Origin of the sequence: Citrobacter freundii ATCC 8090 = MTCC 1658 = NBRC 12681 (assembly GCF_011064845.1) — a bacterium.
In the GTDB taxonomy this organism is placed as follows: Bacteria; Pseudomonadota; Gammaproteobacteria; order Enterobacterales; family Enterobacteriaceae; genus Citrobacter; species Citrobacter freundii.
Genome location: NZ_CP049015.1, coordinates 1,147,804 through 1,205,153 on the forward strand (window position 1 = coordinate 1,147,804; position 57,350 = coordinate 1,205,153).

54 protein-coding genes and 2 pseudogenes (2 of these 56 only partly in view) are annotated in these 57,350 nt (G+C 52.4%); 42 read left to right on the plus strand and 14 right to left on the minus strand.

What is annotated here, in order from left to right; translation table 11 throughout:
• The 4 genes in view from tauA to tauD are tightly spaced (at most 14 nt apart) and all read left to right on the plus strand, a layout consistent with a single transcriptional unit that may run on beyond the window.
• Positions 1-676 carry the 3' portion of a taurine ABC transporter substrate-binding protein gene (tauA, locus tag G4551_RS05460; protein WP_003838610.1) on the plus strand. Its footprint begins 287 nt before the window's first position, so 676 of the gene's 963 nt are visible here — the last part of the coding sequence; the start codon falls outside the window, past its left edge; it ends in the stop codon at positions 674-676.
• A 14-nt stretch (positions 677-690) separates the two neighbouring features.
• Complete coding sequence (gene tauB / locus G4551_RS05465) at positions 691-1,458, plus strand: taurine ABC transporter ATP-binding subunit (protein WP_003838608.1); 768 nt, start codon at positions 691-693, stop codon at positions 1,456-1,458.
• A complete protein-coding gene (gene tauC / locus G4551_RS05470; RefSeq protein ID WP_003838606.1) occupies positions 1,455-2,285 on the plus strand; it encodes a taurine ABC transporter permease TauC in 831 nt (276 codons plus the stop codon). Before tauB ends, tauC begins: the two co-directional genes overlap by 4 nt.
• Positions 2,282-3,130 (plus strand): taurine dioxygenase, encoded by an 849-nt coding sequence (tauD, locus tag G4551_RS05475; protein ID WP_003021417.1) that lies wholly within the window; start codon positions 2,282-2,284, stop codon positions 3,128-3,130. The genes tauC and tauD overlap by 4 nt, the downstream gene beginning before the upstream one ends.
• Positions 3,131-3,189: 59 nt before the next feature.
• Here tauD and hemB read toward each other — a convergent pair whose 3' ends face one another.
• A complete protein-coding gene (hemB, locus tag G4551_RS05480; protein WP_003838603.1) occupies positions 3,190-4,164 on the minus strand; it encodes a porphobilinogen synthase in 975 nt (324 codons plus the stop codon).
• A gap of 508 nt (positions 4,165-4,672) precedes the next feature.
• Between hemB and G4551_RS05485 the strand changes: the two are divergent.
• The 4 genes and pseudogenes from G4551_RS05485 to iprA all read left to right on the plus strand — a co-directional run.
• A pseudogene (locus G4551_RS05485) lies at positions 4,673-5,953 on the plus strand (autotransporter outer membrane beta-barrel domain-containing protein); the annotation flags it as partial.
• 71 nt (positions 5,954-6,024) lie between these two features.
• Positions 6,025-7,145, plus strand: a protein-coding gene (locus G4551_RS05490; protein ID WP_085950818.1) for an IS3-like element ISSen4 family transposase whose coding sequence is annotated in 2 segments (ribosomal slippage) — positions 6,025-6,283 and positions 6,283-7,145 — 1,122 coding nt in all. Because the reading frame shifts where the segments join, the coding sequence is not laid out codon by codon here.
• A gap of 30 nt (positions 7,146-7,175) precedes the next feature.
• Positions 7,176-8,801, plus strand: a pseudogene (locus tag G4551_RS05495) (autotransporter outer membrane beta-barrel domain-containing protein); the annotation flags it as partial.
• An 89-nt stretch (positions 8,802-8,890) separates the two neighbouring features.
• Positions 8,891-9,514 carry a hydrogen peroxide resistance inhibitor IprA gene (gene iprA, locus G4551_RS05500; protein ID WP_003836025.1) on the plus strand — a complete coding sequence of 208 codons (624 nt, stop codon included), beginning with the start codon at positions 8,891-8,893 and terminating at the stop codon, positions 9,512-9,514.
• A 1-nt stretch (position 9,515) separates the two neighbouring features.
• Here iprA and ampH read toward each other — a convergent pair whose 3' ends face one another.
• A complete protein-coding gene (ampH, locus tag G4551_RS05505; protein ID WP_003021428.1) occupies positions 9,516-10,673 on the minus strand; it encodes a D-alanyl-D-alanine-carboxypeptidase/endopeptidase AmpH in 1,158 nt (385 codons plus the stop codon).
• Positions 10,674-11,057: 384 nt separating this feature from the next.
• Between ampH and sbmA the strand changes: the two genes are divergently transcribed.
• A complete protein-coding gene (sbmA, locus tag G4551_RS05510; protein WP_003836023.1) occupies positions 11,058-12,278 on the plus strand; it encodes a peptide antibiotic transporter SbmA in 1,221 nt (406 codons plus the stop codon).
• A gap of 16 nt (positions 12,279-12,294) precedes the next feature.
• Positions 12,295-13,398, plus strand: a complete 1,104-nt coding sequence (locus G4551_RS05515) for a DUF1615 domain-containing protein (RefSeq protein ID WP_003836022.1) — start codon at positions 12,295-12,297, stop codon at positions 13,396-13,398.
• Here the strand turns inward: G4551_RS05515 and G4551_RS05520 are convergent.
• Positions 13,383-13,706, minus strand: a complete 324-nt coding sequence (locus G4551_RS05520) for a DUF2755 family protein (RefSeq protein WP_003836020.1) — start codon at positions 13,704-13,706, stop codon at positions 13,383-13,385. The genes G4551_RS05515 and G4551_RS05520 overlap by 16 nt on opposite strands.
• Positions 13,707-13,970: 264 nt before the next feature.
• Here G4551_RS05520 and G4551_RS05525 point away from each other — a divergent pair, with 264 nt between their 5' ends.
• Positions 13,971-14,189: a DUF2754 domain-containing protein gene (locus G4551_RS05525; RefSeq protein ID WP_003021440.1), complete on the plus strand. Its 219-nt coding sequence runs from the start codon at positions 13,971-13,973 to the stop codon at positions 14,187-14,189.
• 23 nt (positions 14,190-14,212) lie between these two features.
• Here G4551_RS05525 and ddlA read toward each other — a convergent pair whose 3' ends face one another.
• Positions 14,213-15,301 (minus strand): D-alanine--D-alanine ligase, encoded by a 1,089-nt coding sequence (ddlA, locus tag G4551_RS05530; RefSeq protein WP_003836018.1) that lies wholly within the window; start codon positions 15,299-15,301, stop codon positions 14,213-14,215.
• A gap of 301 nt (positions 15,302-15,602) precedes the next feature.
• Here ddlA and G4551_RS05535 point away from each other — a divergent pair, with 301 nt between their 5' ends.
• From G4551_RS05535 to adrA, 5 genes are all read left to right on the plus strand, one after another.
• On the plus strand, positions 15,603-16,799 hold the full coding sequence (locus G4551_RS05535) for a multidrug efflux MFS transporter (protein WP_003021445.1): 1,197 nt from the start codon (positions 15,603-15,605) through the stop codon (positions 16,797-16,799).
• A gap of 248 nt (positions 16,800-17,047) precedes the next feature.
• Positions 17,048-17,290 (plus strand): sigma-S stabilization anti-adapter protein IraP, encoded by a 243-nt coding sequence (locus G4551_RS05540; protein WP_003021448.1) that lies wholly within the window; start codon positions 17,048-17,050, stop codon positions 17,288-17,290.
• Positions 17,291-17,394: 104 nt separating this feature from the next.
• Positions 17,395-18,810 (plus strand): alkaline phosphatase, encoded by a 1,416-nt coding sequence (gene phoA, locus G4551_RS05545; protein WP_003836015.1) that lies wholly within the window; start codon positions 17,395-17,397, stop codon positions 18,808-18,810.
• Positions 18,811-18,907: 97 nt separating this feature from the next.
• A complete protein-coding gene (gene psiF, locus G4551_RS05550; RefSeq protein ID WP_003021454.1) occupies positions 18,908-19,228 on the plus strand; it encodes a phosphate starvation-inducible protein PsiF in 321 nt (106 codons plus the stop codon).
• Between the two features lie 91 nt (positions 19,229-19,319).
• Positions 19,320-20,435, plus strand: a complete 1,116-nt coding sequence (adrA, locus tag G4551_RS05555) for a diguanylate cyclase AdrA (protein WP_085951537.1) — start codon at positions 19,320-19,322, stop codon at positions 20,433-20,435.
• A 17-nt stretch (positions 20,436-20,452) separates the two neighbouring features.
• On the opposite strand, the gene proC is transcribed toward adrA, so the two are convergent.
• On the minus strand, positions 20,453-21,262 hold the full coding sequence (gene proC / locus G4551_RS05560) for a pyrroline-5-carboxylate reductase (RefSeq protein ID WP_003021462.1): 810 nt from the start codon (positions 21,260-21,262) through the stop codon (positions 20,453-20,455).
• Positions 21,263-21,451: 189 nt separating this feature from the next.
• Between proC and G4551_RS05565 the strand changes: the two genes are divergently transcribed.
• From G4551_RS05565 to ppnP, 5 genes are all read left to right on the plus strand, one after another.
• Positions 21,452-21,907 (plus strand): YaiI/YqxD family protein, encoded by a 456-nt coding sequence (locus G4551_RS05565; RefSeq protein WP_003021467.1) that lies wholly within the window; start codon positions 21,452-21,454, stop codon positions 21,905-21,907.
• Between the two features lie 186 nt (positions 21,908-22,093).
• Positions 22,094-22,639, plus strand: a complete 546-nt coding sequence (gene aroL, locus G4551_RS05570) for a shikimate kinase AroL (RefSeq protein WP_003836009.1) — start codon at positions 22,094-22,096, stop codon at positions 22,637-22,639.
• Between the two features lie 26 nt (positions 22,640-22,665).
• Positions 22,666-22,857, plus strand: a complete 192-nt coding sequence (gene yaiA, locus G4551_RS05575) for a protein YaiA (protein WP_003021472.1) — start codon at positions 22,666-22,668, stop codon at positions 22,855-22,857.
• A 246-nt stretch (positions 22,858-23,103) separates the two neighbouring features.
• A complete protein-coding gene (locus tag G4551_RS05580) occupies positions 23,104-23,781 on the plus strand; it encodes an AroM family protein (protein ID WP_003830963.1) in 678 nt (225 codons plus the stop codon).
• Between the two features lie 71 nt (positions 23,782-23,852).
• On the plus strand, positions 23,853-24,137 hold the full coding sequence (gene ppnP, locus G4551_RS05585; protein ID WP_003021477.1) for a pyrimidine/purine nucleoside phosphorylase: 285 nt from the start codon (positions 23,853-23,855) through the stop codon (positions 24,135-24,137).
• 49 nt (positions 24,138-24,186) lie between these two features.
• Here ppnP and rdgC read toward each other — a convergent pair whose 3' ends face one another.
• On the minus strand, positions 24,187-25,098 hold the full coding sequence (rdgC, locus tag G4551_RS05590; protein WP_003021479.1) for a recombination-associated protein RdgC: 912 nt from the start codon (positions 25,096-25,098) through the stop codon (positions 24,187-24,189).
• Positions 25,099-25,189: 91 nt separating this feature from the next.
• Here rdgC and mak point away from each other — a divergent pair, with 91 nt between their 5' ends.
• Complete coding sequence (mak, locus tag G4551_RS05595; protein WP_003836005.1) at positions 25,190-26,098, plus strand: fructokinase; 909 nt, start codon at positions 25,190-25,192, stop codon at positions 26,096-26,098.
• 7 nt (positions 26,099-26,105) lie between these two features.
• On the opposite strand, the gene araJ is transcribed toward mak, so the two are convergent.
• The 3 genes from araJ to sbcD form a co-directional block, all read right to left on the minus strand.
• The gene (gene araJ, locus G4551_RS05600) at positions 26,106-27,278 is read right to left on the minus strand and encodes an MFS transporter AraJ (protein ID WP_003836004.1); all 1,173 of its coding nucleotides are present in this window, start codon (positions 27,276-27,278) and stop codon (positions 26,106-26,108) included.
• 192 nt (positions 27,279-27,470) lie between these two features.
• On the minus strand, positions 27,471-30,614 hold the full coding sequence (gene sbcC / locus G4551_RS05605) for an exonuclease subunit SbcC (protein WP_003836002.1): 3,144 nt from the start codon (positions 30,612-30,614) through the stop codon (positions 27,471-27,473).
• Complete coding sequence (gene sbcD, locus G4551_RS05610; RefSeq protein WP_003836000.1) at positions 30,611-31,813, minus strand: exonuclease subunit SbcD; 1,203 nt, start codon at positions 31,811-31,813, stop codon at positions 30,611-30,613. Before sbcD ends, sbcC begins: the two co-directional genes overlap by 4 nt.
• Positions 31,814-32,003: 190 nt before the next feature.
• On the opposite strand from sbcD, the gene phoB reads away from it, so the two are divergent.
• From phoB to malZ, 5 genes are all read left to right on the plus strand, one after another.
• The gene (phoB, locus tag G4551_RS05615; protein ID WP_003021496.1) at positions 32,004-32,693 is read left to right on the plus strand and encodes a phosphate response regulator transcription factor PhoB; all 690 of its coding nucleotides are present in this window, start codon (positions 32,004-32,006) and stop codon (positions 32,691-32,693) included.
• A 50-nt stretch (positions 32,694-32,743) separates the two neighbouring features.
• Positions 32,744-34,039, plus strand: a complete 1,296-nt coding sequence (gene phoR / locus G4551_RS05620) for a phosphate regulon sensor histidine kinase PhoR (protein WP_003835998.1) — start codon at positions 32,744-32,746, stop codon at positions 34,037-34,039.
• A 405-nt stretch (positions 34,040-34,444) separates the two neighbouring features.
• Entirely contained in the window at positions 34,445-35,764 is a 1,320-nt protein-coding gene (brnQ, locus tag G4551_RS05625; RefSeq protein WP_003021501.1) for a branched-chain amino acid transporter carrier protein BrnQ, read from the plus strand.
• Positions 35,765-35,845: 81 nt separating this feature from the next.
• Complete coding sequence (gene proY / locus G4551_RS05630; protein WP_003021504.1) at positions 35,846-37,219, plus strand: proline-specific permease ProY; 1,374 nt, start codon at positions 35,846-35,848, stop codon at positions 37,217-37,219.
• A 138-nt stretch (positions 37,220-37,357) separates the two neighbouring features.
• Positions 37,358-39,175, plus strand: a complete 1,818-nt coding sequence (malZ, locus tag G4551_RS05635) for a maltodextrin glucosidase (RefSeq protein WP_032941218.1) — start codon at positions 37,358-37,360, stop codon at positions 39,173-39,175.
• Here the strand turns inward: malZ and G4551_RS05640 are convergent.
• Positions 39,169-40,071, minus strand: coding sequence for a LysR family transcriptional regulator (locus tag G4551_RS05640; RefSeq protein WP_003835993.1), 903 nt, complete (start codon positions 40,069-40,071; stop codon positions 39,169-39,171). The genes malZ and G4551_RS05640 overlap by 7 nt on opposite strands.
• Positions 40,072-40,344: 273 nt before the next feature.
• Here G4551_RS05640 and G4551_RS05645 point away from each other — a divergent pair, with 273 nt between their 5' ends.
• The 3 genes from G4551_RS05645 to G4551_RS05655 all read left to right on the plus strand — a co-directional run bounded on the left by G4551_RS05645 (position 40,345) and on the right by G4551_RS05655 (position 43,595).
• Positions 40,345-40,986: a hydrolase gene (locus tag G4551_RS05645; RefSeq protein ID WP_003021513.1), complete on the plus strand. Its 642-nt coding sequence runs from the start codon at positions 40,345-40,347 to the stop codon at positions 40,984-40,986.
• 173 nt (positions 40,987-41,159) lie between these two features.
• On the plus strand, positions 41,160-41,705 hold the full coding sequence (locus G4551_RS05650) for an antibiotic biosynthesis monooxygenase (RefSeq protein WP_003835991.1): 546 nt from the start codon (positions 41,160-41,162) through the stop codon (positions 41,703-41,705).
• Between the two features lie 21 nt (positions 41,706-41,726).
• Entirely contained in the window at positions 41,727-43,595 is a 1,869-nt protein-coding gene (locus G4551_RS05655) for an amidohydrolase (protein WP_003021520.1), read from the plus strand.
• A gap of 121 nt (positions 43,596-43,716) precedes the next feature.
• Here G4551_RS05655 and G4551_RS05660 read toward each other — a convergent pair whose 3' ends face one another.
• Positions 43,717-44,319, minus strand: coding sequence for a peroxiredoxin (locus tag G4551_RS05660; RefSeq protein WP_003021524.1), 603 nt, complete (start codon positions 44,317-44,319; stop codon positions 43,717-43,719).
• Between the two features lie 168 nt (positions 44,320-44,487).
• The gene (acpH, locus tag G4551_RS05665; RefSeq protein WP_003835988.1) at positions 44,488-45,069 is read right to left on the minus strand and encodes an ACP phosphodiesterase; all 582 of its coding nucleotides are present in this window, start codon (positions 45,067-45,069) and stop codon (positions 44,488-44,490) included.
• A gap of 90 nt (positions 45,070-45,159) precedes the next feature.
• On the opposite strand from acpH, the gene queA reads away from it, so the two are divergent.
• From queA to G4551_RS05700, 7 genes are all read left to right on the plus strand, one after another.
• A complete protein-coding gene (gene queA / locus G4551_RS05670; protein ID WP_003835985.1) occupies positions 45,160-46,230 on the plus strand; it encodes a tRNA preQ1(34) S-adenosylmethionine ribosyltransferase-isomerase QueA in 1,071 nt (356 codons plus the stop codon).
• 55 nt (positions 46,231-46,285) lie between these two features.
• Positions 46,286-47,413, plus strand: coding sequence for a tRNA guanosine(34) transglycosylase Tgt (gene tgt / locus G4551_RS05675; protein ID WP_003835982.1), 1,128 nt, complete (start codon positions 46,286-46,288; stop codon positions 47,411-47,413).
• Between the two features lie 22 nt (positions 47,414-47,435).
• Positions 47,436-47,768 carry a preprotein translocase subunit YajC gene (yajC, locus tag G4551_RS05680; RefSeq protein ID WP_003021544.1) on the plus strand — a complete coding sequence of 111 codons (333 nt, stop codon included), beginning with the start codon at positions 47,436-47,438 and terminating at the stop codon, positions 47,766-47,768.
• Between the two features lie 27 nt (positions 47,769-47,795).
• Positions 47,796-49,643 (plus strand): protein translocase subunit SecD, encoded by a 1,848-nt coding sequence (gene secD, locus G4551_RS05685; RefSeq protein WP_003021547.1) that lies wholly within the window; start codon positions 47,796-47,798, stop codon positions 49,641-49,643.
• A gap of 10 nt (positions 49,644-49,653) precedes the next feature.
• On the plus strand, positions 49,654-50,625 hold the full coding sequence (secF, locus tag G4551_RS05690; protein ID WP_003021550.1) for a protein translocase subunit SecF: 972 nt from the start codon (positions 49,654-49,656) through the stop codon (positions 50,623-50,625).
• A gap of 168 nt (positions 50,626-50,793) precedes the next feature.
• Positions 50,794-51,159: a VOC family protein gene (locus tag G4551_RS05695; protein ID WP_003835976.1), complete on the plus strand. Its 366-nt coding sequence runs from the start codon at positions 50,794-50,796 to the stop codon at positions 51,157-51,159.
• Positions 51,160-51,182: 23 nt separating this feature from the next.
• On the plus strand, positions 51,183-51,875 hold the full coding sequence (locus G4551_RS05700; protein WP_003835974.1) for a helix-turn-helix transcriptional regulator: 693 nt from the start codon (positions 51,183-51,185) through the stop codon (positions 51,873-51,875).
• 45 nt (positions 51,876-51,920) lie between these two features.
• Here G4551_RS05700 and G4551_RS05705 read toward each other — a convergent pair whose 3' ends face one another.
• Both G4551_RS05705 and G4551_RS05710 read right to left on the minus strand, forming a co-directional pair.
• Positions 51,921-52,784, minus strand: coding sequence for a nucleoside-specific channel-forming protein Tsx (locus G4551_RS05705; RefSeq protein ID WP_003021561.1), 864 nt, complete (start codon positions 52,782-52,784; stop codon positions 51,921-51,923).
• 298 nt (positions 52,785-53,082) lie between these two features.
• Complete coding sequence (locus tag G4551_RS05710) at positions 53,083-53,622, minus strand: SadB/YajI family lipoprotein (RefSeq protein ID WP_003835973.1); 540 nt, start codon at positions 53,620-53,622, stop codon at positions 53,083-53,085.
• 153 nt (positions 53,623-53,775) lie between these two features.
• Between G4551_RS05710 and nrdR the strand changes: the two genes are divergently transcribed.
• The 5 genes from nrdR to thiL all read left to right on the plus strand — a co-directional run.
• Positions 53,776-54,225 carry a transcriptional regulator NrdR gene (gene nrdR / locus G4551_RS05715; RefSeq protein WP_003021571.1) on the plus strand — a complete coding sequence of 150 codons (450 nt, stop codon included), beginning with the start codon at positions 53,776-53,778 and terminating at the stop codon, positions 54,223-54,225.
• A 3-nt stretch (positions 54,226-54,228) separates the two neighbouring features.
• Positions 54,229-55,332 carry a bifunctional diaminohydroxyphosphoribosylaminopyrimidine deaminase/5-amino-6-(5-phosphoribosylamino)uracil reductase RibD gene (ribD, locus tag G4551_RS05720; RefSeq protein WP_003021573.1) on the plus strand — a complete coding sequence of 368 codons (1,104 nt, stop codon included), beginning with the start codon at positions 54,229-54,231 and terminating at the stop codon, positions 55,330-55,332.
• 90 nt (positions 55,333-55,422) lie between these two features.
• Positions 55,423-55,893 (plus strand): 6,7-dimethyl-8-ribityllumazine synthase, encoded by a 471-nt coding sequence (ribH, locus tag G4551_RS05725; RefSeq protein ID WP_003021575.1) that lies wholly within the window; start codon positions 55,423-55,425, stop codon positions 55,891-55,893.
• Positions 55,894-55,912: 19 nt separating this feature from the next.
• Positions 55,913-56,332 (plus strand): transcription antitermination factor NusB, encoded by a 420-nt coding sequence (nusB, locus tag G4551_RS05730; RefSeq protein ID WP_000801129.1) that lies wholly within the window; start codon positions 55,913-55,915, stop codon positions 56,330-56,332.
• A gap of 77 nt (positions 56,333-56,409) precedes the next feature.
• Positions 56,410-57,350, plus strand: partial view of a thiamine-phosphate kinase gene (gene thiL / locus G4551_RS05735; protein ID WP_003835968.1) — the 5' portion only. Its footprint extends 37 nt past the window's final position; 941 of the gene's 978 nt are visible here — the first part of the coding sequence; the start codon lies at positions 56,410-56,412; its stop codon lies beyond the right edge, outside the window.

Here is a 57,350-nt window from a genome sequence, read left to right on the forward strand (position 1 = left end):
TCTGCTGGCGTCAAAGCTTGGTAACTCAGAGGCACTAGTGGTGAAGAAAAACATCAGTAAACCGCAAGATTTGATTGGCAAACGCATTGCGGTGCCGTTTATCTCCACTACCCATTACAGCCTGCTGGCGGCGTTGAAACACTGGGGGATTAAACCCGGTCAGGTGGAGATTGTGAACCTGCAACCACCTGCGATTATTGCCGCATGGCAGCGCGGGGATATTGACGGCGCGTACGTCTGGGCTCCTGCGGTCAATGCACTGGAAAAAGACGGCAAGGTGTTAACCGACTCATCGCAGGTTGGTGAGTGGGGCGCACCGACGCTGGACGTGTGGGTGGTACGCAAAGATTTTGCAGAGAAGCATCCTGAGGTGGTGAAAGCCTTTGCCAAAAGCGCTATCGATGCGCAGCAACCTTATATCGCTAATCCCGATGAGTGGCTGAAGCAGCCGGAGAATATCAGCAAATTGTCGCGTTTAAGCGGCGTGCCGGAAGCGGATGTGCCGGGACTGGTGAAAGGTAACACTTACCTGACGCCGCAACAGCAGACTGCCGAACTGACCGGACCGGTGAACAAAGCCATTATCGACACCGCGCAGTTCCTCAAAGAGCAGGGCAAAGTCCCCGCTGTTGCGACGGATTACAGCCAGTATGTGACCGATCGCTTCGTGCAATAAATAAGGAGGCGCTGATGCTGCAAATCTCTCATCTTGCCGCCAGCTACGGTGGAAAACCGGCGCTGGAGGATATCAACCTGACGCTCGATAGCGGTGAGCTGCTGGTGGTACTCGGACCTTCCGGTTGCGGGAAAACCACATTGTTAAATCTGATTGCCGGATTTGTGCCGTATCAGCATGGCAGCATCACGCTGGCGGGTAACAGGGTTGATGGTCCGGGGGCAGATCGCGGGGTCGTGTTCCAGAATGAAGGTCTGCTGCCCTGGCGTAACGTGCAGGACAACGTGGCTTTTGGTCTGCAGCTGGCGGGGGTGGATAAACCACAGCGTCAGCGTATTGCCCTGGAGATGTTGCAGAAAGTCGGGCTGGAGGACGCGGGCAAACGCTTTATCTGGCAGCTTTCCGGTGGACAGCGGCAGCGCGTCGGCATTGCGCGGGCGCTGGCGGCCAATCCACAGTTGTTGTTGCTGGATGAACCTTTTGGCGCGCTCGACGCCTTTACTCGTGAGCAGATGCAAACCCTGCTGCTGAAGCTGTGGCATGAGACTGGCAAACAGGTGCTGTTGATTACGCACGATATTGAAGAAGCGGTGTTTATGGCGACAGAGCTGGTATTGCTGTCGCCAGGCCCAGGCCGGGTACTGGAGCGTCTGCCGCTGAATTTCGCCCGTCGCTTTGTGGCTGGAGAGTCGAGTCGCAGCATTAAGTCCGATCCGCAGTTTATCGCCATGCGCGAGTACGTGTTAGGTCGAGTCTTTGAACAACGGGAGGCATTTTCATGAGCGTGGTGATTAATGATAAACCCCGTCGCCAGCGCGCGCTCAACTGGCGCTGGCCGTTCTCGCGGCAGATTACCTTAAGCCTTGGTACGTTGGCCGTCATTTTGGCGTTGTGGTGGACGGTGGCGGCGCTGCAGTTAGTCAGTCCGCTGTTTTTACCGCCACCGGGACAGGTTTTACAAAAGCTGATCGTTATTGCCGGTCCGCAGGGATTTATGGACGCCACGCTGTGGCAGCATCTGGCGGCGAGTCTGACACGTATTGTTATCGCGCTGCTGGCGGCGGTGCTGCTGGGCGTTCCGGTTGGAATCGCTATGGGGCTGAGTCCGACGATGCGCGGCATTCTCGATCCGATCATTGAGCTGTATCGTCCGGTTCCGCCCCTGGCCTATCTGCCGCTGATGGTCATTTGGTTTGGCATTGGCGAAACGTCCAAGATCTTGCTTATCTATCTGGCGATTTTTGCCCCTGTAGCGATGTCGGCGCTGGCGGGAGTGAAAAGTGCGCAGCAGGTGAGAGTGCGCGCCGCGCAATCGCTGGGAGCCCGCCGTGCGCAGGTGCTGTGGTTTGTTATTTTGCCGGGGGCATTACCTGAGATCCTCACCGGATTACGGATCGGACTTGGGGTGGGCTGGTCGACGCTGGTGGCGGCAGAGCTGATTGCCGCCACGCGAGGCTTAGGATTTATGGTCCAGTCTGCCGGTGAGTTTCTGGCAACGGATGTGGTGCTGGCGGGGATCGCGGTGATTGCCGTTATCGCGTTTATTTTAGAACTGGGTCTGCGCGCGCTTCAGCGCCGCCTGACGCCCTGGCATGGAGAAGTACAATGAGTGAACGTCTGAGCATAACCCCGCTGGGGCCGTATATTGGCGCACAAATTTCCGGTGCGGATTTGGCGCGTCCGCTGAGCGATAATCAGTTTGAACAGCTTTATCACGCGGTATTGCGCCACCAGGTGGTGTTTCTGCGCGAGCAGGTGATTACGCCGCAACAACAGCGGGCGCTGGCGCTGCGTTTTGGCGATCTGCATATTCACCCGGTCTATCCGCATGCCGAAGGAGTAGAAGAAATTATCGTGCTGGATACCCATAACGATAATCCGCCGGATAACGACAACTGGCACACCGATGTCACCTTTATCGACACGCCGCCTGCCGGGGCGATTTTAGCGGCGAAAGAGCTGCCATCAACCGGGGGCGACACTCTGTGGACCAGTGGGATTGCCGCTTATGAAGCATTGTCTGAGCCGTTCCGTCAGTTGCTGAGTGGCCTGCGGGCAGAGCATGATTTCCGTAAATCATTTCAGGAATATAAATATCGCAAGACCCCAGAGGAGCACCTGCGCTGGCTGGAGGCCGTCGCTAAACATCCACCGTTGCTGCATCCGGTGGTGCGCACGCATCCGGTGAGCGGGAAGCAGGCGCTGTTCGTGAATGAAGGATTTACCACGCGAATTGTTGATGTCACGGAAAAAGAGAGCGAGGCGTTACTGAGCTTTTTGTTCGCGCATATCACCAAACCGGAGTTTCAGGTGCGCTGGCGCTGGCAGCCCAACGATGTGGCGATTTGGGATAATCGCGTGACGCAGCATTATGCGAATGCGGATTATCTGCCGCAGCGGCGCATTATGCATCGGGCAACGATTCTGGGAGATAAGCCGTTTTATCGGGCGTGATGATTACCGGAGACGCTTCACTTGCCGGGCCTACGACCTGTAGGCCCGGTTAGGCGTTATTAACGCAGAATTTTTTTCTCAGCCAGATCCAGTGCGAAGTAGCTGAAGATCAGATCCGCGCCAGCGCGTTTGATCGACCCTAAGCTTTCCAGCACCACTTTCTCTTCATCTATAGCCCCCGCCAGCGCCGCGAATTTGATCATCGCGTATTCACCGCTGACCTGATAAGCGCCAATCGGCAGCTCGGTGCGCTCGCGGATATCACGCAGAATATCGAGGTATGCGCCAGCCGGTTTGACCATCAGGCAGTCTGCGCCCTGGGCTTCATCCAGCAGCGATTCGCGAATCGCTTCCCGACGGTTCATCGGGTTCATCTGATAGGTTTTACGATCGCCTTTCAGCGCGGTGCCCGCGGCTTCACGGAATGGGCCGTAAAAAGATGAGGCAAACTTAGTGGAGTAGGACATGATAGCGGTATCGGTGAAGCCCGCGGCGTCCAGCGACTGGCGAATCGCCTGTACCTGACCATCCATTGCGGCGGAAGGCGCGATGAAGTCCGCACCCGCTGCGGCGGCAACCACCGCCTGCTTGCCGAGGTTGGTAAGGGTTAAATCGTTATCCACGCCGTGATCGCATAACACGCCGCAGTGGCCGTGTGAGGTGTATTCGCAGAAGCAGGTGTCGGACATGACGATCATTTCCGGCACGGTCTGTTTGCAGATACGCGACATGCGCGCCACCAGGCCGTCTTCTTTCCAGGCATCGCTACCGGTGTCATCCGTATGGTGGGAAATGCCGAAAGTCATCACCGAGCGGATGCCAGCATTAGCAATGCGTTCAATTTCGCGCGCCAGGTGTTTCTCTGGAATACGCATCACGCCTGGCATGGCGTCGATAGCTTTGTAATCGTCGAGTTCTTCTTCAACAAAGATCGGCAACACCAGGTCATTTAAGCTGAGTGTTGTCTCTTCAAACATAGCGCGCAGCGCGGGAGATTTGCGCAGGCGGCGAGGGCGTTGGATTAGGTCTGTCATGGTATGCCTGATGTTTGTGGAATCGAAGGCCGTAGTATACCCGAACCTGAGGGCGTGTGGTTTACGAAAGTTGGCGTTATATCTGGATTTCCTGTAACGAAGGGATGAATCATTAGCGCAATTTATTCACAAGCATAGCAATTTATTCATATTCATTATTTTGTTTATTGTTTTTTTATTATTTTAAATATCTATGTGTTTGCTTTTATAGCGTGGTGTATAGATTTTGTTTATTTATTATCTATATATTTGTTTGCGTTCTGATTCATTAGTGAATTGTATGATTTGAATGTTGGTTAGCTTTTAATTGATTGAAAGTGTTGGTTTTTATATTTCTTAAATGGCGTAACTTGGATTTATTACGTTGTCCGTTTTCGGACAACGGGCAAAGAATAATTGAACCTTTCCTTAATGAAACCGCATAATCGTCCCTGCGAAACATAAAATGTTTTCTTTGCATTGATAATTGATGGATCAACTATATTACGTCCCTGAGGAGGGATGACAAATGCACATTTGGAAAAAGAAACTTGTAGTATCACAATTAGCATTAGCCTGCACTTTGGCAATCACTTCTCAGGCGAATGCTTCTACTTACGATACCTGGACCTACTACGACAATCCAACTACGGCCCTGAACTGGGACAATATGGATGCAGCCGGAACTGTAGATGGTAACTACGTGAATTATAGTGGCTTTGTTTACTATAATAATGCGGCTGGTGATTTTGATCAGTCTTTTAACGGCGATACCGTTAACGGCACGATTTCTACCTATTATCTGAATCATGACTACACTGATGGCGCAGTGAATCAGCTGAATATCAGTAACTCTGTTATTCATGGTTCAATTACATCTATGTTGCCAAGCGGTTACTACGATCGTTTTGATGTTGATGGCAATGGCTTTGGTGGATATGAATTTAACAACACTACCGTTGTTGACGGAAACTGGTATGACGGTGATATTTTCACTCTGAATATTGCTAATTCCACCATTGATGATGATTATGAAGCGTTGTATTTCACCGATTCTTATTTATCTGTTGATGTGACTAAATATACCAATGAAACGTTTGATACCAGCGAAGGTGTTGCGGTTAATCTTGATGTAGAAAGCAATATCAATATTTCCAACAACTCACGTGTTGCTGGCATTGCTCTGTCTCAAGGGAATACTTACAACAACACCTATACGACGGAATCCCATACCTGGGATAACAACATCAACGTCTACAACTCTACTGTAACTTCTGGTTCAGATTCCATTCTGGAATCGAATACTGCCTTCTTTGGTAATTCCAATGAGCCAAGTGATTACACTGGTCCGGGCGATGTTGCATTGTCTTTCACCGATAGCTCTTCTTCAGACTATGCAATGAAAAACAATGTGTACTTCAGCAATTCAACGCTGATTGGTGATGTTGCATTTACCAGTAACTGGAATGCCAATTTTGACACTATTGGTCATGATTCCAACGGTGACGGTGTGGCGGATACCAACCTTGGTTGGGCTGACGATAGCCTGAATGTCGATGAACTGAACCTGACTCTTGATAATGGTAGTAAGTGGGTTGGCCAGGCTACTTTCGATGCTGAGACTATCTACCCAGCAAATATGTTTGATGTTGCAACCAATAGCCTGACTCCGGGTGGAACCGCTGAAGCCAATGGTTGGGGACGTGTTGTTGATAATAAAGTCTTCCAGAGCGGTGTGTTCAACGTAGCGCTGAACAACGGTTCTGAGTGGGATACCGTTGGGGATTCATTAGTTGATACTCTGACTGTGTGACCTGCTCCCCGTTGATTAGTACACCCCGATGTTAGTAATGTCTTCATAAGCCACATGAGGACATCCCCATGAAGAAGCGTTTTTCCGACGAACAGATCATCAGTATTCTCCGCGAAGCCGAAGCTGGGGTACCCGCCCGTGAACTCTGCCGCAAGCATGCCATTTCCGATGCCACGTTTTACACCTGGCGTAAGAAGTATGGTGGTATGGAGGTGCCTGAAGTTAAGCGCCTGAAGTCGCTTGAGGAAGAGAACACCAGACTCAAGAAGCTGCTTGCCGAAGCCATGCTGGATAAAGAGGCGCTTCAGGTGGCTCTTGGGCGAAAGTACTGACGACAGACCAGAAGCGGGAAGCCGTGATGTTGATGTGTGATGCGACCGGTCTGTCGCAACGTCGTGCCTGCAGGCTTACAGGTTTATCCCTGTCGACCTGCCGCTATGAGGCTCACCGTCCGGCTGCTGATGCGCATTTATCAGGGCGCATCACTGAGCTGGCACTGGAGCGCAGGCGTTTTGGCTACCGTCGTATTTGGCAGTTGCTGCGCCGTGAAGGGCTTCATGTTAATCATAAGCGCGTGTACCGGCTTTATCACCTCAGTGGCCTGGGCGTAAAACGCAGAAGACGTCGTAAAGGGCTGGCAACAGAACGTCTGCCGCTGCTCCGTCCGGCGGCGCCCAATCTGACCTGGTCGATGGATTTCGTCATGGACGCACTTTCCACCGGTCGCAGGATCAAGTGTCTTACCTGCGTCGATGATTTCACAAAGGAATGCCTGACGGTCACTGTTGCCTTTGGGATTTCAGGCGTTCAGGTCACGCGTATTCTGGACAGCATTGCACTGTTTCGAGGCTATCCGGCGACGATAAGAACTGACCAGGGGCCGGAGTTCACTTGCCGTGCACTGGATCAATGGGCCTTTGAGCATGGTGTTGAGTTGCGCTTAATCCAGCCGGGCAAGCCAACGCAGAACGGATTTATTGAGAGCTTTAACGGACGATTTCGCGATGAATGTTTGAATGAGCACTGGTTCAGCGATATCGTTCATGCCAGGAAAATTATTAATGACTGGCGGCAGGATTATAACGAATGCCGCCCGCACTCCACGCTGAATTATCAGACACCGTCTGAATTTGCAGCGGGCTGGAGAAAGGGTCATTCTGAGAATGAAGATTCCGACGTTACTAACTGAGTGTTGTATCTAATCGTGGGGGCAGGTCATGTGAACAATGGTTCTCAGGTTAACGTCTCTGATTCAATGCTGACTTCAGATACTATTGATTTAACCAATAGCTCTTCATTGAATATTGGTGAAGGTGGTCAAGTTGATACAGATCATCTGACAATTAACAGCTATAGTACTGTGAATTTGACCGAGTCCACTGGATGGGCGACGGGTTCTAACTTGTATGCCAATACCATCACTGTAACTAATGGTGGTGTGTTGGATGTTAATGTTGATCAATTTGATACTGAAGTATTCAACACCGATAAACTGGAACTGACCAGCGGCAATTATGCTGATAACAGCAACCATGTTGTTTCTGGTGTATTCAACATCCACAGCAGCGACTATGTTCTGAATGCCGATCTGGTGAACGATCGTACCTGGGATACCACTCAGGCTAACTACGGTTACGGTACTATCGCAATGAACTCTGACGGTCACCTGACCGTTAACGGTAACGGCGATATCAACAATGGCGACGAACTGGATAACAGCTCTGTTGACAACGTTGTTGCGGCATCCGGTAACTACAAAGTGCGTGTCGACAATGCGACCGGCGCTGGCTCCGTTGCTGATTACAAAGGCAAAGAGCTGATCTACGTTAACGATGTGAATACCACTGCCACCTTCTCTGCAGCCAACAAAGCTGACCTCGGTGCTTACACCTATCAGGCACAGCAGCAGGGTAACACCGTTGTTCTGCAGCAGATGGAACTGACAGACTACGCGAACATGGCGCTGAGCATCCCGTCTGCTAACACCAATATCTGGAACCTGGAACAAGACACCGTTGGTACTCGTCTGACTAACGCACGTCATGGTCTGGTTGATAACGGTGGTGCATGGGTAAGCTACTTCGGTGGTAGCTTCGATGCAGATAACGGCACCATTAACTACGATCAGGATGTTAACGGCATCATGGTTGGTGTTGATTCCAAAATTGATGGTAACAACGCTAAGTGGATTGTCGGTGCTGCAGCAGGCTTCGCGAAAGGTGATATGAGCGACCGTACCGGTCAGGTGGATCAGGATAGCCAGACTGCCTACATCTACTCTTCTGCTCGCTTTGACAACAACATCTTTGTTGACGGTAACTTAAGCTACTCCCACTTCAACAACGATCTGTCTGCCAACATGAGCAACGGTCAGTATGTTGATGGCAGCACCTCTTCTGATGCCTGGGGCTTTGGCTTGAAACTGGGTTATGACCTGAAGCTGGGTGACGCAGGCTACGTAACGCCATACGGCAGCGTATCCGGTCTGTTCCAGTCTGGTGATGATTATAAGCTGAGCAACGACATGAAAGTTGACGGTCAGTCTTATGACAGCATGCGCTATGAACTCGGTGTAGATGCAGGTTATACCTTCGCCTACAGTGAAGATCAGGCGCTGACCCCGTACTTCAAACTGGCCTACGTTTACGACGATTCTAACAACGATTCTGACGTAAACGGCGATTCTATCGACAACGGTGTAGAAGGTTCTGCGGTACGTGTTGGATTGGGTACTCAGTTCAGCTTTACCAAAAACTTCAGCGCTTACACCGATGCTAACTACCTCGGTGGTGGTGATGTAGATCAAGACTGGGCAGCAAACGTTGGTGTTAAATATACCTGGTAAGAATTTTCTTTTATAGAAGTATAAGGTGATTTAATCCAGAAAAATGCCCGTCACGGATTTGACGGGCATTTATTGCAAGGAATGCAAAAATGTTATCTACGAATAAACCTCTTTTAGAATTTGGTAGGCTTGATAAATGTTTATCAAAATATGGTAAACATTTCAAATGTGATAACGAAAAGCAAATCATATATTCCAATGATATAAATGCTGACGATACCTTTATTATTTTAAGCGGCGTAATTTCCCTGCGTCGAGGAGAAAATGTGCTGGTCGGTATTGCACAGGCGCCGTTTATTATGGGGCTTTCAGATGGCGTGATGAAAACAGATATACAATACAGATTAATCACGGAAAGCGATTGTACGGGATACCATCTACCTGCCTCACAAACAATTAATATAATTGAAGAGTGCCAACTTTGGCGTGAAGCTTTTTGTTGGTTGGCATGGCAAAATTCCATGCTTGAATTGCGCGATCTGCAGTTGATCGGCAATAACTCCTACGATCAGATTCGCGCGACGCTGATATCCATGATGAAATGGGACGACGTACTGCGTTCGCGTATCGGTGTCATGAACTATATTCACCAACGCACGCGAATTTCCCGCTCGGTTGTCGCTGAGGTTCTCGCGGCTTTGCGTAAAGGTGGTTACATTGAAATGAATAAAGGCAAACTGGTGAGCATTAACCGTTTGCCTTTTGAGTATTAACTCAGGATGCGGGAATAACCTGCGGTTTGTTCCCGCTCAACTCTGCAACCAGATCGTTGATACCGTCACTCATATTGGTAAAACGGGTTAGCGGAGAACGGGTCACCACGATAAACGCCCCGACGTTTTGTTGTGGGATCATCGCCATATAGGTGATGAAACCACCACCGCCGCCGGTTTTTTGAATAATTCCCGGTCGGCCATTCTTCGGCGCCATGTAGACCCAGCCCAAACCAAGCGCATCGGCTCTGCCTGGAACATCCATTCCCACCACTTTAGTTAACTGCGTACGCTGATAAATCAGCGTCTGCATCCGGTCGGCCTGCTGGCTACGATGATAAAAGTCAGAAGAGAGATACTGCTGCATCCAGCGCATCATATCGCCGGGCGTAGAATAGACACCGCCGCTGCCCATTGCCGCCAGCGTATTATTGCACGGGCTGGCACCTTTTTCCGCGACCATCAGGCGTCGGCATTGATCGGGGGACGGGGTAAAGGTGGTGTCTTTCATCCCCAGCGGACGGGTGATTTTTTCTTCAAACAGCTGCGGATAAGGCTTACCAGAGGCCGCTCCCAGCGCATCGGCCAGCAGGTCAAACGCCAGGTTGGAATAAGATGCCTGTGAACCTGGTGCGGCTTTCAACGTGGCAGTAGAGAGATAGCTCCAGCGCTGCTCGCGGGTTGGCCAGACAAACACCGGGCGCTTTGCCGCGCCGCCTGGCTGTTCGCGCGGCAGCGCGCTGGTATGCGTCGCCAGATTCACCAGCGTAATCGGCGTGCCCTGATAAGTCGGCACGCGTGCACCTGGAGGTGCATATTTACTCAATGGATCGTTGAGTTTGACCGTGCCCTGATCGAGCAATTTCACCAGCATTTCGCTGGTCATTAATTTAGTGATTGAGGCAATTCGAATCACGGAATCAAGCTGTGGATGGACGTTGTTACCGGGACGCGTTTCGCCAAAGCTGCGAAATACGCGCTGATTACCATCAATCACCACGAGCGCCATCCCCGTAGCACCACTGCCGTAAAATATATGGTCGGCATAACGATCGACGATATCGGAGGCGAAAACCGGATCGGTTATAGGCTGTGCCGCCTGGACTGATGTCAATGACGCCGCACACAGCGCGGCAGAAAAAAGCAGACTACGTTTCAACGGTGGTGTCCATGAGTTAGAGAAAGTGAAAAAGGATGTCGTGCGTATGCGTATTTATACTACTCATCGGCGTATTGCAAAGCGCTTATCAACCAATGATAGTGGGAAAAACGTAACGATGAGTAAACGTAGGAGTTTCCTGGATTGCGGATGTTCGCTTTTGTGATCTTACGCTGTGATAATCTGCACATACTGGAACGTTGTCGAGTGTGAAAACCACAGAAACAATTCTTCATAACCGAGGTGCGAACTAAGTGCCTCGGTTTTGGTCACAATTGTCGGTTTCAGCTTGTGTTTTTGGGCGTAAGCCGTCTGGCCTCCGCACTCCACGGTGGCAAATGCACAGCAGTCGTCATAACGATAAGAAGTTAGCAGGAGAGCACTATGTTTAAGTCTTTTTTCCCAAAGCCGGGGCCGTTCTTTATTTCGGCATTTATTTGGGCACTTGTCGCCGTTGTATTCTGGCAAGCAGGTGGGGGAGCCTGGGTTGCACATATTACCGGCGCGTCGGGAGACGTACCTATTAGCGCAGCGCGTTTCTGGTCGTTGGATTATCTGATTTTTTATGCGTACTACATTCTTTGTGTCGGGGTGTTCGCGCTGTTCTGGTTTCTCTACAGCCCACACCGCTGGCAGTACTGGTCTATTCTGGGCACATCGCTGATTATTTTTGTGACCTGGTTTCTGGTTGAAGTCGGCGTCGCTGTCAACGCCTGGTACGCGCCATTTTATGACCTAATTCAAACTGCGCTCAGCACACCACACAAGGTGAAGATTGAGCAGTTCTATCATGAAGTTGGCATTTTTCTCGGCATTGCGCTGATAGCCGTGGTCATTGGCGTGATGAACAACTTCTTCGTCAGCCACTACGTGTTCCGCTGGCGTACCGCGATGAACGAACACTATATGGCGCACTGGCAGCATTTGCGTCACATCGAAGGCGCAGCGCAGCGTGTGCAGGAAGACACCATGCGTTTTGCTTCTACGCTGGAAGATATGGGCGTCAGCTTTATCAACGCGATTATGACGCTGATTGCCTTCCTGCCTGTACTGGTTACGCTCTCTGCCCATGTTCCTGACCTGCCGATTGTTGGACATGTGCCTTATGGCCTGGTGATTGCCGCGATTGTCTGGTCGCTGATGGGAACCGGTTTGCTGGCCGTGGTCGGGATAAAACTTCCAGGGCTGGAGTTTAAAAACCAGCGCGTGGAAGCGGCCTATCGTAAAGAACTGGTCTATGGCGAAGATGATGGCAACCGTGCGACGCCACCGACGGTGCGTGAACTGTTTCATGCGGTACGCCAAAATTACTTCCGTCTCTATTTTCACTATATGTACTTCAATATCGCCCGAATTCTTTATCTGCAGGTTGATAACGTTTTCGGCTTGTTCCTGCTGTTTCCATCGATTGTTGCCGGTACGATTACGCTCGGCCTGATGACGCAAATCACCAACGTGTTTGGCCAGGTGCGCGGCTCGTTCCAGTATCTGATTAACTCCTGGACAACGTTAGTGGAACTGATGTCTATTTATAAGCGTCTGCGCAGCTTTGAACGAGAGCTTGATGGTCAGGATATTCAGGAAGTTACCCATACACTGAGTTAAATAATAAGGAGATGTTATGTCGACGGTTTCCCGTCTTTACCCCTTGTCTGGTCTGGCAGCACTGGTGCTGGTGGGATGTAGTAGCCAACCCGCGCAGCCGCTAAAAAAGGGGGAGAAAGCCGTCGATGTGGCGAGCGTGGTGCGCCAGAAAATGCCCGCCAGCGTGAAAGACCGGGACGCATGGGCGCAGGATTTGGCAAAGACTTTTGAAAGCCAGAAGCTGGCGCCGGCGGTTGAAAATATCTGTTCGGTGCTGGCGGTCGCGCAACAGGAGTCAAATTACCAGGCGGATCCAGCCGTGCCGAACTTAAGTAAAATCGCCTGGAAAGAGATCGATCGTCGTGCCGAGCGTATGCACATCCCGCTATTTGTGGTGCATACCGCGCTGAAGATTAACTCGCCAACGGGGAAAAGCTACAGCGAGCGCCTGGATACGGTGAAAACCGAAAAACAGCTTAGCGCGATCTTTGATGATTTTATCAACATGGTACCGATGGGGCAGACGTTATTTGGTTCGCTTAATCCGGTGCATACCGGTGGGCCGATGCAGGTTAGCATCGCCTTTGCTGAGCAGCATGCCAGCGGCTACCCGTGGAAAATGGCGGGAACCGTGCGCCAGGAAGTATTTAGCCGCCGCGGTGGGCTGTGGTTCGGTACGTATCATCTGCTTAACTACCCGGCGAATTACAGTGCGCCAATTTTCCGCTTCGCCGATTTCAATGCCGGGTGGTATGCCAGCCGCAATGCAGCTTTCCAGAATGCGGTCAGTAAAGCCAGCGGCGTGAAGCTGGCGATGGACGGTGATTTAATTCTCTATGGCAGCAGCGAGCAGGGCAAAACGGAGCTGGCGGTACGTAAACTGGCCGGGAAGCTGGACATGAGCGAGAGTGAGATCCGCCGTCAGCTGCAAAAAGGCGACAGCCTGGCCTTTGAAGAGACCGCGCTGTACGAGAAAGTCTATAAGCTGGCGGAAGCGAAGGCGGGGAAAACGCTTCCCCGTGAAATGCTGCCTGGCATTCAACTGGAAAGCCCGAAGATCACACGTAACCTGACTACCGCGTGGTTTGCTAAACGCGTGGACGATCGTCGGGCGAAATGTATGCGTCAGTCATCGTTATGATGACGGCGGCGCCAACGCGCGAATGCCGCGATGGCGCCAAGAATCAGGCTTCCGGCGAGAAAAGGGACCAGTCCAAAAAGGGTTCCGACGCCCAGGCCGATTTCAACTCGCGGGCGCCCTGTCTCTTGCATTTGCAACTGCATCAACTGCTCATAGATGCCGGGAGCGTGGGCCAACAGATTTAAAATCTGCGCGCCTGCCCAGAAGCAAAACAGCACAAATACGGCATACGCAATGTTGCCGGGCAGGGTGGAGGGATCCCGATGCTTGCCCTTAAACAGGGATTTTGAGAGCGTAAAATCAGCCATAAAGACCTCCGGAAATAACCTGCTTTTTTTGACGTAATGCCTGTAACTGAAAGTGAGTCTGACAGGTGATCGGCAATGTCAATATCAGAATGATGGTAATTTCAGGTAGAGATTATTCCTGGATTTCGGTTTTTTGTTGGTGGTCACAATTATGTAACCTTAAGTGAAATTGAGTTACATTTAAGAAATTCCGCACAGGCCACAGACGCCCACGGGGAAATGTGCGAGGATGCCTCCCTGTGTTGTATATCCACCGGAGCCGTTATGAACCTGCCTGTTAAAATCCGCCGAGACTGGCACTATTATGCCTTCGCTATTGGGCTTATCTTTATTCTCAACGGCGTGGTGGGCTTACTCGGTTTTGAAGCGCAGGGGTGGCAAACCTATGCGGTGGGGCTGGTGACCTGGGTGATTAGCTTTTGGCTGGCCGGATTAATCATCCGTCGCCGCGTTGAAGATGATGAAGTAAAGGATGCCCAATAGCTATATCAGGCATCCTGGCGGGTTTACATACTGGTTTTCAGCGCGCTATCCGCAGCATGGCGTTCCAGCGCCAGTTCGATCAGGCGAGTGATCAAATCGGTATAGCCTAAACCGCTCGCCTGCCACAGCTTCGGATACATACTGATGTTGGTAAAACCTGGCAGCGTGTTGATCTCATTGATCACAACGTCGTTTTCAGCAGTTAAGAAAACGTCCACGCGCGCCATGCCGGCACAGCCCAGTGTCTGGTAGGCCTGAATGGCGATTTCGCGGATCTTGTCGTTAATCTCTGGTGCAATTGCTGCCGGAACGACAACTGTGGCACCGTTATCGTCAATGTATTTAGTGTCGTAAGCGTAAAAATCGCTGTTCAGCACAATCTCTCCACAAGTACTGGCCTGCGGATGATCGTTGCCCAGTACCGCACATTCGATCTCGCGGCCTTTGATCCCTTGCTCCACCACGACTTTATGATCGAATTCAAATGCCAGCGCGACGGCCTGATCGTATTGGGCTTCGCTGGTTACTTTGCTGACGCCAACGGACGATCCCTGGTTGGCCGGTTTTACAAACAACGGCAGACCCAGGCGGGATTCCACTTCGCTAAAGCTGATGCGATTGGCGCGAGTTAGCGTAATAAATGGCGCGATGTTTAATCCGGCATCACGCAGCAGACGTTTGGTCACGTCTTTATCCATACAGGCCGCAGAACCCAGCACATCAGAACCTACGAACGGTAGGTTTGCCACGCGCAGCATGCCCTGCAGAGAGCCATCTTCACCCAGAGTGCCATGTACGATCGGGAAAATAACATCGACCGTCGGCAGCGGTTGACCGTTTTGTGCATCGATCAACTGGTGCGCTTGTTTACCCGGTACCTGCGCCAGGCTGGTCTCAGAAGGTCGCAACGCAATATGCGCCGGGTCGTCTGAATTGAGCAGATAATTACTGGCATCGCTGACGTGCCATTGCCCTTGTTTATCAATACCTAACAGCACAACGTCAAAGCGAGTCTTGTCGATGGCATCGACAATATTTTTTGCCGATTGCAATGACACTTCATGTTCCGCTGATTTACCACCAAATACGATTCCTACCCGCAACTTTGCCATCTTAAAAACCCATTCCATGAATGCAAAGCACATACATTACCACGACAAAACGCAGGTTTCCTCGGCTTCTGGCAGATTGTTTTGGCTGACGACAGGGGAATAGAACAGAACAAACAAGAGGCCCGCACGCGAAGCATAATCCCCTGCTTATATTATGGGTTTGATGTGAGCTGTATCACAAATATGATGAGCGGGAAGATAAAATACTAAACTGTGATTTATCGCACCTGTGGACCCTTATTCAGCTAAGTAATTTGTTAAGCTGCTCGCAGTTTTCAGCTACTTATCGTTATGAGTCCTTATGGAATCCTGGAGAGTTAATCTTATTTCCGTTTGGTTCGGGTGTTTTTTTACCGGACTGGCGATTAGCCAAATCTTGCCTTTTTTACCACTCTATATCTCCCAACTGGGCGTGACCTCGCATGAAGCGCTCTCAATGTGGTCCGGATTAACGTTCAGCGTCACCTTCCTGATTTCAGCTATTGTCTCACCAATGTGGGGCAGTTTAGCCGACCGCAAAGGGCGCAAGCTAATGCTGCTGCGGGCCTCACTGGGTATGGCCATTGCGATTTTGCTACAGGCATTTGCTACTAACGTCTGGCAGCTTTTTCTGCTGCGCGGGGTGATGGGGTTAACCTCCGGTTATATTCCTAATGCGATGGCGCTGGTCGCGTCACAGGTTCCGCGTGAACGCAGCGGCTGGGCGCTGAGTACGCTGTCGACGGCGCAAATTAGCGGTGTCATTGGTGGACCGTTAATGGGGGGCTTTATTGCCGATCACGTTGGCTTACGGGCGGTATTCTGTATTACCGCCGCTTTGCTGGTAGTGAGTTTTCTGGTCACACTGTTTTTGATCAAAGAGGGCGTTCGTCCGACGATTAAAAAAAGCGAACGTCTGAGTGGGAAGGCCGTATTTGCCTCGCTTTCACATCCGGCGCTGGTGATCAGCCTGTTTTTTACCACCATGGTGATTCAACTTTGTAACGGTTCAATTGGGCCAATTCTGGCGCTGTTTATTAAATCAATGGTCCCAGATAGTTCGAATATTGCCTTTCTCAGCGGGCTGATAGCCTCAGTACCGGGCATTTCTGCTCTGATTTCCGCGCCTCGACTTGGTAAATTAGGCGACCGTATTGGTACTGAGCGGATTTTAATGGCGACGTTAATCTTCGCGGTGGTGCTGTTTTTCGCTATGTCGTGGGTCACCACGCCGTTGCAGTTGGGAGTTCTCCGTTTTCTGCTTGGCTTTGCCGACGGTGCGATGTTGCCGGCGGTGCAGACGCTGTTAGTGAAATACTCCAGCGATCAGATAACCGGGCGCATCTTTGGTTATAACCAGTCATTTATGTATCTCGGCAACGTCGCCGGGCCATTAATGGGGGCGACGGTTTCGGCAATGGCGGGGTTCCGTTGGGTGTTCATTGCTACAGCAAGCATTGTGCTTATCAATATCTGGCAATTGGCTATTGCGTTGCGACGTCGGCGCGGGGGGCGTTGAGCTCCTGATTAACAACGCTGCCTGTCAGCGTTGTTAATCCATAATTGTGTATTATATATTTGTGTGATTATTAATTTTCTTACCTTTTTATATTGAATCATTCTGCGTCAAGACGCATTTACCCTTATTTTGTGTTGTGATTGTTTTCGCAAATCGTTTTATTACTTATAAAAATACAACTTTCATCCTCTAGGCAGTCGTGAGCCTTAATGATAACGTGACCCATATTTTGTTAAGGGAATAGGCAAATGAAAAACCTCGTCACTGAGTTGTTACTTAAACTCGCGCAAAAAGAAGAAGAGTCGCAAGATCTGGCGGTACAGGTCGAAACGTTAGAGCGGGTAATCATCGAAATGCTGCGCAATATGGCGTGGAACGATCGGCAAATATTTATTCGTCAAATTGAGGGGGCGCTGGCTGATGTAAACCGCATGCCCGCGTTTCTCACGAACATACATAACGCTTGCGAGATCGTACCAAAAGCGTTTTGAACCATCTGTGGCGGGGCACCCACAAATTATCATAAAAGTGTCACATCAAATACTTATAGTCGCTTTGTTTTAATTTTACCGTATTTATACATGGAGAATATAAAGTGAAACAAAGCGCACTCGCTATTGCCCTGTTACCTTTGCTGTTTACCCCGGTTATTAATGCAGAAACATCTACTGTAGCGGTTTTGGATAATCGTGCCGCTCAAGGTGATATCTCCACGCCGGGTGGCGCTCGCCGATTGTCTGCCGACCAAACCGCGGCTCTGCGCGAATCGCTGAACGACAAACCGGCCAAAAATATTATTTTACTGATTGGCGATGGGATGGGTGATTCCGAAATAACGGCAGCGCGAAATTATGCTGAAGGCGCGGGCGGCTTTTTTAAAGGTATTGATGCTTTACCGTTGACCGGACAATACACACATTATGCGTTGGATAAGAAAACCGGCAAGCCCGATTATGTGACAGATTCTGCAGCATCGGCGACGGCGTGGACGACCGGTGTTAAAACTTACAATGGTGCTCTGGGCGTTGATATTCATGAGAAAGATCACGCTACTATTCTGGAAATGGCCAAAGCGGCGGGTCTGGCGACAGGTAACGTTTCCACGGCTGAATTGCAGGATGCCACGCCTGCCGCACTGGTTGCCCATGTCACTTCGCGTAAATGCTATGGCCCGAGCGTGACGGCTGAAAAATGCCCGACGAACGCGCTGGAAAAAGGCGGTAAAGGGTCGATTACCGAACAATTATTGAATGCCCGTGCGGATGTTACGTTAGGTGGCGGGGCAAAAACTTTTACTGAAACCGCTACGGCAGGTGAGTGGCAGGGTAAAACGCTGCGTGAACAAGCACAGGCCCGTGGTTACCAGATGGTGAGTGATACCGCGACGCTGGCGGTGATTACCGAAGCGAATCAGGATAAACCGCTGTTGGGTCTGTTCTCTGACGGTAATATGCCAGTGCGTTGGGAAGGCCCGAAAGCGTCTTATCACGGAAATCTGGATAAGCCGGTAGTGACCTGCACGCCAAATCCAAAACGTAACGACAGCGTGCCGACTCTGGCACAGATGACGGATAAAGCGATTGAGCTGTTAAGCAAAAATGAGAAAGGCTTCTTCCTGCAAGTGGAAGGCGCGTCAATCGACAAACAAGATCACGCCGCTAACCCGTGTGGACAAATTGGTGAAACTGTCGATCTGGATGAAGCGGTGCAGCGTGCGCTTGCTTTTGCGAAGAAAGATGGCAACACCCTGGTCGTGGTAACCGCTGACCACGCGCATGCCAGCCAGATAGTCGCACCGGATACTAAAGCACCCGGTTTAACGCAAGCGCTGAACACCAAAGATGGCGCGGTGATGGTCATTAGCTATGGCAACTCTGAAGAAGAGTCCCAGGAGCACACCGGCAGCCAACTGCGTATTGCAGCCTATGGCCCTCATGCGGCGAATGTGGTTGGCCTGACCGATCAAACCGACCTGTTCTACACCATGAAAGCGGCGTTAGGACTGAAATAACCCGACGCCCGGCGGCAATACTTTTGCCGTCGGGTGGTATTTTTATCGTTAGCAGCCAAACTTACCTGTGTGTCGTCGTTCAGAAAAGGATGGTGCTATGAAAATTACATTATTAATGACGTTGCTTTTTGGTCTTATTTTTTTAACTACCGTCGGTGCTGCCGAGAAGACATTAACCCCGCAACAACAACGTATGACCACCTGCAATCAGCAGGCAACGGCGCAAACCTTAAAAGGGGATGCGCGTAAGACGTATATGAGTGATTGCCTGAAAAACAGTAAATCTGGGCCTGAGGAAAAGAGTCTGACGCCGCAGCAGCAGAAAATGCGTGAATGCAACGTCAAGGCGACGGAGCAGTCTCTGAAAGGCGATGATCGTAATAAGTTTATGAGCGCTTGCCTGAAAAAATCTGCTTAGCACTTCCGGGTGAGCAGATAAAATCGCTCACCCGAAATATCATACTTCCGCCGCCAGACCCCTTCCTATAATTTGGGAAATTTGTTTCAGAATATTCCCAAATACGATGAATGATGAAAATTTTTATCAAAAGAAGGTCGTCCCGAATGAAGCATTTATATTGCTTCATCAAAATGACCACCAACGTTCCGGTCTGCGATTTGCCCGACGAATCAGGCTGCCGCGAGCGGTGGGACTGGGGGGAATGTTTTTCCCTATCGCGTCGGTATTAGTTTCTCAGCCAATAACCGGAGGCTGGTGGCTTTTGCTGGTGGGATGGGCATTTGTCTGGCCACATCTGGCATGGCAACTGGCAAGTAAAGCTGTCGATCCACTGCATAGCGAATATACCAACTTAAAAGCCGATGCCATCCTCGCCGGGATGTGGATGGGGATTATGGGGATAAACTTGCTGCCATCCACGGCGCTGTTGATGATTATCTGTATCAACCTGATGGGCGCAGGAGGTATGCGAGTCTTCATCGCAGGCGCCGTGTTGATGGTGGTTTCCTGCCTGGTGACGTTACAGTTAACGGATATCCCCGTGGCTTTTAGCAGTACGCAGCTGAGCGTGCTGCTGTCACTGCCAGTGTTAGTGGTTTACCCGTTGCTGTTTGCCTGGGTGAGTTATAAGACGCTCATCCGGCTGGCAGAACATAAACGTCGCTTACAGGTTATGAGTACGCGAGATGGGATGACCGGGGTGTATAACCGACGTCATTGGGAACTGTTGCTGCGTAATGAATTTGATAATTGCCGCCGCCATCAGCGTGATGCCACGCTTCTTATCATCGATATCGACCATTTTAAGAGTATCAATGATACCTGGGGCCATGACGTAGGGGATCAGGCCATTGTTGCACTGACCCGCCAGTTACAGATGACCTTACGCGGTAGCGATGTGATTGGGCGTTTTGGCGGTGATGAGTTTGCGGTAATCATGTGTGGCACGTCGGCGAGCAGCGCGATTGCAGCGATGTCTCGTGTTCACGAACGGCTTACCCAACTGCGTTTATCTTGCGCGCCGCAGGTTGACCTGCGCATTAGCGTGGGCGTTGCGCCGCTGACATCTGAAACTGAACACTATAGAGAATGGTTAAAATCAGCAGATATGGCGCTCTATAAAGCAAAGAATTCCGGACGTAACCGCACTGAAGCGGCGGCATGACGTCCGGCGGTGTTAACTCAGGAGCGGCTGAGTTTTTCCGATTGCTCCATGCACTTAATCATCGCTTCAATTACTGATGAACGGAAACCGCGTTCTTCCAGGACGCGTACCGCCTCAATGGTGGTTCCACCTGGCGAGCACACCATATCCTTTAATTCGCCAGGATGTTTACCCGTTTCCAGCACCATCTTCGCCGAACCCATTACCGCTTGTGCCGCAAATTTATAAGCCTGCGCGCGGGGCATTCCCCCCTGAACGGCGGCATCTGCCATTGCTTCGATAAACATAAATACATAGGCCGGTGCTGAACCGCTGACACCAACGACCGGATGAATCATTGCCTCCGCAATGACTTCAGCTTCGCCAAAGCAGCGGAAGATATTCAGCACGTCAGCCGTATCTTCCGGCGTGACTAAGGCGTTTGGCGTGACGGAGGTCATTCCGGCGTTCACCAGCGACGGCGTGTTTGGCATCGCGCGAATGATTTTACGGTCGTGACCCAGCGCGCGGGCAAGCTGATCGAGGGTGACGCCTGCGGCAATTGAGACGACCAGGGAGTCTTTGTTCAGGCTGGAGGTAATTTCGCTCAGCACCTTAATCATAATGCCTGGCTTTACAGCCCCAAAAACAATATCAGCGATCTGCGCGACTTCTTGTGCAGACTGCGCCGCATTAATGCCGTACTGGTCGTGTAGCGCGGCGACCTTATCGGGGGAAGGGGTATAGACCCAGATTTGTCCGGGGAGAACCTGACCGCTGGCGATCATGCCGCCAAGAATGGCTTTGCCCATATTACCGCAGCCGATAAAACCAATTTTCTTGTCCATCTTGTCACTCCCTATGGATGATATTCATTGTTTTATACCCTAATTACTTCAAGTAACTTGAATTATTTGGGGTAAACCTGGGAAAGCTAAGCTTAGCGCGGAATGAATATGTTCAGAAGGAGAAACAGCACTTTGCCTGAAAGTAAAAGCACGCGACAATGTGCGGCAGCACAACAGTGGGGAGAAGTTATGACAATATGGGTGGATGCCGATGCGTGTCCGAATGTGATTAAAGACATTTTGTACCGCGCTTCTGAGCGCATGCAAATGCCGCTTGTTTTGGTGGCCAACCAAAGCCTGCGCGTCCCGCCTTCGCGTTTCATCAGCACATTACGTGTGCCTGCGGGCTTTGACGTGGCTGATAACGAGATTGTGCGTCAGTGCAGTGCTGGTGATTTAGTGATAACGGCAGATATTCCGCTGGCGGCTGAAGTGATTGAAAAAGGTGCGGCGGCGCTTAACCCGCGTGGCGAACGTTATACCGAAGCCACGATCCGCGAGCGTCTGATGATGCGTGATTTTATGGATACGCTACGCGCTAGCGGTATTCAGACCGGGGGGCCGGACAGCCTTTCGTCCCGCGACAGACAGCATTTTGCAGCTGAACTGGATAAGTGGTGGCTGGAAGTTCAGCGTAGAAAATAGTGTGTGTAATTTATTATTTACACTTTATTCGTTGTGAATTCTTGTTATAGTAGGGGTTAACTCATCTCGCCATTCTTTATGTAATTTTTTCTTTACGGTTTTGGCTGTGTACTAGTTTGATGATATGATTATATTTTTAACCGCATCAGATCCCGCTTGTTGGCGGCTCTCTGGGGAAATTCTGTGATGACGCAACCTCTTTTTCTTGTTGGCCCCCGGGGGTGTGGTAAGACGACAACCGGTATGGCGCTGGCAAAGGCTATTGATTTCCAGTTCGTTGATACCGATCGCTGGTTGCAATCGCACGTGCAAATGACCGTGGCGGAAATCGTCGAAAGAGAAGGGTGGGAAGGGTTTCGTGCCCAGGAAACGACCGCTCTGCAGGCTGTCACAGCACCAGCAACGGTTGTTGCGACCGGCGGCGGTATTATTCTTACCGAATTTAACCGTCACTACATGCGCAGCCACGGCGTGGTTATCTATTTAAGCGCACCGGTATCGGTACTGGTTGATCGTCTGGAGGCGACGCCTGAAGAAGGATTACGACCGACCTTAACCGGCAAGCCGTTGACTGAAGAAGTGCAGGAAGTGCTCGCCCAGCGAGATGTTTTGTATCGCGAAGCCGCGCACTATATCGTTGATGCCACTAATGCGCCTGCGCAGGTGGTGGAAGACATTCTTGGGATACTGGCGCAGGCAGCGCCACGGTTGCAGGGCGGTGTCTATACTTAATGTTCATCCAGTGAAAAGGAAGAACTATGCCGACACAACCACCTTACCCACGTCAAGCGACCATTGTTACGGTTGAAAAAGGGACGCCAGGCCAGACGGTAACCTGGTATCAACTTCGTGCCGATCACCCTAAACCGAATTCGTTGATCAGTGAGCATCCTTCGGCTCAGGAAGCGATGGATGCTAAAAAACGCTACGAAGACCCCGATAAAACCTGATACGAAGACCGCCCTGGCACGAGTCTTAAAAGTGCCAGTCCGGGCGTGCATCACATTTTTTTAAATTTCGCTGTATACAGTAAAAATTGAAAATTAAACAATAACAATCCAGTACTGGAATGATCTGGAATCTTTACACAATACACCGCCGATCTACTGCTACGCTTTTGAGCATTTGTAGCACAGGTCAGCGCCCGGCACTTATCCGGGATTTCACAGCAAAGTAAGAAGACGGTGGAGCAACAAATGAGTACGTCGTTGGCTATCCTCACGATTGGCGTTGTGCCGATGTGTGAGATGTTACCGCTCCTGACGGAATATATTGATGAACAGCACATTACTCACCACAGTCTGCTGGGGCAGATGCAGCGAGAAGATGTGATGGCCGAGTACGGGGCTTCACCCGGTGACGAGCTGTTATTAACACTGCTTAGCGACCACCAACTTGCTCATGTCTCACGTCAGAAAGTGGAACGCTCGCTGCAAAGCATTGTGGAGGTTCTCGATAATCAGGGATTTGATGTGATCCTGCTGATGAGTACCGCTTCAATCACCCGTCTGACCGCCCGCAATAGCATCTTGTTGGAACCCATACGCATTATTCCCCCGTTAGTGGCTTCGATTGTCGAAGGGCATCAGGTTGGGGTCATAGTACCTGTTGCTGAATTGCTCAAAGCCCAGACACAAAAGTGGCAGGTGTTACAAACGCCACCAGTGTATGCCGTAGCGAATCCAGTAGAAGGTTCTGAACAACAGCTGATTGATGCCGGGAAATATCTCCTTGAGCAAGGCGCTGATGTTCTCATGCTGGACTGCCTGGGTTTTCATCAACGCCATCGTGATTTACTGCAAAAGTCGCTGGATGTCCCGGTTCTGCTGTCCAATGTGTTGATTGCCCGGCTAGCTTCGGAATTGCTGGCGTAATTTTGCGTGACAGGTGGAACGTCAGCCCCCTATATTGGTTCCTAACTTAATCACGAGATAGGGCCAGTTGTATGCTTCAAAGTAATGAATACTTTTCCGGCAAAGTAAAATCGATCGGTTTTACCAGCAGCAGTACTGGCCGCGCCAGTGTAGGCGTGATGGCTGAAGGTGAATATACCTTTGGTACTGCGGCGCCTGAAGAGATGACGGTGGTTAGTGGCGCACTGAACGTGCTGCTGCCAGGGGAAACCGAGTGGAAAGTCTATGCCGCAGGAGACGTGTTTAACGTACCGGGCAACAGTGAGTTTCATCTGCAGGTAGCAGAGCCAACATCCTATCTTTGCCGCTATTTGTAAGCGTAAAAATGACGAATGGCGATATTGTGTCGCCATTCGCTAAACAGGGCTAACGTTGCGCTTCGCCGCCTAATCCTTCCACCAGACTTTTAATCAGCGCCGCCAGTTCACCTGTCATCAGGATGAAATCGGCATCAAAACGCTGAGCATAATCTTCACGGTCGATATCTTCGTTCTGATCGCGCAGCTCGTCGCTGAACTTCAGACGCTTAATGGAGCCGTCGTCACACATAACGAACTGAATACGCTGCTGCCAGTCGAGGGCCAACTTGGTGACCAGTTTGCCCGCCTCGATATGCACGGCGATTTCGTCGCAGACCAGATCCTGCTTTTTCGCGCGGATCACACCGCCGTCTTCAAGGATCGCTTTCAGTTCAGCTTCATCCAGTAACTGGAACCCTTGTGCTGTTGTGCCGGAGCGAACCCATTCGGTCAGCGTCAGCTCAATAGGGTTTTCCATCGTCAGCGGAACGACCGGCAGCGAACCGAGGCTTTTACGCAGCAGCGCCAGCGTATCTTCCGCTTTTTTCGCGCTTGCACAGTCGACCATGATCAGATCGTTGACGGTGTCGATCCACATCATTGTCTGGCTGAAGCGGCTAAAGGCGCGCGGCAGCAATGAGTGCAGAACTTCATCTTTCAGTGAGTCTTTTTCGGTCTTCTTGAGTTTGCGACCTTGCTCAGCTTCCAGTTTGAATATTTTGGCTTCCAGGGCCTGTTTGATAACCGGCGACGGCAGAATTTTTTCTTCTTTGCGGGCGCAGATAATAATTTGGCCATTGGCGGTATGCGTTAATGCATCGCTGTGCGATCCCATCGGCGGAACCCAGCCCATTTTTGCCATATCCTGGCTACCGCAAGGGGTGAACGTCATTGATGCCAGCTGTTTTTCCATCTCTTCGGCACGCAAAGAAACATCGCGGCTAAGACGGTAAACCATTAAATTTTTGAACCACAGCATGATAATTTCCACGGCCTTGTCGTTAAATCCAGCGGGCATGATAGCGAATTGTCGCTATGCTTGCATTGTTAATCGGGAAGAGGAGCAAACAGTGCGTATAGGTATCGATTTGGGCGGTACGAAAACGGAAGTTATTGCGCTTGGCGATGCGGGCGAACAGCTTTTTCGCCATCGCCTGCCCACGCCGCGTGATGATTATTGGCAAACGATAGAAACCATCGCCATGCTGGTGGAGATGGCGGAAAACGCTACCGGGCAGACGGGAACCGTGGGAATGGGCATTCCCGGTTCAATCTCGCCCTACACCGGGGTAGTAAAGAATGCCAACTCGACCTGGCTTAACGGGCAACCTTTTGACAAAGACCTGAGTTCGCGTCTGAATCGCGAAGTGCGGTTGGCAAATGATGCCAACTGTCTGGCGGTTTCTGAAGCGGTGGATGGTGCGGCGGCGGGGGCGCAAACCGTGTTTGCGGTGATTATCGGCACCGGATGTGGCGCAGGCGTGGCGCTGAATGGTCGGGCACACACCGGCGGTAACGGTACCGCAGGGGAGTGGGGGCATAATCCGCTGCCGTGGATGGACGAAGATGAGCTGCGTTATCGGCAGGAAGTCCCTTGTTATTGCGGCAAGCAAGGCTGCATTGAAACCTTCATTTCTGGGACCGGTTTTGCCACCGACTACCAGCGCCTGAGCGGTAAGCCGCTCAAAGGCAGTGAAATTATCAGCCTTGTTAATGCGCAGGATACTCTTGCGGAGCAAGCGTTGAGCCGCTATGAGCTTCGTCTGGCGAAATCACTGGCACATGTGGTGAATATTCTCGATCCGGACGTCATTGTGCTGGGTGGCGGAATGAGCAATGTCGATCGACTGTATCAAAACGTTCCGACGTTGATGCAGCAATTTGTTTTTGGTGGCGAGTGTGAAACGCCTCTACGCCAGGCGTTGCACGGTGACTCCAGCGGCGTGCGCGGCGCGGCCTGGCTGTGGCCGCACGTATAAACGGTTGTTATGTCGCGGGTGCAACCTGTTGTTGCACGCCGCGCTTCAGGCGACCATAGAGCAGCAGCGAGGACATCGCAGAAAACGACAGCAGTGCAGCCGGCAGCGTCACGTAGTTGTAGGTAAATCCCAGCGTCAACATCATGCCACCGCAGTACGCGCCAATCGCGCTGCCGAGATTGAAGGCAATTTGCCCGCCAGCCGCGCCCAGTAGTTCTCCCCCTTTAGCATTTTGCAGCAGCAAAATTTGCAACGGCGCCGACAGAGCAAACAGACCCGCGCAGCAAATGAAAGCGAAGGTCAGCGACGCGGCTTTGATGCCGCCAAAGGCAAAGAGCAGCAGCAGAGCCAGCACAATGACGAAGTCGGTTATTACCGCAATTCGCAGCGGCGTATAACGGCCTGACAGCCTACCGCTTAGCAGATTTCCCAACACCATTCCCAATCCCACCAGCATCATGATGAAGGTCATTAGCGCCTCGGAGAAGCCGGAGATATACATCATGTACGGTTTGACGTAGCTGAACCAGGCGAAAACCCCGGCGTTCCCAAACATGGTGGCGGAAAAAATGAACCACGGGGCGGGGCTTTTCAAAAAGTGAAATTGTTCGCGCAGTTTCCCTTTTGCCTCATCGCTAATGTTGGGGACCCAAAAAGCGACCGAGACTATTACGGCGATATTAAAGACGGCTATCAGCAGAAACGTGTAGCGCCAGCTAAATTCCTGGCTTAGCCAGGTGCCGACGGGAATGCCAACCAGATTGGCAACGGTCATCCCCGAAATCATGCCCGCGACGGCGGCAGTGACTTTTCCCGGACGGGCCAGCTTCGACAGGATAATCGCGCCCACGCCGAAAAATGCGCCATGAGGGAAGCCGGAAACCAGCCTGCCCACCGCCAGCATAAAATACGAGGAAGAGAGGGTGAAGATGGCGTTGCCAATCACGCACAGGGTGACCAGAAACAGCAAAATATGTTTGAGCGAAAAGCGATTGGAAAAGAGCGCAATAATGGGCGCGCCAAACACTACGCCAAAGGCGTAAAACGAAATCATATGGCCAGCGGCAGGAATGGAAATTCCCACGTCCCGCGCCAGCTCAGTGAGGACACCCATGATGCCAAACTCGGCCATGCCCAGCCCAAATGTTCCGAGCGCTAAAGAGAAAATGACTTTTTTCATACCACCTGCCAACAAGAAAGACGCAGGATATGCGTCATAGCGACGAATGTTCGCCGCCAATAGCGATAGCTTGCGGATAAGTGAAGTGGAATGCCATTTCATATCCGTCCCTGAGTATGCAATATTGTGCTACCTAGCGTGCCGGATAGCGTTAGCGCTTATCCGGCCTGTGACACCACATCCGCTGGCCGATTACTCCACCGCAAACATTTTGTCGAGTTTGCTGTAGCCCAGACCGTTGATTTTTTTCACTTTGATCTGTACCGGAATGCGCTCTTTCATCGCTTCGACGTGGCTGATCACGCCAATGGTTTTACCGGTAGCGTTGAGCGCATCAAGCGCGTCCAGGGCGGTATCCAGCGTTTCACTGTCCAGCGTGCCGAAACCTTCGTCGAGGAACAGGGAGTCAATTCGGGTTTTGTGGCTGACCAGATCGGACAACGCCAGCGCCAGCGCCAGACTCACGAGGAAGCTCTCGCCGCCGGAAAGCGTACGCGTATCACGTACGGCATCGGCCTGCCAGGTATCAACCACTTCCAGCTCTAACGCTTCGCTGGCCTTGCGCTGCAACAAATAGCGACCGTGCAGACGGGTTAACTGGTTGTTGGCAAGCCAGACGAGGTTATCCAGCGTCAGCCCCTGGGCAAATTTGCGGAACTTATCTCCCTCTTTCGAGCCGATCAGTGCATTCAAATACCCCCAGTCTTCGACCTGCTGCGCGACTTTTTCAATCTCCTGCATCAGCGCCTGCTGCTGCTGGCGGTTTTCAGCATCTTGTTTGAGCTGCTGGCGAATTTCGCCCTGACGAGTAGTGTTATCGCGTAGCAGTTGGGTGAGCTGCGCCAGCGCGTCGTGCAGATGCTGCGCCGTCAGCGTGAGATCCACTTCTGTTGGTTGCTGCTGTTGATGAGCCGCCAGTGCCTGCTGGGCCTGATTAACCAGCGTTTGGGCCTGCTGTCGCTGGCCTTCCAGTGATTGCTTCAACTGCTCCAGGCGATTAAAGGTCTCTTCGTCCAGCAGGGCGGCAATAAAGGCGTCGCGATCGGCAAAGATGCTGGCCTGCAATGCGGCATCAAACTGCGCCTGGATTTCCGCGGCGCGCTGAACGTCCTGCGCCTCCTGCTGTTGCAAGGTTTGCCACTGTCCCTGTAAAGAGAGGCAATCGTCGTGCACCTGCCGCCAGTTTTCCAGCGACAAATCCTCAATGTTTTCAGAAAGCGCCTCGGTTTCAGGCAACGTTTCCAGCAGCGGCGCAAGCTGGGCAATCCGGGCCTGTAACTCGGTCAGTTCATTCTGACGCTGTTGCCACATTTGTGCTTCGTTCGCCCGTTCGCTTAGCCATGAGGCGACGTCATCCTCGGGTGGAAGGGCCAGACCATAGCGGGAAAGCTCGGCGGTTAGCGTCGCCTGGCGCTGGTCAATATGCAGCTGGAGCTGGGTAATCTGCTCGGTATGCGCGGTGATTTGCGCCTGCAGGGTATGACGCAGGCTCAACTGGTGAAGCTGTTGTTCGTGCTCTTCCTGAGCGGCCAGCCACGGGGCAATGTCATCCTGCGGTTGTAGCGTGACGTTGAGGCTGGCGGTGACGGTCAGCCACTCTTGAGTAAGTGCTTGCTCCTCCTGAGAAAGCGTCTGTGCTTCGCGTTCATCCCGCTGAAGTTGCTGGGTTATCGCCTCAAGCTGGCCGCGTAACGTTGAACCCTCATCGGCCAGTGTTTTGACCTCTTTTTCCAGTGCCTCACGCCGCGTCTGATTCACGCTCAGTTCGAGCGTTTGATAGCGTTCAATCGCCGGATGTGCGGTGGAGCCGCATAGCGGGCAAGGCATGCCGGATTGCAACAATGCCCGTTGGCTTTCCAGATCTTTGATGCGGGCTTCTTGCTCGCAAATGACTCTCACATCGGTAAGTTGCTGATTTTTATCTTTATAGCGCTGACGTTTTTCGGCAAGCACCGCGTTGCGCTGGGTCAACTCTTGTTGACGCTGTACAAGCGTGGCGCGTAACTGTGCCAGTTGTTTTTGCTTCGGGGTGATTTGTCCGTGTAAATTGCTCAGCCGCTGGCGTAATGGACGAAGCTGCACATGTTGCGCCAGCGCATCCGTTACCTCCTGCGGCGAAAGGGTCAGCGCGGGAAGCGTTAGTGCATTGAGCTTACGCGTGTCGTTCTCTCGCAGCTGCTGCCATTGGCGTAGCTGGGCGCTGGCGTCGGACTGTTGGGCCAGCAGCGCTTTCCATCCTGCCAGTTCGCTACTCCATAAGCGGAAGCGATCATGCTCATTAAGCCAGTCGGTTAACGTCTGTTGTTCGGCTAGTATCAAGGTCGACTGCATTTGCGCCTGCTGGCGAATACGCCCGCGCAGCGTTAAGCTGCTTTGTAAGCGAGCATTCACTTCCTGAATCTTCTGGCGTGTACGCTCGATAGTAGCCGTTTGTTCCTGAATTCGCTCCCAGTGCGGGCGTAACGCCCTGGCCGGCAGTGCCAGACTCAGTGCCGCCAACTGCGGCTGCGTGTCTTCTTGCGCCTGAAGCGCTGCCTGTAATGCCTGCTGGTGACGGTTTATATCCGTTTGTAGCTCATTTTGCCGAATGAGCCAGTTGAGGTGCTGTTGCTGGGTTTGTTGGCTGGTAAGGTATTGTTTTTCTTCGTCAGTAAGTACCTGCAAACTTTCCGTCAGGGATTGCACCTGCTCTGGTGCTAACAGCGCCACGCCGCTGGCCTGGGCCTGTAGTTTTTCCAGCTCCGTACGCGCTGATTTGTGCTTTTCAAACACCATAGCGGAGATTTGACCGTAAATCTCTGTGCCGGTCAGCTCTTCCAGCAGTTCGGCGCGCTCTTTTGGTTTGGCATTAAGAAATGCGGCAAACTGGCCCTGAGAGAGCAGCATGGAACGGGTAAAACGACCGTAATCCAGCCCGGTAAGCTCGGCGGTCATCTCCAGCTTGTCTTTGACTTTATCGGCGAGGATTTTACCGTCGGCGCAGCGGGCCAGCTCTACGCGCGGGACCTGCAGGTTGCCCTCAGGCTGGTTGCGTGCCCTGTTCTGGCTCCAGAATGCGCGGTAGGCTTCGCCCCGCACCTCAAACTCCACCTCGGCCAGACACTCCGCTGTGTCGCGGGTCATCAGGTCGTTTTGCGACTGTGACACAGTATTCAGGCGCGGCGTTTCGTGGTACAGCGCAAGGCAAATTGCGTCCAGCAGGGTGGTTTTCCCCGCGCCAGTGGGCCCGGTGATGGCGAACAGCCCGTTGCTGGCAAAAGGTTCTGCGGTGAAATCGACTTTCCATTCTCCCTTCAGGGAGTTGAGGTTTTTCAGGCGCAGGCTGAGAATTTTCATACTTCAGCCTCCCCGGCAAGCGTCTGTACGGTTGCGCTAAACAGCTGATTAAGCCGCTCGCGCTGCGGTTCTTCGAGTTCTTCCAGCGCCAGGCGGCGGTCAAAAACCTCCGCCACGCTCAGCTCGCTTAATGTTTCACGACGTTCATTGGCCATAATACGTTCGCGCTGTTCCCGACTGCGGCGCACCAATAACACCTCAACCGGTAAATCTTCGGTCAAGGCCTGGATTTTACGCTGCATATCATGCAGATAGTCATCGGTGGTAATTTCAATATCCAGCCACACCGGCGGCTCTTGCTGTACGTTGCGCCACTGCTCAAGCTGGGCGGTAATGGCGGCGAGATCGCCTTTCAGTACCGCAAGCGGCTGGGTGACCGGTACGGTGAGATTCTCGACGGCGTTGAGTTTCCCTGCTTCAAAGCTCACCAGATGCACGCATTTGTTTTTGCCGCACTCGTCAAAACTGAGAGCGATCGGCGAGCCGCAGTAGCGAATATGCTCCGTGCTGCCGATAACCTGCGCCCGGTGAATATGGCCCAGCGCGATGTAGTCCGCCGGAGGGAAGTTTTGTGCAGGGAAGGCGTCCAGCGTACCGATATAAATGTCTCGGACGGCGTCACTTTTACTGGCGCCGACGGTGGTCAAATGCCCGGTCGCGATGATGGGCAGATTCTGATCACCACGCAGCGTGCAGGCATCCTGATACTGCTGCTGGTAATAGTCGGTGATGGCTGACAGCAAATGTTGCTGTTTTTCTTGCCCGGTTAGCCCGGCCTGGCTGGTAATGATGTCGCGTGGACGTAAAAAAGGAACCGGGCACAGAATTGCCCCCGGCGTGCCGTCACGTTGCGGCAGAATCTGCGGCGCATGGCCGGCGCTGGCAACGACCGTGGTGTTGAGAAACGCCAGTATATCGCGGGATTCATTGAGTGTGGCGACGGAGTCGTGGTTGCCTGCCAGCACCACCAGATGACACCCGGTTTGCTGTAAATTAACGACAAAACGGTTATACAGCTCACGAGCGTAGCTTGGCGGTGAGCCGGTATCGAAAATATCACCCGCCACAATAATGGCATCCACCTGGTGGGATTGTGCCGTTTCCAGCAGCCAGTCGAGAAAGGCCTGATGTTCAGCGGCGCGGCTCTTGCTGTAGAAATTTTGGCCCAGATGCCAGTCAGACGTGTGAAGGATGCGCATAAGAGTTCCATGACGATAAAACAGTGGTGGGGATTATAACCTTTCAAGGACGGTAATATCTTGTCTCCGGGCTGTCATAATTCGCCGGGCTGCGTTAAACCTGGGCTATCTTTTCATAAATCTGTCATAAAACTGACGCATAATGGCACCGTATTGATGGCAAACGATTTAATTATAAACAGGGCAAATCATGGCGAGACGTATTCTGGTCGTAGAAGATGAAGCTCCAATTCGTGAAATGGTCTGCTTCGTGCTCGAGCAAAACGGTTTTCAACCCGTAGAAGCCGAAGACTATGACAGTGCTGTGAACCAACTCAATGAACCCTGGCCGGATCTCGTCCTGCTTGACTGGATGCTTCCCGGCGGCTCGGGTCTGCAGTTTATTAAACATCTCAAGCGCGAAGCCATGACGCGGGATATCCCCGTGATGATGCTGACGGCGAGAGGTGAAGAGGAAGACCGCGTCCGGGGTCTGGAAACCGGTGCGGATGATTATATTACCAAGCCGTTTTCTCCCAAGGAGCTGGTGGCGCGTATTAAAGCGGTTCTGCGTCGTATTTCACCGATGGCGGTGGAAGAGGTTATTGAGATGCAGGGGCTAAGCCTTGATCCGACCTCGCATCGCGTGATGACCGGCGAGGATCCGCTGGATATGGGGCCGACCGAATTCAAACTGTTGCACTTCTTTATGACCCACCCTGAGCGCGTCTACAGCCGTGAACAACTCCTCAATCATGTCTGGGGAACCAATGTCTACGTGGAAGACCGGACAGTGGATGTGCATATCCGCCGCTTACGTAAAGCGCTGGAGCACAGCGGACACGATCGAATGGTGCAGACAGTTCGCGGGACGGGATATCGTTTTTCGACCCGCTTCTGACTGACAAGAATCAGGGCCTGATGGATTAGGCCGTTTATGGAGTAAGACGTTTGCTAGAACGATTGTCATGGAAAAGGTTGGTACTGGAGCTGATCCTGTGCTGCATACCGGCATTTATCCTTAGCGCTTTTTTCGGTTACCTGCCCTGGTTTTTACTGGTGTCGGTAACGGGCCTGCTTATCTGGCATTTCTGGAATCTATTACGTTTGTCCTGGTGGCTATGGGTTGACAGAAGCATGACGCCGCCGCCGGGGCGAGGCAGTTGGGAGCCGTTGTTATATGGGCTGCATCAAATGCAGCTGCGCAACAAAAAGCGCCGTCGAGAACTGGGTAACCTGATCAAACGTTTTCGCAGCGGGGCGGAATCACTACCCGACGCGGTGGTATTGACCACCGAAGAAGGCGGTATCTTCTGGTGTAACGGACTGGCTCAGCAGGTTCTGGGACTGCGCTGGCCGGACGATAGCGGGCAAAATATTCTTAACCTGCTGCGATACCCGGAATTCACTCAATATCTGAAAACGCGCGACTTTAGCCGGCCTATCAATCTGGTGCTCAATACCGGACGGCATCTGGAAATTCGCGTGATGCCCTACACGGATAAGCAACTGCTGATGGTGGCGCGCGACGTTACCCAGATGCACCAACTGGAAGGTTCACGGCGAAACTTTTTCGCCAACGCCAGCCATGAGCTGCGCACACCGCTGACGGTGCTGCAAGGTTATCTGGAAATGATGCAGGAGCATCCGCTGGAAGGGACAACGCGCGAAAAAGCGCTGCATACCATGCGCGAACAAACGTACCGTATGGAAGGCCTGGTGAAGCAGCTGCTGACGCTGTCAAAAATTGAAGCTGCTCCGACGTTGCAACTGAATGAGAAAGTCGATGTGCCCATGATGCTGCGCGTGATCGAGCACGAAGCGCAAACCCTGAGCCAGCATAAACATACGTTTACCTTTGATGTCGATAACAGCCTGAACGTGCGGGGCAACGAGGAGCAGTTGCGTAGCGCTATCTCGAATCTCGTGTACAACGCGGTGAACCACACACCAGCGGGAACGCACATTACCGTTGGCTGGCGGCATGTGGCGTCGGGGGCGGAGTTTTGCGTGGAAGACAACGGTCCAGGCATTGCCGCCGAGCATATTCCACGCCTGACCGAGCGTTTTTATCGGGTAGATAAGGCGCGATCGCGGCAAACGGGCGGTAGCGGGTTGGGCCTTGCCATCGTGAAACATGCGCTGCATCATCACGACAGCCGTTTGAATATCGAAAGCGAACCAGGCAAAGGGACGCGATTTAGTTTCGTGATCCCGGAACGTTTGATTGCCAAAAGTAACGGTTAAAGCACATTCGTAAGATTATCTTTCCAAAAGCCAGCACAAGCTGGCTTTTTCTATGCGGTCAATATATGACTCCTGAATTTTACGACGTTTGATTGTTTTTTGTTCGAACTATTACCCATACCTTTTTCCATGAAATGGTGTTTTGTGCTAACCCCATTTTTCATATCGCTATATTGTTCTGGTTTTTGGATCCCACCTTGCTTTAAAACGTTATAAGCGTTTAAATTGCGCTCCAGATGCTGTCATACCGACTGCATTTACGCGGTAAATCGAAAAACTATTCTTCGCCGCGCCAGGTCGGGAGTGTTTCCCGCTGGAATTGAGCAAAAATGCCGCTGTATTGTCCCCCAGGGAAAGGCAAAAATTTATTATTTTCAACACCACATCCACAGGCAGTAAGACTTTATGACCCATCAGTTAAAATCGCGCGATATTATCGCTTTGGGATTTATGACATTTGCACTGTTCGTTGGTGCAGGTAACATCATCTTCCCCCCAATGGTTGGTTTGCAGGCAGGTGAACACGTCTGGACTGCGGCTTTTGGCTTTTTGATTACCGCCGTTGGCCTGCCGGTACTTACCGTTGTCGCGCTGGCGAAAGTCGGTGGTGGTGTGGACCGACTGAGCACACCTATCGGTAAAGTTGCTGGTCTGCTACTGGCGACTGTTTGCTATCTGGCCGTTGGGCCGTTATTTGCTACCCCGCGTACCGCGACGGTCTCTTTCGAAGTCGGGATTGCACCGCTGACCGGAGACTCTGCGCTGCCGCTGTTTATCTATAGCGTTATCTATTTCGCGATTGTGATTCTGGTTTCGCTGTATCCGGGCAAACTGCTGGATACGGTGGGTAATTTCCTGGCGCCGCTGAAAATCCTGGCGCTGGTGGTTCTGTCTGTCGCCGCAATCGTCTGGCCAGCAGGCCCGATCAGTAATGCGATGGAAGCCTACCAAACTGCGGCATTTTCTAATGGCTTCGTGAACGGGTATCTGACCATGGATACGCTGGGCGCGATGGTGTTTGGTATTGTTATCGTTAACGCCGCTCGCTCACGTGGTGTTACTGAAGCGCGTCTGCTGACCCGTTACACCGTTTGGGCGGGTTTAATGGCGGGTGTGGGCTTAACGCTGCTGTATCTCGCGCTGTTCCGTCTGGGTTCAGATAGCGCGATTCTGGTCGATCAGTCTGCTAACGGCGCGGCGATTCTGCATGCGTATGTTCAGCACACCTTTGGCGGTGCAGGAAGCTTCCTGCTGGCGGCGCTGATTTTCATCGCCTGTCTGGTCACCGCGGTTGGCTTGACCTGTGCGTGTGCAGAGTTCTTTGCCCAGTACGTTCCACTGTCTTATCGTACGCTGGTATTTATCCTCGGCGGCTTCTCGATGGTGGTTTCTAACCTGGGTCTGAGCCATCTGATTCAGATCTCTATTCCGGTGCTGACGGCTATCTATCCGCCATGTATCGCACTGGTTGTATTAAGCTTTACCCGCTCATGGTGGCATAATTCTTCCCGCGTCATTGCACCTGCGATGTTTATCAGCCTGATTTTTGGTATCCTTGATGGCATTAAAGCTTCTGCAATTGGCGACGTGTTACCGGCCTGGACCCAGCGTTTACCGCTGGCGGAGCAGGGGCTGGCGTGGTTGATGCCAACAGTCGTGATGGTGGTCCTGGCAGTTATCTGGGATCGCGCCGCGGGTCGACAAGTGACCTCCAGCGCACACTAATATCACTGACAATAAGTTTTAACCACGGGGCTATTAACATGGCCCCGTGGTTTTTTTATTGTGTTAACAGGTTAGGAATCGATGGAAAGTAATAACAAGCTAAAGCGTGGGCTGAGCACCCGGCACATCCGCTTTATGGCATTAGGTTCAGCAATTGGTACCGGGTTGTTCTATGGCTCGGCCGATGCCATCAAAATGGCGGGGCCAAGCGTGTTGCTGGCCTATATTATCGGCGGCGTAGCGGCGTATATTATTATGCGCGCGCTGGGCGAAATGTCTGTTCATAACCCTGCAGCCAGCTCCTTCTCGCGCTATGCGCAGGAAAACCTCGGACCGCTGGCAGGCTATATCACCGGCTGGACCTATTGTTTTGAAATCCTGATTGTCGCCATTGCCGATGTGACTGCCTTTGGTATTTACATGGGCGTCTGGTTCCCGGCCGTACCGCACTGGATTTGGGTACTCAGCGTAGTGCTGATTATCTGCGCCATCAACCTGATGAGCGTGAAGGTGTTTGGCGAGCTGGAGTTCTGGTTCTCGTTCTTCAAAGTCGCCACCATTATCATCATGATTGTCGCCGGTTTCGGTATCATCATTTGGGGGATTGGCAACGGCGGGCAACCGACCGGTATCCATAACTTATGGAGCAATGGTGGCTTCTTCAGCAACGGCTGGCTCGGCATGGTGATGTCGCTGCAAATGGTGATGTTCGCTTACGGCGGGATTGAGATTATCGGGATTACCGCAGGCGAAGCCAAAGACCCGGAAAAATCTATTCCGCGCGCTATCAATTCCGTACCAATGCGTATCCTGGTGTTTTATGTGGGGACGTTGTTCGTCATTATGTCTATCTACCCGTGGAACCAGGTGGGTACCGACGGTAGCCCGTTCGTTATGACGTTCCAGCATATGGGCATTACCTTTGCTGCCGGGATCCTCAACTTTGTGGTTCTGACTGCGTCGCTGTCGGCAATTAACTCTGACGTCTTCGGTGTGGGACGTATGCTACACGGCATGGCGGAGCAGGGCAGTGCCCCAAAAATGTTTGCCAAGACGTCGCGTCGTGGCGTGCCGTGGGTTACGGTGATGGTGATGACCATCGCGCTGCTGTTTGCGGTTTATCTTAACTACATCATGCCGGAAAACGTCTTCCTGGTGATCGCCTCTTTGGCAACGTTCGCCACGGTTTGGGTGTGGATTATGATCCTGCTGTCGCAGATTGCTTTCCGTCGTCGTCTGCCGCCAGAAGAGGTCAAAGCGCTGAAATTTAAAGTACCGGGTGGGGTAACGACGACCGTTGTTGGCCTGATTTTCCTGGTCTTTATCATCGCGCTTATCGGCTATCATCCGGATACCCGCATTTCGCTGTACGTCGGCTTTGCGTGGATTGTCCTGCTGCTGGTCGGCTGGGGATTCAAGCGCCGTCGCGAGCGCCAACTTGCTGAAGCACAGTAATATTTTTGCCGGGTAGCTTTGCGTTACCCGGCAATTTTCTCCTCCCCCGAACTCCTCCCCCAATAAACGTTAAGATGATGAGTGATCCTGCACTTCGCTATGGCAAGGTGACGTCATTATCATCAAAGGGGATACGTGATGTTGAACGCCTGGCACCTTCCGGTTGCCCCATTTGTTAAGCAAAACAAAGATCAACTGACGATTACATTATGGCTGGCGGGGGAAAATCCCCCCCAGCGGGTGACGCTACGCGCAGAAAACGATAACGAAGAGATTTCGCTAGCTATGCACAAGCAGCGCAGCCAGCCGCAGCCGGGTGTGACCGCGTGGCGAGCGGCGATCGATCTCTCCAGCGGGCAGCCTCGTCGACGCTATAGCTTTAAATTACTTTGGCTCGATCGTCAGTTGTGGTTCACCCCACAGGGATTCAGCCGTTTTCCGCCTGCGCGTCTGGAGCAGTTTGCCGTCGATGTGCCGGATAACGGTCCGCAGTGGGTCGCTGACCAGGTCTTTTACCAAATTTTCCCGGACCGTTTTGCCCGCAGCCAGTCGCGTGAAGCGGGCCAGGATAACGTCTATTATCACCACGCGGCCGGGCACGACATCGTGCGGCGCGAATGGGACGAACCGCTTACGGCTCAGGCCGGTGGCTCCACGTTCTATGGTGGTGATTTGGACGGCATCAGCGAAAAGCTACCGTACCTGAAAACGTTAGGGGTCACGGCGCTGTACCTGAATCCTGTGTTTACCGCGCCGAGCGTGCATAAATACGATACCGAAGATTACCGTCATGTTGATCCGCAATTTGGCGGCGACACGGCGCTGCTGCGCCTGCGGCACAACACCCAACAGCAGGGCATGCGCTTGATTCTGGACGGTGTTTTTAACCATAGCGGCGATTCGCACGCCTGGTTTGACCGGCATAGTAGGGGAACGGATGGGGCGTGCCATAACCCAGAATCCCCCTGGCGCGACTGGTATCATTTCTCAGCCGACGGCGTTGCGCTTGACTGGCTGGGGTATTCCAGCCTGCCCAAGCTGGACTTTTCTTCGGAAAGCCTGGTAAATGAAATTTATCGCGGCGAAGACAGTATCGTCCGTCACTGGCTGAAAGCGCCGTGGAGTATGGACGGCTGGCGTCTTGATGTGGTGCACATGCTGGGAGAAGCAGGAGGCGCACGTAACAACCTACAACACGTGGCCGGCATTACGCAGGCGGCAAAAGAAACCCAGCCAGAGGCGTATGTGGTGGGTGAACATTTTGGCGATGCTCGCCAGTGGTTGCAGGCCGACGCGGAAGATGCCGCCATGAACTATCGCGGCTTTACTTTCCCTCTCTGGGGATTCCTCGCCAATACCGATATTTCATACGACCCACAATCCATTGACGCCCAGACCTGTATGGCGTGGATGGATAACTACCGTGCGGGGTTGTCGCATCAACAGCAATTGCGCATGTTTAACCAGCTCGACAGCCACGATACCGCTCGCTTTAAGTCTCTGCTCGGTAAAGACGTCGCACGTTTACCGCTGGCGGTGGTGTGGCTATTTACCTGGCCTGGCGTGCCCTGTATTTACTACGGCGACGAAGTGGGGCTGGATGGCAACAACGATCCGTTTTGCCGCAAACCTTTCCCATGGCAGCCTGAAAAACAGGACGCTAACCTGCTGGCGTTGTACCAGCGGCTGGCAAAATTACGCCACCAGAGCCAGGCGCTACGCCACGGTGGTTGTCAGGTGATTTACGCCGAGGATAACGTGGTGGTGTTTGTACGGGTGCTAAACCGCCAGCGCGTGTTAGTGGCGATTAACCGTGGCCAGGCTTGTGAAGTGGTCCTGCCAGCCTCGCCATTACTGAGCGTGAGTCATTGGCAGCACAAAGAGGGCAAAGGTGTGCTTGCCGACGATATCCTGACGTTGCCGGCGATTTCCGCCTCGGTATGGTCAGGTCATTGATATAAGTGCGCAATCGCCGGGCTTGCCAGCAGCGCGTCTCGCCACCAGCGCTGCGCCAGCCCATCACGGTTATTACGCCATGCCATATAGGCCACGTCTTTTTGGCGAAATGAGATAACCGTTTTTTCCACCAGCTCGCCCGTAGCAAGCCACGGGCTGGCAATATGGCGGGGGAGAAATCCGCAGCCCATGCCGGCTCGCAGTAGCATCACTTTACTGTGGAAGTCATCGACACGGATCTGCGCCTGCTCCTCCATCAGATTGGTTTGTAACGGATGACAGAAGCGGGCGCTGTCGCTGATAACAATCGCCCGATGCAGGCACAACTGCTCGTTGGTCAGGCCATCAGGTGCTGCGGCCAGCGGATGCTCAGGTGCCACGACAAATACATTGTCCAATGTGCCGAGCATTTTGTAGGACCAGGCCGCTGACGTTGGTGGTTCATTAATCGCCCCCAGAATAATATCTGCTCCATTATGAGTCAGCTCCTCCCAGGAACCCGCCAGCGTATGATGGGTAAAACTGAGGCGGGTTTGCTTATTCAGCGCGTGAAATTCATCGATAATGGGTAACAGCGAGGCGAAAGGAAAGGAGTCGTCCAGCGCAATCGCCAGCTCTTTTTCCCAGCCTGAACTCAGCTGTACCGCCTGTTTTTCGAGATCTTTTGCCGCACTTAGCAATAAACGTCCCTTTTCCAGCATCATCTGTCCGGTGTCGGTAAATTTAGCCCGGTGTCCGGAACGGTCAAGCAGCTCGATATTCAGATCGCTTTCCAGCTTTTGAATCATATAGCTGAGTGCCGCAGGCGTTTTAAACAGCGATTCGGCCGCCGCGGCAAATGAACCCTGTTTGTCGAGTGCGTCGAGAATAAGCAAAACATCCAGATTAATGCGCATAGGCAGAAAAGATCCTGAAAATTAAACCCTTCTGTTGTACCGAATGAAGAAAAACAATGCCAGTGAATAAATTAGATGAATCATGCGCATTTTTTTGATGTTGTTTAGGATATATCGCAACACAGAATTAATAGTTTCACAGGATGGTAAGTTTTCTTTAATAACTCGTTAGAAATTTCCCGCTATACTCAACAAGCTTTCTGATTCAGGATCCTGCTGCTGACGGCAGATACAGACCGTTGCCTTTTAACTTATTGATTAAGAAGGTGTGATATGTCTATTCGGGAACTGATTGACCCTCAAAACTCTACGCTTATTTTTATTGATCATCAGCCGCAAATGTCATTTGGTGTAGCGAATATCGATCGCCAGACTTTAAAAAATAATACCGTTGCATTAGCGAAAGCCGGGAAAATATTCAATGTTCCGGTGATTTATACTTCTGTAGAAACGAAAAGTTTTAGCGGATATATCTGGCCAGAATTGTTAGCGGTTCATCCTGATGTAAAACCCATTGAACGCACCTCGATGAACTCCTGGGAAGATGCGGCGTTTGTGAAGGCCGTGGAAGCGACTGGGCGTAAAAAACTGATTATCTCCGCGCTGTGGACCGAAGTCTGCCTGACTTTCCCGGCACTGATGGCGCTGGAAGCGGGTTATGAAGTATATGTGGTGACCGACACTTCCGGCGGCACGTCCGTGGATGCCCATGAGCGTTCTATCGACCGCATGGTACAGGCTGGTGCCGTACCCGTAACCTGGCAACAGGTTCTTCTTGAGTACCAGCGCGACTGGTCTCGCAAAGAAACCTACGACGCCGTCATGGATCTGGTACGCGAGCACAGCGGCGCCTACGGTATGGGCGTGGATTATGCCTATACCATGGTGCATGGCGCGCCAGAACGTAAAGCCTAAATACACGTCATCCTTCATGTTGCATCTTTGTTGGCTTCGCTTGCGTACCCCAGTCACTTACTTATGAAAGCTCCCGGGGATCCACAACCTTGCCGCCTCGATGCACCATGAATGATTTTGTGTATTGCTTTCCTGGCCTAAGCGGCCTGTTTCCTCTCAACAAGGAACCCTTCATGGCGCAGAACAAACATGTGACGTTGGTGATTACCCACACCCTGCTGCCTGAGCAGGCGCAGCGGTATGAGCAATGGCTGGGGAAAATTATGCCGGTGGCGGCCGAGTTTCCCGGTCATCTCGGAGCGAACGTGATTCGCCCTGCGGATGGCGACAACCTGTGGAATATCATTATTCGCTTCGACACGCTTGAGCATCTGTATAACTGGACCCAGTCCGATACGCGCCGCGTGCTGGTGGAAGAGATTGCCCCACTGCTGGCGGAAGGTGATAAAACCGAAATTCGTACCGAAGCGGCATTCTGGTTTACGCCACCAGCGCCCCATGTACGCCAGCCCAAACGCTGGAAACAGTTTCTGATAACCCTGCTGGTGATATTTCCTAGCACCAATCTGGTGCCGTGGTTGACCGGCATTGTGCTGCCTGCAATGAAGGGCTCGTTACTCCTGCATCTCATCAATGATGCCTGTGTGGTTGCGCTGGTGGTCTGGTTCTGGATGCCCATCGTAACCCGTCTGTTTGCCGGATGGCTGAAAAAAGCCTGACCGGTATCTCAGGAGATTGTTATGTCTCAAACTGCCACACTGATTCTGACTCACGGAAAAATTCATACTCTCGATAGGCAACGCCCGCAGGTCGAGGCGGTGGCGATTGCCAACGGAAAGATCCTGGCGACCGGTAGCCACGAGCGGGTAATGAGCTTTGCTGCCGAAGGGACGCAGGTTGTCGATCTGCAAGGACATACGGTGATCCCGGGTCTGAACGATTCTCACTTGCACCTTATTCGTGGTGGACTGAATTACAACCTGGAATTACGTTGGGAAGGCGTGCCGTCGCTGGCGGACGCCCTACGTATGCTCAAAGACCAGGCGGACAGAACGCCGTCGCCGCAATGGGTACGCGTGGTGGGCGGCTGGAGCGAATTCCAGTTTGCCGAACGTCGCATGCCAACCCTGGAAGAACTGAATGAAGCTGCTCCGGATACCCCGGTTTTTGTTCTGCATCTCTACGACCGGGCTTTACTGAACCGCGCTGCGCTGAAAGCCGTTGGCTACACCAAAGCGACGCCGGATCCGGCGGGCGGTGAGATTGTGCGTGATAGCAACGGCAACCCGACCGGGATGTTGATCGCTAAACCAAACGCCATGATCCTTTATTCGACGCTGGCAAAAGGACCAAAACTGCCGCTGGAAATGCAGGTTAACTCGACCCGCCAGTTTATGCGTGAACTGAACCGCCTGGGGCTGACCAGCGCCATCGATGCGGGCGGCGGCTTCCAGAACTATCCGGAAGATTACGAGATCATTGAGCAGTTACACGCCAACAAGCAGATGACGGTGCGTATTGCCTACAACCTGTTTACCCAGCGTCCAAAACAGGAACTGGAAGACTTTGAACGTTGGACCGATATGCTCAAACCGGGGCAGGGGACCGACTTCTACCGCGCCAATGGGGCCGGGGAAATGCTGGTTTTTTCGGCAGCGGATTTTGAAGATTTTCTCCAGCCGCGCCCGGACTTGCCGGAGGGTATGGAAGATGAGCTGGAGCGCGTGGTGCGACACCTGGTGGAGCACCGCTGGCCGTTCCGCCTGCACGCCACCTACGATGAATCTATCAGCCGCATGTTGGACGTGTTTGAGAAGGTGAATCGTGATATCCCGTTCAATGGCCTGCACTGGTTCTTCGATCATGCCGAAACCATTACTGAACGGAATATCGAGCGCGTTAAAGCGCTGGGCGGCGGGATTGCTGTTCAGCACCGAATGGCGTTCCAGGGCGAATATTTTGTCGATCGTTATGGCAAAGATGCGGTCAAACACACGCCGCCGGTGGCGAAAATGCTGGCGGCTGAAGTTCCGGTAGGGCTGGGGACTGACGCCACCCGTGTGGCTAGCTACAACCCGTGGACCGCGCTCTACTGGCTGGTTTCGGGCCGCACCGTTGGCGGTATGGCGATGTACGATGATAACAACCGCTTGCCGCGCGACGTGGCGCTGGAACTGTGGACCGCTGGCAGCGCCTGGTTCTCCAGCGAGCAGGGTAAGAAAGGGCGAATCGAGAAAGATCAACTGGCCGACCTGGTGGTGCTGTCTAAAGATTACTTCAACGTGGCGGAAGAAGAGATCAAAGGCATTGAGTCAGTGATGACCATTGTCGATGGCAAAGTCGTGTATGCGGCAGGGCATTTCACCCCGCTGGCACCGCCAGCCATCCCGGTTGTGCCGGACTGGTCGCCGGTGGTGAAGGTGCCGGGGCACTATCGCTCAGCGCCGCCTGCTGCGGCAAAAATTGGCGCAATGGTGCAGATGCATCAGTGCTGTGGTAGCTGTGGCGTACACGGTCATCAGCATGATATTGCGCGTCAATCAGGCATTCCGGTGTCAGATGACCGGGCTTTCTGGGGCGCGCTTGGCTGTTCCTGCTTCGCGTTTTAATTGTGGTTTGGATAAGCGTATTGTCGCTGGTGATACTTACAGAGAGTGACGCAATCACCTACCTGACCTACGAACAATAAAAAAGGCCCGCACTAGCGGGCCTTTTGTCGATTCATGCCAATTACAGGCTGGAAACGTTCTCGGTCAGGTATTTTGCTACGCCGTCCGGAGACGCGTTCATACCTTCTTTACCTTTTTCCCACTGTGCCGGGCATACGTCGCCGTGCTCTTCGTGGAACTGCAGCGCGTCAACCATGCGCAGCATTTCGTCGATGTTACGGCCCAGCGGCAGATCGTTAACCACCTGGTGGCGAACAACGCCGTTAGCGTCGATCAGGAAAGAACCGCGCAGAGCAACGCCAGCTTCCGGGTGCTCGATGCCGTAGGCTTTCTGGATTTCGCGTTTAATGTCAGCAACCATTGCGTATTTCACTGCACCGATGCCGCCTTTGTCGACAGGGGTGTTACGCCATGCGTTGTGGACAAATTCAGAGTCGAAGGAAACGCCAACAACTTCAACGCCGCGCTTCTGGAATTCTTCGTAACGTTTGTCGAATGCGATCAGTTCAGACGGGCAAACGAAGGTGAAGTCCATCGGCCAGAAGAACAGAACGGTAGTTTTACCGTTGGTATGCTGTTTGAAGTTGAAGTTTTCAACGATCTCACCGCTACCCAGTACCGCAGCTGCTGTGAAATCCGGAGCCTGACGAGTTACCAGTACCATATAATTCTCCTGCAATGTTAAGGGGTTTTTGGAACGCAACGCGGGCCAGTATAGAGAGTGTTCGTGAATAAGACAAAGAGGCGCTGGCAATCAATGAGACAGGTTTTGTCTATCAATCTTTTGCCGGATGACGGCTACGGCTTATCCGGCGGGGAATGCGGGTTGCAATCAAAGGGTTTTACGCCGCGCCTGGTCCATCATTTGCGGATAAAACTGCCAGAATCGTTCTTCTAACGCATCGTAATGCGTATTGAGGTCATACCATGAGTCGCGTAGGGCATCGAGCCGTGGACGGCGGCTGGCCATGCCGTTCAGGACGTTCTGGATAAAATCCATGTCCCGGTAGCGCTCAAGCCATTTCTCTGACCATATATAGTTATTCAGATTGATAAAGCGTGGCGGCGATTCCGGCAAAATAGTGGTTACCTGGGTACGGGCATAGCGCACAAAGTCCGTCAGCGGGAACTCAGGGGAGATCTCCGACCAGTGGCGCGACAGAAAATGATCCCACATGACATCCAGCGTAATCGGCGCGACGCGGCGCGTTTCGCTACGAAACCATTCTTTGGCTTCACGCACCTGCGGCAGGTTATCTGTCATCACGTCGATACGACGATGCATGAAGATGCCTTCTACCACATCAGGCGAGTAGTGCGTTTCCGGATTACCCCGGACAAAATCGGCCAGCAGATTGCCGGAAAGCGAACTGTCGGCAAGGTGAGCGAGATGCAAATGTGCAAGAAAATTCATAGTTAAATGTTTATCCAGAGGGGTAAAGGTTGCAGGGAGAACGCCCCGGCACTAGACTACCCGCCTCTTATTTTAGTCTGAGTCAGTGTCATGCGCGTTACCGATTTCACCTTTGAACTACCCGAATCCCTGATTGCCCACTATCCGCAAGCTGAGCGCAGTAGCTGTCGCTTGCTGTCTTTGGACGGGCCGACGGGCGCGCTGACGCACGGTACTTTCACCGATTTGCTCGATAAGCTCAACCCTGGCGATTTGCTGGTCTTTAACAACACCCGCGTCATTCCTGCGCGTCTGTTTGGTCGTAAAGCCAGCGGCGGTAAAATTGAAGTGCTGGTCGAGCGTATGCTGGATGACAAACGTATTCTGGCGCATATTCGTGCCTCGAAAGCGCCGAAACCGGGCGCCGAGCTGCTGCTGGGCGATGACGAAAGCATTAAAGCAACGATGGTGGCGCGCCATGACGCGCTGTTTGAAGTTGAGTTTAACGACGAACGCAGCGTGCTGGATATCCTCAACGCGATTGGCCATATGCCGTTGCCGCCGTATATCGACCGTCCGGATGAAGACGCCGACCGCGAGCTGTACCAGACCGTGTACAGCGAAAAACCGGGTGCCGTCGCTGCGCCGACCGCGGGTCTGCATTTTGACGATCCGCTGCTGGCTAAACTGCGCGATAAAGGCATTGAAATGGCGTTCGTCACCCTGCACGTTGGAGCGGGTACTTTCCAGCCGGTGCGCGTAGACACTATTGAAGACCACATTATGCACTCCGAATATGCGGAAGTGCCGCAGGATGTGGTGGACGCGGTGATGGCGGCGAAAGCGCGCGGTAACCGCGTGATTGCGGTGGGCACCACCTCCGTACGTTCACTGGAAAGTGCGGCGCAGGCGGCCAAAAACGATCTAATCGAGCCGTTCTTCGGCGATACACAAATCTTTATTTATCCAGGCTATAAATATCAGGTGATTGATGCTCTGGTCACCAACTTCCACCTGCCGGAATCGACATTGATTATGCTGGTTTCCGCATTTGCTGGTTATAAAAACACCATGCACGCCTATCATGAAGCGGTAAAAGCGGAATATCGCTTTTTTAGTTACGGGGATGCGATGTTTATCACGTACAATCCGCAGGCTATTTCTGAGCGTGTCGGGGAATAAGTTTCCGGCATGAGTGTTTAAAACGTCGGACTGTTTTTCTGACGCAGGAGTGAAGATGAAATTTGAACTGGATACCACTGACGGTCGCGCTCGCCGCGGCCGCCTGGTTTTTGATCGTGGCGTAGTAGAAACGCCTGCTTTTATGCCGGTCGGTACTTACGGCACAGTAAAAGGCATGACGCCGGAAGAAGTTGAAGCGACCGGCGCACAGATCATCCTCGGCAACACTTTCCACCTGTGGCTGCGCCCGGGGCAGGAAATCATGAAACTGCACGGCGATCTGCACGATTTTATGCAGTGGAAAGGGCCGATCCTCACCGATTCCGGCGGCTTCCAGGTGTTCAGCCTGGGCGATATCCGGAAGATAACCGAACAAGGCGTGCATTTCCGTAACCCGATCAACGGCGATCCGATTTTCCTCGATCCCGAGAAGTCGATGGAGATTCAATACGATCTCGGTTCCGATATCGTGATGATCTTCGACGAATGTACACCGTATCCGGCCGACTGGGACTATGCTAAACGCTCGATGGAGATGTCTCTGCGTTGGGCGAAGCGCAGCCGTGACCGTTTTGATAGTCTCGGCAACAAAAATGCGCTTTTTGGCATCATTCAGGGCAGTGTTTACGAAGATTTACGTGATATCTCCGTCAAAGGTCTGGTAGATATCGGCTTTGATGGCTACGCTGTCGGCGGTTTGGCTGTCGGTGAGCCGAAGGAAGATATGCACCGCATTCTGGAACATGTTTGCCCGCAGATTCCGGCAGATAAACCGCGTTACCTGATGGGCGTCGGTAAACCAGAAGATCTGGTTGAAGGCGTGCGTCGCGGTATCGATATGTTTGACTGTGTGATGCCAACGCGAAATGCCCGTAATGGTCATTTGTTTGTGACTGACGGCGTGGTAAAAATTCGTAACGCGAAACATAAAAGCGACACCAGTCCGCTCGATGTTGAGTGTGATTGCTACACCTGTCGCAATTATTCGCGCGCTTACTTGCATCATCTCGACCGTTGCAACGAAATATTGGGCGCGCGTCTCAACACGATTCATAACCTTCGCTACTACCAGCGTTTGATGGCGGGTTTACGCAAGGCTATTGAAGAGGGTAAATTAGAGAGCTTCGTGACTGATTTTTACCAACGTCAGGGTAGACCAGTTCCACCTGTGAACGTTGATTAATTTTAATAATGAGGGAATTTGAATGAGCTTTTTTATTTCTGATGCGGTAGCGGCAACAGGTGCTCCGGCGCAGGGCAGCCCGATGTCTCTGATTCTGATGCTGGTGGTGTTTGGTCTGATTTTCTACTTCATGATCCTGCGCCCGCAGCAAAAGCGTACCAAAGAACACAAAAATCTGATGAACTCCATTGCGAAAGGCGATGAAGTGCTGACTAACGGTGGTCTGGTGGGTCGCGTGACCAAAGTAGCAGAATCTGGCTACATCGCTATCGCGCTGAACGACACCACTGAAGTGGTTATTAAACGTGATTTCGTAGCTGCCGTTCTGCCGAAAGGCACCATGAAGGCGCTGTAATTTATTGTTTTCCCAAAGGGAACTGCCGTGTTAAACCGTTATCCTTTGTGGAAGTATGTCATGCTGATCGTCGTTATTGTCGTCGGTCTGCTCTATGCGCTTCCCAACCTGTATGGTGAGGATCCGGCTGTTCAAATCACTGGCGTGCGCGGTGCCGCCGCCAGTGAGCAAACGCTGATCCAGGTCCAGAAAACGTTACAAGAAGATAAAATCACACCTAAGTCTGTGGCTCTGGAAGAGGGTGCTATTCTCGCGCGCTTCGACTCCACTGATACCCAACTGCGCGCACGTGAAGTATTAATGGGCGTACTGGGCGATCAGTACGTCGTGGCGCTTAACCTTGCTCCGGCAACCCCGCGCTGGCTGGCTGCCATTCATGCAGAACCGATGAAACTCGGTCTTGACCTGCGTGGCGGCGTTCACTTCCTGATGGAAGTGGATATGGATACCGCGCTGAGTAAGTTGCAGGAACAAAATATCGATAGCCTGCGCAGCGATCTGCGTGAAAAAGGCATTCCTTATACTACCGTTCGCAAAGAAGATAACTACGGTCTGAGCATCACTTTCCGTGATAGCAGCGCCCGTGATGAAGCTATCTCTTACTTGAGCAAACGTCACCAGGATCTGGTTATTTCCAGCCAGGGCAGCAATGCACTGCGTGCTGTAATGACCGATGCGCGCCTGAGCGAAGCCCGTGAGTACGCGGTACAGCAGAACATCAACATTCTGCGTAATCGTGTTAACCAACTGGGTGTTGCTGAGCCGGTGGTACAACGTCAGGGCGCTGACCGCATCGTGGTCGAACTGCCGGGTATTCAGGATACCGCGCGTGCGAAAGAAATTCTGGGCGCAACCGCGACGCTGGAGTTCCGTCTGGTAAACACCAACGTTGACCAGTCCGCTGCAGCATCGGGTCGTGTTCCGGGTGATTCGGAAGTGAAACAGTCTCGTGAAGGTCAGCCTGTTGTGCTGTACAAGCGCGTGATCCTGACCGGTGACCATATCACCGATTCCACTTCCAGCCAGGACGAATACAATCAGCCGCAGGTTAACATCTCGCTGGATAGCGCGGGTGGTAACATCATGTCCAACTTCACCAAGGACAACATCGGTAAGCCGATGGCGACCCTGTTCGTGGAGTACAAAGACAGCGGTAAGAAAGATGCTAACGGTCGTGCAGTACTGGTGAAACAGGAAGAGGTGATTAACATTGCCAATATCCAGTCTCGCCTGGGTAACAGCTTCCGTATCACCGGTATCAACAACCCGAACGAAGCGCGTCAGCTTTCTCTGCTGTTACGTGCCGGTGCGTTGATTGCGCCGATTCAGATTGTGGAAGAACGTACCATCGGCCCAACCCTGGGTATGCAGAACATTAAACAGGGTCTGGAAGCGTGTCTGGCCGGTCTGGTGGTGTCTATCCTGTTCATGATCTTCTTCTATAAGAAGTTCGGTCTGATTGCGACCAGTGCGCTGATTGCTAACCTGGTATTGATTGTCGGTATTATGTCGTTGCTGCCGGGCGCTACGCTAAGTATGCCGGGGATTGCGGGGATTGTCTTAACCCTTGCCGTCGCGGTCGATGCGAACGTACTGATCAACGAACGTATCAAAGAAGAGTTGAGTAACGGGCGTTCGGTGCAGCAGGCCATCAACGAAGGTTATGCGGGCGCATTTAGCTCCATCTTTGATGCGAACATTACGACGCTGATCAAGGTCATCATCCTGTACGCAGTTGGCACCGGGGCAATTAAAGGGTTCGCGATTACTACCGGTATTGGTGTGGCGACGTCGATGTTTACCGCGATTGTCGGTACACGTGCCATCGTAAACCTGTTGTATGGCGGCAAGCGCGTCAAAAAGCTGTCAATCTGAGGAGTGCGAAGTGGCACAGGAATATACTGTTGAACAATTAAACCACGGCCGTAAAGTCTGGGACTTTATGCGCTGGGACTACTGGGCTTTCGGCATTTCAGGTTTCCTGCTGATTGCGGCCATCGTGGTGATGGGCGTACGCGGGTTTAACTGGGGTCTCGATTTCACCGGTGGTACGGTTATTGAAATCACGCTGGAAAAACCGGCCGATATGGACGTGATGCGCGATGCACTGGAGAAAGCGGGCTTCGTTGATCCGCTTCTGCAGAACTTCGGCAGCAGCCACGACATTATGGTACGTATGCCGCCAACTGAAGGTGCAGACGGCGGTCAGGTGCTGGGCAGCAAAGTGTTGAGTGTGATTAACGAATCCACCAACCAAAACGCCGCGGTGAAGCGAATTGAATTCGTGGGTCCGAGCGTGGGGGCTGATCTGGCGCAAACCGGTGCGATGGCGCTGATGGCGGCGCTGATCTCCATCCTGGTGTACGTCGGTTTCCGCTTTGAGTGGCGACTGGCGGCGGGGGTGGTTATCGCTCTGGCGCACGACGTGATTATCACACTTGGGATCCTGTCGTTGTTCCATATCGAGATTGACCTGACTATCGTCGCATCACTGATGTCGGTAATCGGTTACTCGCTGAACGATAGTATCGTTGTATCTGACCGTATTCGTGAAAACTTCCGCAAAATTCGTCGCGGTACGCCTTACGAAATCTTTAACGTGTCACTGACTCAAACGCTGCACCGTACGTTGATTACGTCCGGTACAACGTTGATGGTTATTCTGATGCTGTTCCTGTTCGGTGGTCCGGTACTGGAAGGCTTCTCGCTGACGATGCTGATCGGTGTTTCCATCGGTACCGCATCCTCTATCTACGTGGCATCGGCGCTGGCGCTGAAGCTGGGTATGAAGCGTGAGCACATGCTGCAGCAGAAGGTCGAGAAAGAAGGGGCGGATCAACCGTCGATTCTTCCTTAACCATTAAGAGTGAAGATACTGGAATCCCGATCGTAAGGTCGGGATTTTTTTTGCCTGTGAATTAGCGACAGGCAATTATCTTTTCCTGTCGCCATACTACTGACAGTATGCTGTCAGTAGCCCTGTTTTATAGTCCTTCTGAGATTACCCACACAGGCAGGAGGAAGTATGAGCAACGTAATTAATTGGTTTGAAATCCCTGTAGCACAAATGGATCGCGCCATCGCTTTTTATGAACCAGTGATGCAGGTTTCTTTGCGTCGGGAAAATATGGACTGCGCTGAGCTGGCCGTATTTCCGCATCAGGATCCCGCTCCCGGCGGGGCGCTGGCTAAATTTGACGGTATTACTCCTTCAGCGCAGGGCGCTATTATTTATCTGCATACGGACGATTTGACTGCAACGCTTGAACGCGTCGCCACTGCTGGCGGTCAGTGTGTGTTTGGCCCACTCGAACTGGGGCAGGACATTGGTACGATTGCGCTATTTACTGACAGCGAAGGCAATCGTGTTGGTTTACATCAACCCGCGTAATATTTTCAGCACTGAGGATTAAAATGAGCAGACGCGCCGACCGCTTGTTTCAGATTGTACAAATCCTGCGTGGCAGGCGAGTGACAACGGCGGCGCTGCTGGCAGAACGTCTTGAAGTTTCTGAACGGACGATTTATCGCGATATCCGCGATCTCTCTTTATCCGGCGTGCCCATTGAAGGCGAAGTGGGCAGTGGATACCGCTTAATGGCGGGGTTTGATCTGCCGCCGTTGATGTTAACTCAGCACGAATCAGAAGCGTTGATGGTAGCGATTCGGTTGCTGAAAACATGGGGCGGGGATTCACTCTCACAGGCGCTGGAATCAGCACAGGAAAAAGTGTTGGCGATATTGCCGCCAGAGAGTCGGCGCAGAGCCGAGCAAACGCGGATTTTCGCGCCAGATTTTGGTAATCAGCCGCATTCACGCAGTGCGTTCGATCTCATACATCGCGCGGTTTCAGCTCAGCAGGTGCTGGCGCTGCATTATCGCGATGAGTCCGGGAACCTCTCGTGGCGCGACGTTCAGCCGCTGGGTTTATTTTTCTGGGGCGAGCACTGGCTGCTGGTTGGCTGGTGCGAGAAGCGTGATGATTATCGTTGCTTTCGCGTTGATCGATGTCTGAAGATCACGCCACTCGACAGGCACTTTCGCGAATCTGCGGAGCGTTCGCTAAGTGACTTTTTACGTAAAGTACGCTGTGAAGACCAGCCATAAAAAAGCCAGCGGTTAAGCTGGCTTGTTTGCGATAAATTGTCTGGATTAGAAGTTGTAACCTACGACCAGGTAACCACCCCAACCGGTAGATTTCGCGCTGAAATCGCCTTCGCCCCAGTTCAGAGTATCCCCACCTTTCCACTGACCGCCGTTATGGAAGTAACGCGCTACGACAGAGTAGTGCCAGTGATCGTAGTTCAGCGCCAGGACGTGGCTGGAAGCGATAGAGTTGCTGGTGCGGTTCGGGTCATCACCCAAATCTGAGCCCCAGTCGAAGTTGGTGAAGCCGATGTAGGTCAGTTGGCCGCCCCAAACCTGGGTGATCGGCACAAAGTATTTCACTTTGAAACGGTAGCCATCCCACTCGTTTTCGTTGGATGCGCCATAGTTCTGCCACTGGTATTTAGCATAGACGTTCAGGGACAGACCCATCGGCAGACCGGTATCGATATCGGTACCCAGACCCATATACCAGGTGCTCTGGCGGCTGGCTTTGTTATCACCCATGTCGTAGATGTAGTTGTTGGCGAAGTACCATTCTTTGAACGGACCAAAGCTCAGGTCAGCGCCGGTCAGTTTGTCGATGGAGAAACGCGGTTCGATTTCCATAAACAACGGGGAACCGTCAGACCAGATACCTTTATCGTTGCCGTTACCCCAGTCGAAGGTTTTCGGAATATCGATGTAGCCATAGAAATCAAACCAGTCTTTTTTGGCAAATGCTTCGTATTCCAGATACACGTCGTTGTTCAGTTTCGGAGAGAAACGAGTGTGATAGCTACCCACCACGTTAACGCTCTGGTGCCACCAGTCGGACAGATATTGCGGTTTGTCATTTTCTGCTGCGTTGGCAGTAAAAGACGAGGAGAGCGCCAGCACTGCACCGGCTGCAAGTAATGTTTTTTTCATATGTATGCCACTGTTTGAAATCCCTTTCGGGAGTGAAAAATGCGCAATTTGCGTTTCTAAATATTTCGTAATTCTTCGGAGCCTATTATAAAAATCATTGTTCACAAAAATATGTCTTGTTTCACAGTTCTATCATTTACGTAATCGATTGCGTTCACGTTTGCGTACTTTAGGCGGCGAATTGTACTGGCTCTCATGAATGTTGCCAAGTTTTACCAGAAATATCGGTTATGTCAGGGGAGTAACAAAATGGAGCGGAGTGATGTTGCGGAACGCACAAAACGTTCCGCAAAAAAGTTTATTGGCTAACAGGCTGGATATCGTGGATGCGAACAAATCCTAACCTCTCTGGAGTGAGGCCATTTATCTGCAACGGAATGTCTACGTCGCTGGGAGCAAGAATACTCGCCGGAGCGTTGACCAACTGGTTGTGAACGTTCACTTCCTGATAGTTGTCCGTGGTGCCCTGAATTTGCCCGTATTCGACGGTGGCGCTAAAGGCGGGTAAAGGCGTGTTGGATTCACCCTGAATCCGTAGCGTCAGGCGCGTACCATCCGCGTTCGGTGCAATGTTTACCAGCGACATGCGTAAAGTGCCAATCTGGCTGTCCAGGCGTGCCGGGGTTTTGGAACCCGGTAGCAGATAGACGCCGCTGGTTGATTTTGCATTCAACATATTTTGTTGCGTAATTTTTACTGTTTCCTGATTAAGCTGCGCCATCTCTTTATTCAATGTGCTAACGCTTTGATGCATCTGGCGTACTTCGCTTTGCTGTGCGCAGGCACTAAGACTAAAGAGACTTCCCACCAGGAGAATTCTTAGGTAACGTCTTGTCATTGTGATTACTTCCTTCATTGTCGCGATAGCATAATGGTAGTGTGGACTGAGCACGAAGGCATCGATCCTTTGTCTCAAAAGCGCAGTGCCTTTGTTGTCACGGCAGTTCAGGGTAAAATAGATTCTGTTAACCACTGAGGTACAGGACGCCGTATGCATTGCCCATTCTGTTTCGCCGTAGACACTAAGGTAATTGACTCTCGTCTTGTAGGCGAGGGCTCCTCGGTACGCCGCCGTCGGCAGTGTCTGGTCTGTAACGAACGTTTCACCACTTTTGAAGTGGCTGAACTTGTCATGCCGCGCGTTGTGAAAAGCAACGACGTGCGTGAACCCTTTAATGAAGAAAAGCTGCGTAGCGGCATGCTCAGAGCGCTTGAGAAACGGCCTGTGAGCGCGGATGACGTCGAAATGGCGTTAAACCATATCAAATCACAGCTGCGTGCGACTGGTGAGCGTGAGGTGCCGAGCAAGATGATTGGCAACCTGGTGATGGAGCAGTTGAAAAAGCTCGATAAAGTCGCCTACATCCGCTTTGCCTCTGTCTACCGGAGTTTCGAAGATATCAAAGAATTTGGCGAAGAGATTGCTCGCCTACAGGACTAAGCCATGCAGGATGAATTGTACATGGCGCGTGCGCTGAAGCTTGCTGCGCGCGGACGTTTTACCACTCACCCCAACCCCAACGTAGGCTGCGTGATTGTGAAGGATGGGGAGATCGTCGGTGAAGGATATCATCACCGTGCGGGCGAACCGCATGCCGAAGTTCATGCTCTGCGGATGGCTGGAGAAAAAGCGCAAGGGGCAACGGCCTATGTGACGCTTGAACCCTGTAGTCATCATGGTCGCACGCCGCCGTGTTGCGATGCGCTGATTGCGGCGGGTGTATCGCGAGTGGTTGCGGCGATGCAGGATCCCAATCCGCAGGTCGCAGGACGTGGGCTCTACCGTTTGCAGCAGGCGGGCATCGACGTCAGCCACGGGCTGATGATGAGCGAAGTTGAGCAACTGAATAAAGGCTTTCTCAAGCGCATGCGTACGGGATTCCCGTATCTGCAGCTTAAGCTTGGCGCGTCGCTTGATGGCCGTACGGCGATGGCCAGCGGTGAAAGCCAGTGGATTACCTCACCGCAGGCGCGCCGCGATGTGCAACGTTTGCGCGCGCAAAGCCATGCCATTTTAACCAGCAGTGCTACGGTGCTGGCAGACGACCCTCAGCTTACCGTGCGTTGGTCGGAGCTTGGGGAGTCAACTCAGGCGAGTTACCCGCAGGAAGAGCTGCGCCAGCCAATCCGCATTGTTCTGGATAGCCAGAATCAGGTCACGCCGGAGCATCGTATTGTGCAACAGCCTGGAGAAACCTGGATTGTCCGGACTGAAGACGACCCCCGTAGCTGGCCGGAGACGGTTCGTAGCCTGAAGGTGCCGGAACATAACGGGCATCTGGATCTGGTGGTGCTGATGATGCAACTGGGCAAACAGCAAATTAACAGTATTTGGGTTGAAGCAGGTCCAACGCTCGCGGGGGCATTATTACAGGCCGGTTTGGTCGATGAGCTAATCGTGTATGTTGCGCCTAAACTGTTAGGCAGCGATGCGCGAGGATTATGTGTGCTTCCAGGCCTTGAGAAACTGGCTGACGCACCCCATTTTAAATTCAATGAGATACGCCAGGTGGGCCCGGACGTTTGCCTGCATTTAACGACTGCGTGAGGCTTTCTGATTTAGAGGAAGCAGCGCACAGAATATTATGATAAAATCCGCCCCCCTTACGGGGCCATAAATCGAACCCGAAGGAAGAATATGAACATTATTGAAGCTAACGTTGCTACCCCGGACGCTCGCGTCGCCATCACCATTGCGCGTTTCAACAACTTTATCAATGACAGCCTGCTGGAAGGGGCTATCGACGCCCTGAAACGTATTGGCCAGGTTAAAGATGAAAACATTACCGTTGTTTGGGTTCCAGGTGCATATGAGCTGCCGCTGGCCGCTGACGCACTGGCAAAAACCGGTAAATACGACGCGGTAATTGCGCTTGGTACGGTGATCCGTGGCGGTACCGCGCACTTCGAATATGTGGCTGGCGGTGCAAGCAATGGCCTGGCGCATGTCGCTCAGGACAGTGGCATTCCGGTAGCCTTCGGTGTTCTGACCACCGAAAGTATTGAACAAGCCATCGAACGTGCTGGCACTAAAGCCGGCAACAAAGGCGCAGAAGCTGCACTGACTGCGCTTGAAATGATTAATGTATTGAAAGCCATTAAGGCCTGATTTTTGTAAGGGGAAATCCGTGAAACCTGCTGCTCGTCGCCGCGCCCGTGAGTGTGCCGTCCAGGCGCTCTACTCCTGGCAGTTGTCCCAGAACGACATCGCTGATGTTGAATACCAGTTCCTGGCGGAACAGGACGTTAAAGATGTCGACGTTCTGTATTTCCGTGAACTGCTGTCCGGGGTGGCGACTAACAGCGCGTACCTGGATGGATTAATGAAGCCTTACCTGTCTCGTCTGTTAGAAGAGCTGGGTCAGGTAGAAAAAGCCGTACTGCGTATTGCGCTGTTTGAACTGTCTAAACGTAGTGATGTGCCGTACAAAGTGGCCATCAACGAAGCGATTGAACTGGCGAAAACCTTCGGCGCTGAAGATAGCCATAAATTCGTGAACGGCGTACTGGATAAAGCAGCACCTGTGATTCGCCCCAACAAAAAGTAATCCCGAGGCCGGCTGGATGGTGGAACCTGTTTCCGCTGTCCCCGGCTTTTTCTTTTTTTTCTGCTGAGGCATAACGTATGGCATGCGGCGAGTTTTCCCTGATTGCCCGTTATTTTGACCGCGTAAGAACGTCTCGTCTTGATGTCGAAACCGGTATTGGTGACGACTGCGCACTCCTGAATATCCCTGAAAAACAGACGCTGGCGATCAGTACCGATACGCTGGTGGCAGGCAATCACTTCCTCCCCGACATTGATCCCACCGATCTCGCCTGGAAAGCACTGGCGGTGAATTTGAGCGATCTGGCGGCGATGGGGGCCGATCCTGCGTGGTTGACGCTGGCACTCACGTTACCTGACGTTGATGAAGCCTGGCTTGAAGCCTTCAGTGATGGCCTGTTTGAACTGCTTAATTACTATGATATGCAGCTGATTGGCGGTGACACCACGCGTGGGCCACTGTCGATGACGTTGGGTATCCATGGCTACGTTCCTGTAGGACGGGCCTTAAAACGCTCTGGTGCGAAGCCGGGGGACTGGATTTATGTTACCGGTACGCCGGGAGACAGCGCGGCGGGGCTGGCGATTTTACAGAATCGGTTGCAGGTTGGAGATGCAAAAGACGCAGACTATCTGCTTAAACGCCATCTGCGTCCCACGCCGCGTATTTTGCAGGGACAAGCCCTGCGCGATCTGGCCAGTGCGGCTATCGATATCTCCGATGGCCTGATTTCCGATCTGGGGCATATCGTTAATGCCAGCGGCTGTGGCGCGCGGGTTAACGTCGATGCGCTGCCTTACTCCACGGCATTCGCCCGGCACGTTGAGCCGGAACAGGCCCTACGCTGGGCGCTCTCGGGCGGTGAAGATTATGAGTTATGCTTTACCGTACCGGAAATTAACCGTGGTGCGCTGGATGTGGCGCTGGGAAATCTCGGCGCAGCGTTTACCTGCATTGGGCAGATGAGCGCAGACGTGGAAGGCATTCACTTTACGCGCGATGGAAAATCCGTCACGTT

What these genes read in the sequence shown, in the direction of transcription:
- tauB (WP_003838608.1), top strand. Translation starts at nt 691, where the DNA reads ATGCTGCAAATCTCTCATCTTGCCGCCAGCTACGGTGGAAAACCGGCG.
- tauC (WP_003838606.1), top strand. Translation starts at nt 1,455, where the DNA reads ATGAGCGTGGTGATTAATGATAAACCCCGTCGCCAGCGCGCGCTCAAC.
- tauD (WP_003021417.1), top strand. Translation starts at nt 2,282, where the DNA reads ATGAGTGAACGTCTGAGCATAACCCCGCTGGGGCCGTATATTGGCGCA.
- hemB (WP_003838603.1), bottom strand. Translation starts at nt 4,164, where the DNA reads ATGACAGACCTAATCCAACGCCCTCGCCGCCTGCGCAAATCTCCCGCG.
- iprA (WP_003836025.1), top strand. Translation starts at nt 8,891, where the DNA reads ATGTTATCTACGAATAAACCTCTTTTAGAATTTGGTAGGCTTGATAAA.
- sbmA (WP_003836023.1), top strand. Translation starts at nt 11,058, where the DNA reads ATGTTTAAGTCTTTTTTCCCAAAGCCGGGGCCGTTCTTTATTTCGGCA.
- G4551_RS05515 (WP_003836022.1), top strand. Translation starts at nt 12,295, where the DNA reads ATGTCGACGGTTTCCCGTCTTTACCCCTTGTCTGGTCTGGCAGCACTG.
- G4551_RS05520 (WP_003836020.1), bottom strand. Translation starts at nt 13,706, where the DNA reads ATGGCTGATTTTACGCTCTCAAAATCCCTGTTTAAGGGCAAGCATCGG.
- G4551_RS05525 (WP_003021440.1), top strand. Translation starts at nt 13,971, where the DNA reads ATGAACCTGCCTGTTAAAATCCGCCGAGACTGGCACTATTATGCCTTC.
- ddlA (WP_003836018.1), bottom strand. Translation starts at nt 15,301, where the DNA reads ATGGCAAAGTTGCGGGTAGGAATCGTATTTGGTGGTAAATCAGCGGAA.
- G4551_RS05535 (WP_003021445.1), top strand. Translation starts at nt 15,603, where the DNA reads ATGGAATCCTGGAGAGTTAATCTTATTTCCGTTTGGTTCGGGTGTTTT.
- G4551_RS05540 (WP_003021448.1), top strand. Translation starts at nt 17,048, where the DNA reads ATGAAAAACCTCGTCACTGAGTTGTTACTTAAACTCGCGCAAAAAGAA.
- psiF (WP_003021454.1), top strand. Translation starts at nt 18,908, where the DNA reads ATGAAAATTACATTATTAATGACGTTGCTTTTTGGTCTTATTTTTTTA.
- proC (WP_003021462.1), bottom strand. Translation starts at nt 21,262, where the DNA reads ATGGACAAGAAAATTGGTTTTATCGGCTGCGGTAATATGGGCAAAGCC.
- G4551_RS05565 (WP_003021467.1), top strand. Translation starts at nt 21,452, where the DNA reads ATGACAATATGGGTGGATGCCGATGCGTGTCCGAATGTGATTAAAGAC.
- aroL (WP_003836009.1), top strand. Translation starts at nt 22,094, where the DNA reads ATGACGCAACCTCTTTTTCTTGTTGGCCCCCGGGGGTGTGGTAAGACG.
- yaiA (WP_003021472.1), top strand. Translation starts at nt 22,666, where the DNA reads ATGCCGACACAACCACCTTACCCACGTCAAGCGACCATTGTTACGGTT.
- G4551_RS05580 (WP_003830963.1), top strand. Translation starts at nt 23,104, where the DNA reads ATGAGTACGTCGTTGGCTATCCTCACGATTGGCGTTGTGCCGATGTGT.
- ppnP (WP_003021477.1), top strand. Translation starts at nt 23,853, where the DNA reads ATGCTTCAAAGTAATGAATACTTTTCCGGCAAAGTAAAATCGATCGGT.
- rdgC (WP_003021479.1), bottom strand. Translation starts at nt 25,098, where the DNA reads ATGCTGTGGTTCAAAAATTTAATGGTTTACCGTCTTAGCCGCGATGTT.
- araJ (WP_003836004.1), bottom strand. Translation starts at nt 27,278, where the DNA reads ATGAAAAAAGTCATTTTCTCTTTAGCGCTCGGAACATTTGGGCTGGGC.
- sbcC (WP_003836002.1), bottom strand. Translation starts at nt 30,614, where the DNA reads ATGAAAATTCTCAGCCTGCGCCTGAAAAACCTCAACTCCCTGAAGGGA.
- sbcD (WP_003836000.1), bottom strand. Translation starts at nt 31,813, where the DNA reads ATGCGCATCCTTCACACGTCTGACTGGCATCTGGGCCAAAATTTCTAC.
- phoB (WP_003021496.1), top strand. Translation starts at nt 32,004, where the DNA reads ATGGCGAGACGTATTCTGGTCGTAGAAGATGAAGCTCCAATTCGTGAA.
- brnQ (WP_003021501.1), top strand. Translation starts at nt 34,445, where the DNA reads ATGACCCATCAGTTAAAATCGCGCGATATTATCGCTTTGGGATTTATG.
- proY (WP_003021504.1), top strand. Translation starts at nt 35,846, where the DNA reads ATGGAAAGTAATAACAAGCTAAAGCGTGGGCTGAGCACCCGGCACATC.
- malZ (WP_032941218.1), top strand. Translation starts at nt 37,358, where the DNA reads ATGTTGAACGCCTGGCACCTTCCGGTTGCCCCATTTGTTAAGCAAAAC.
- G4551_RS05640 (WP_003835993.1), bottom strand. Translation starts at nt 40,071, where the DNA reads ATGCGCATTAATCTGGATGTTTTGCTTATTCTCGACGCACTCGACAAA.
- G4551_RS05645 (WP_003021513.1), top strand. Translation starts at nt 40,345, where the DNA reads ATGTCTATTCGGGAACTGATTGACCCTCAAAACTCTACGCTTATTTTT.
- G4551_RS05650 (WP_003835991.1), top strand. Translation starts at nt 41,160, where the DNA reads ATGGCGCAGAACAAACATGTGACGTTGGTGATTACCCACACCCTGCTG.
- G4551_RS05655 (WP_003021520.1), top strand. Translation starts at nt 41,727, where the DNA reads ATGTCTCAAACTGCCACACTGATTCTGACTCACGGAAAAATTCATACT.
- G4551_RS05660 (WP_003021524.1), bottom strand. Translation starts at nt 44,319, where the DNA reads ATGGTACTGGTAACTCGTCAGGCTCCGGATTTCACAGCAGCTGCGGTA.
- acpH (WP_003835988.1), bottom strand. Translation starts at nt 45,069, where the DNA reads ATGAATTTTCTTGCACATTTGCATCTCGCTCACCTTGCCGACAGTTCG.
- queA (WP_003835985.1), top strand. Translation starts at nt 45,160, where the DNA reads ATGCGCGTTACCGATTTCACCTTTGAACTACCCGAATCCCTGATTGCC.
- tgt (WP_003835982.1), top strand. Translation starts at nt 46,286, where the DNA reads ATGAAATTTGAACTGGATACCACTGACGGTCGCGCTCGCCGCGGCCGC.
- yajC (WP_003021544.1), top strand. Translation starts at nt 47,436, where the DNA reads ATGAGCTTTTTTATTTCTGATGCGGTAGCGGCAACAGGTGCTCCGGCG.
- G4551_RS05695 (WP_003835976.1), top strand. Translation starts at nt 50,794, where the DNA reads ATGAGCAACGTAATTAATTGGTTTGAAATCCCTGTAGCACAAATGGAT.
- G4551_RS05700 (WP_003835974.1), top strand. Translation starts at nt 51,183, where the DNA reads ATGAGCAGACGCGCCGACCGCTTGTTTCAGATTGTACAAATCCTGCGT.
- G4551_RS05705 (WP_003021561.1), bottom strand. Translation starts at nt 52,784, where the DNA reads ATGAAAAAAACATTACTTGCAGCCGGTGCAGTGCTGGCGCTCTCCTCG.
- G4551_RS05710 (WP_003835973.1), bottom strand. Translation starts at nt 53,622, where the DNA reads ATGACAAGACGTTACCTAAGAATTCTCCTGGTGGGAAGTCTCTTTAGT.
- nrdR (WP_003021571.1), top strand. Translation starts at nt 53,776, where the DNA reads ATGCATTGCCCATTCTGTTTCGCCGTAGACACTAAGGTAATTGACTCT.
- ribD (WP_003021573.1), top strand. Translation starts at nt 54,229, where the DNA reads ATGCAGGATGAATTGTACATGGCGCGTGCGCTGAAGCTTGCTGCGCGC.
- ribH (WP_003021575.1), top strand. Translation starts at nt 55,423, where the DNA reads ATGAACATTATTGAAGCTAACGTTGCTACCCCGGACGCTCGCGTCGCC.